This window comes from Variovorax sp. KBS0712, from assembly GCF_006323185.2.
Classification (GTDB): domain Bacteria; phylum Pseudomonadota; class Gammaproteobacteria; order Burkholderiales; family Burkholderiaceae_C; genus Variovorax; species Variovorax boronicumulans.
The window spans coordinates 3,373,471-3,426,705 of record NZ_VCCD02000001.1 but is presented as its reverse complement, the minus strand read 5'-3'; the positions used below and the strand labels follow the sequence as shown (position 1 = coordinate 3,426,705).

57 protein-coding genes and 1 pseudogene (2 of these 58 cut by a window edge) are annotated in these 53,235 nt (G+C 69.3%); 32 read left to right on the top strand and 26 right to left on the bottom strand.

Annotation, left to right across the window (positions count from 1 at the left end; translation table 11 throughout):
* From FFI97_RS15915 to FFI97_RS15885, 7 genes are all read left to right on the top strand, one after another.
* On the top strand, positions 1–337 hold the 3' portion of the coding sequence (locus tag FFI97_RS15915) for an LpxA family transferase (RefSeq protein ID WP_139700206.1). It extends 302 nt beyond the left edge of the window; the window shows 337 of its 639 coding nt (coding positions 303–639); its start codon lies beyond the left edge, outside the window; it ends in the stop codon at positions 335–337.
* A 65-nt stretch (positions 338–402) separates the two neighbouring features.
* Positions 403–1,074 (top strand): hypothetical protein, encoded by a 672-nt coding sequence (locus tag FFI97_RS15910; RefSeq protein WP_139700209.1) that lies wholly within the window; start codon positions 403–405, stop codon positions 1,072–1,074.
* Between the two features lie 152 nt (positions 1,075–1,226).
* Positions 1,227–2,258, top strand: a complete 1,032-nt coding sequence (locus FFI97_RS15905) for an isocitrate/isopropylmalate dehydrogenase family protein (protein ID WP_139700212.1) — start codon at positions 1,227–1,229, stop codon at positions 2,256–2,258.
* A 23-nt stretch (positions 2,259–2,281) separates the two neighbouring features.
* Positions 2,282–3,007, top strand: a complete 726-nt coding sequence (locus tag FFI97_RS15900) for a phosphodiester glycosidase family protein (protein ID WP_139700213.1) — start codon at positions 2,282–2,284, stop codon at positions 3,005–3,007.
* A 41-nt stretch (positions 3,008–3,048) separates the two neighbouring features.
* Positions 3,049–3,741: a YceH family protein gene (locus FFI97_RS15895; RefSeq protein ID WP_139700215.1), complete on the top strand. Its 693-nt coding sequence runs from the start codon at positions 3,049–3,051 to the stop codon at positions 3,739–3,741.
* A gap of 83 nt (positions 3,742–3,824) precedes the next feature.
* The gene (locus tag FFI97_RS15890; RefSeq protein WP_139700217.1) at positions 3,825–4,280 is read left to right on the top strand and encodes a hypothetical protein; all 456 of its coding nucleotides are present in this window, start codon (positions 3,825–3,827) and stop codon (positions 4,278–4,280) included.
* Positions 4,281–4,324: 44 nt separating this feature from the next.
* Positions 4,325–4,684 carry a hypothetical protein gene (locus FFI97_RS15885; protein WP_139700218.1) on the top strand — a complete coding sequence of 120 codons (360 nt, stop codon included), beginning with the start codon at positions 4,325–4,327 and terminating at the stop codon, positions 4,682–4,684.
* Positions 4,685–4,691: 7 nt separating this feature from the next.
* On the opposite strand, the gene FFI97_RS15880 is transcribed toward FFI97_RS15885, so the two are convergent.
* Positions 4,692–5,165: an Lrp/AsnC family transcriptional regulator gene (locus FFI97_RS15880; RefSeq protein WP_139700220.1), complete on the bottom strand. Its 474-nt coding sequence runs from the start codon at positions 5,163–5,165 to the stop codon at positions 4,692–4,694.
* A gap of 87 nt (positions 5,166–5,252) precedes the next feature.
* Between FFI97_RS15880 and FFI97_RS15875 the strand changes: the two genes are divergently transcribed.
* From FFI97_RS15875 to FFI97_RS33960, 3 genes and pseudogenes are all read left to right on the top strand, one after another.
* A complete protein-coding gene (locus FFI97_RS15875) occupies positions 5,253–6,434 on the top strand; it encodes a M20 aminoacylase family protein (RefSeq protein ID WP_139700222.1) in 1,182 nt (393 codons plus the stop codon).
* A gap of 28 nt (positions 6,435–6,462) precedes the next feature.
* A pseudogene (locus FFI97_RS33965) lies at positions 6,463–7,635 on the top strand (diaminopropionate ammonia-lyase); the annotation flags it as partial.
* Between the two features lie 66 nt (positions 7,636–7,701).
* Positions 7,702–8,907 carry a M20 family metallo-hydrolase gene (locus tag FFI97_RS33960; RefSeq protein ID WP_260685034.1) on the top strand — a complete coding sequence of 402 codons (1,206 nt, stop codon included), beginning with the start codon at positions 7,702–7,704 and terminating at the stop codon, positions 8,905–8,907.
* A gap of 31 nt (positions 8,908–8,938) precedes the next feature.
* Here the strand turns inward: FFI97_RS33960 and FFI97_RS15865 are convergent, their stop codons facing one another.
* Complete coding sequence (locus tag FFI97_RS15865; protein WP_139700227.1) at positions 8,939–10,144, bottom strand: patatin-like phospholipase family protein; 1,206 nt, start codon at positions 10,142–10,144, stop codon at positions 8,939–8,941.
* 107 nt (positions 10,145–10,251) lie between these two features.
* Here FFI97_RS15865 and apbC point away from each other — a divergent pair, with 107 nt between their 5' ends.
* From apbC to tsaA, 4 genes are all read left to right on the top strand, one after another.
* On the top strand, positions 10,252–11,343 hold the full coding sequence (apbC, locus tag FFI97_RS15860) for an iron-sulfur cluster carrier protein ApbC (protein WP_062478984.1): 1,092 nt from the start codon (positions 10,252–10,254) through the stop codon (positions 11,341–11,343).
* Positions 11,344–11,419: 76 nt separating this feature from the next.
* Positions 11,420–12,370 carry a LysR family transcriptional regulator gene (locus FFI97_RS15855; protein ID WP_139700229.1) on the top strand — a complete coding sequence of 317 codons (951 nt, stop codon included), beginning with the start codon at positions 11,420–11,422 and terminating at the stop codon, positions 12,368–12,370.
* Positions 12,371–12,421: 51 nt separating this feature from the next.
* Positions 12,422–12,769 carry a winged helix-turn-helix domain-containing protein gene (locus FFI97_RS15850; RefSeq protein ID WP_062478989.1) on the top strand — a complete coding sequence of 116 codons (348 nt, stop codon included), beginning with the start codon at positions 12,422–12,424 and terminating at the stop codon, positions 12,767–12,769.
* On the top strand, positions 12,766–13,263 hold the full coding sequence (tsaA, locus tag FFI97_RS15845; protein ID WP_139700231.1) for a tRNA (N6-threonylcarbamoyladenosine(37)-N6)-methyltransferase TrmO: 498 nt from the start codon (positions 12,766–12,768) through the stop codon (positions 13,261–13,263). Before FFI97_RS15850 ends, tsaA begins: the two co-directional genes overlap by 4 nt.
* Here tsaA and FFI97_RS15840 read toward each other — a convergent pair.
* Positions 13,224–13,904 carry a nitroreductase family protein gene (locus tag FFI97_RS15840; RefSeq protein ID WP_139700232.1) on the bottom strand — a complete coding sequence of 227 codons (681 nt, stop codon included), beginning with the start codon at positions 13,902–13,904 and terminating at the stop codon, positions 13,224–13,226. The genes tsaA and FFI97_RS15840 overlap by 40 nt on opposite strands.
* A complete protein-coding gene (locus FFI97_RS15835; RefSeq protein ID WP_062478998.1) occupies positions 13,901–14,140 on the bottom strand; it encodes a hypothetical protein in 240 nt (79 codons plus the stop codon). The genes FFI97_RS15840 and FFI97_RS15835 overlap by 4 nt, the downstream gene beginning before the upstream one ends.
* 115 nt (positions 14,141–14,255) lie before the next feature.
* Here FFI97_RS15835 and modB point away from each other — a divergent pair, with 115 nt between their 5' ends.
* The 6 genes from modB to fdhD all read left to right on the top strand — a co-directional run bounded on the left by modB (position 14,256) and on the right by fdhD (position 20,144).
* Entirely contained in the window at positions 14,256–14,945 is a 690-nt protein-coding gene (modB, locus tag FFI97_RS15830; RefSeq protein ID WP_070061481.1) for a molybdate ABC transporter permease subunit, read from the top strand.
* A gap of 28 nt (positions 14,946–14,973) precedes the next feature.
* A complete protein-coding gene (modA, locus tag FFI97_RS15825) occupies positions 14,974–15,723 on the top strand; it encodes a molybdate ABC transporter substrate-binding protein (RefSeq protein WP_139700235.1) in 750 nt (249 codons plus the stop codon).
* Entirely contained in the window at positions 15,720–16,511 is a 792-nt protein-coding gene (locus tag FFI97_RS15820; protein ID WP_095949325.1) for an ABC transporter ATP-binding protein, read from the top strand. Before modA ends, FFI97_RS15820 begins: the two co-directional genes overlap by 4 nt.
* Before the next feature lie 78 nt (positions 16,512–16,589).
* Positions 16,590–18,932 (top strand): FdhF/YdeP family oxidoreductase, encoded by a 2,343-nt coding sequence (locus FFI97_RS15815; protein ID WP_139700237.1) that lies wholly within the window; start codon positions 16,590–16,592, stop codon positions 18,930–18,932.
* A complete protein-coding gene (locus FFI97_RS15810) occupies positions 18,929–19,219 on the top strand; it encodes a hypothetical protein (protein ID WP_139700239.1) in 291 nt (96 codons plus the stop codon). The genes FFI97_RS15815 and FFI97_RS15810 overlap by 4 nt, the downstream gene beginning before the upstream one ends.
* A gap of 19 nt (positions 19,220–19,238) precedes the next feature.
* Entirely contained in the window at positions 19,239–20,144 is a 906-nt protein-coding gene (fdhD, locus tag FFI97_RS15805) for a formate dehydrogenase accessory sulfurtransferase FdhD (protein ID WP_139700241.1), read from the top strand.
* Here fdhD and mnmH read toward each other — a convergent pair.
* The 5 genes from mnmH to FFI97_RS15780 are packed head-to-tail and all read right to left on the bottom strand — an operon-like array spanning position 20,081 to position 24,506.
* Positions 20,081–21,148, bottom strand: a complete 1,068-nt coding sequence (gene mnmH, locus FFI97_RS15800) for a tRNA 2-selenouridine(34) synthase MnmH (RefSeq protein WP_139700243.1) — start codon at positions 21,146–21,148, stop codon at positions 20,081–20,083. The genes fdhD and mnmH overlap by 64 nt on opposite strands.
* 35 nt (positions 21,149–21,183) lie before the next feature.
* Complete coding sequence (gene phnE, locus FFI97_RS15795) at positions 21,184–21,981, bottom strand: phosphonate ABC transporter, permease protein PhnE (RefSeq protein ID WP_139700245.1); 798 nt, start codon at positions 21,979–21,981, stop codon at positions 21,184–21,186.
* On the bottom strand, positions 21,978–22,814 hold the full coding sequence (locus tag FFI97_RS15790) for a PhnE/PtxC family ABC transporter permease (protein WP_139700246.1): 837 nt from the start codon (positions 22,812–22,814) through the stop codon (positions 21,978–21,980). Before FFI97_RS15790 ends, phnE begins: the two co-directional genes overlap by 4 nt.
* Positions 22,811–23,629, bottom strand: a complete 819-nt coding sequence (locus FFI97_RS15785) for a phosphonate ABC transporter ATP-binding protein (protein ID WP_139700249.1) — start codon at positions 23,627–23,629, stop codon at positions 22,811–22,813. The genes FFI97_RS15790 and FFI97_RS15785 overlap by 4 nt, the downstream gene beginning before the upstream one ends.
* Before the next feature lie 13 nt (positions 23,630–23,642).
* Positions 23,643–24,506: a putative selenate ABC transporter substrate-binding protein gene (locus FFI97_RS15780; protein WP_139700250.1), complete on the bottom strand. Its 864-nt coding sequence runs from the start codon at positions 24,504–24,506 to the stop codon at positions 23,643–23,645.
* 111 nt (positions 24,507–24,617) lie between these two features.
* Here FFI97_RS15780 and selD point away from each other — a divergent pair, with 111 nt between their 5' ends.
* The 3 genes from selD to FFI97_RS15765 all read left to right on the top strand — a co-directional run bounded on the left by selD (position 24,618) and on the right by FFI97_RS15765 (position 29,947).
* Positions 24,618–25,697 (top strand): selenide, water dikinase SelD, encoded by a 1,080-nt coding sequence (gene selD, locus FFI97_RS15775; RefSeq protein WP_062469051.1) that lies wholly within the window; start codon positions 24,618–24,620, stop codon positions 25,695–25,697.
* A 160-nt stretch (positions 25,698–25,857) separates the two neighbouring features.
* Positions 25,858–28,374, top strand: coding sequence for an ABC transporter permease (locus FFI97_RS15770; protein WP_139700252.1), 2,517 nt, complete (start codon positions 25,858–25,860; stop codon positions 28,372–28,374).
* A gap of 106 nt (positions 28,375–28,480) precedes the next feature.
* Complete coding sequence (locus tag FFI97_RS15765) at positions 28,481–29,947, top strand: AAA family ATPase (RefSeq protein WP_139700254.1); 1,467 nt, start codon at positions 28,481–28,483, stop codon at positions 29,945–29,947.
* A 39-nt stretch (positions 29,948–29,986) separates the two neighbouring features.
* Here FFI97_RS15765 and FFI97_RS15760 read toward each other — a convergent pair whose 3' ends face one another.
* Genes FFI97_RS15760 through FFI97_RS15750 form a run of 3 tightly spaced genes read right to left on the bottom strand, consistent with a single transcriptional unit; the run spans position 29,987 to position 31,526 of the window.
* On the bottom strand, positions 29,987–30,310 hold the full coding sequence (locus tag FFI97_RS15760; protein WP_070061493.1) for a type II toxin-antitoxin system RelE/ParE family toxin: 324 nt from the start codon (positions 30,308–30,310) through the stop codon (positions 29,987–29,989).
* Positions 30,307–30,579, bottom strand: a complete 273-nt coding sequence (locus FFI97_RS15755; RefSeq protein ID WP_070061494.1) for a type II toxin-antitoxin system Phd/YefM family antitoxin — start codon at positions 30,577–30,579, stop codon at positions 30,307–30,309. Before FFI97_RS15755 ends, FFI97_RS15760 begins: the two co-directional genes overlap by 4 nt.
* Before the next feature lie 44 nt (positions 30,580–30,623).
* A complete protein-coding gene (locus FFI97_RS15750) occupies positions 30,624–31,526 on the bottom strand; it encodes a LysR family transcriptional regulator (RefSeq protein WP_139700256.1) in 903 nt (300 codons plus the stop codon).
* A 125-nt stretch (positions 31,527–31,651) separates the two neighbouring features.
* On the opposite strand from FFI97_RS15750, the gene FFI97_RS15745 reads away from it, so the two are divergent.
* Both FFI97_RS15745 and FFI97_RS15740 read left to right on the top strand, forming a co-directional pair.
* Positions 31,652–33,175, top strand: coding sequence for an MFS transporter (locus FFI97_RS15745; RefSeq protein WP_139700258.1), 1,524 nt, complete (start codon positions 31,652–31,654; stop codon positions 33,173–33,175).
* A gap of 99 nt (positions 33,176–33,274) precedes the next feature.
* Positions 33,275–35,230 carry a bifunctional metallophosphatase/5'-nucleotidase gene (locus FFI97_RS15740; protein WP_139700398.1) on the top strand — a complete coding sequence of 652 codons (1,956 nt, stop codon included), beginning with the start codon at positions 33,275–33,277 and terminating at the stop codon, positions 35,228–35,230.
* 7 nt (positions 35,231–35,237) lie between these two features.
* Here FFI97_RS15740 and FFI97_RS15735 read toward each other — a convergent pair whose 3' ends face one another.
* Complete coding sequence (locus FFI97_RS15735; RefSeq protein ID WP_139700260.1) at positions 35,238–36,137, bottom strand: LysR family transcriptional regulator; 900 nt, start codon at positions 36,135–36,137, stop codon at positions 35,238–35,240.
* Positions 36,138–36,263: 126 nt separating this feature from the next.
* Here FFI97_RS15735 and FFI97_RS15730 point away from each other — a divergent pair, with 126 nt between their 5' ends.
* Genes FFI97_RS15730 through FFI97_RS15715 form a run of 4 tightly spaced genes read left to right on the top strand, consistent with a single transcriptional unit; the run spans position 36,264 to position 38,775 of the window.
* A complete protein-coding gene (locus FFI97_RS15730) occupies positions 36,264–37,022 on the top strand; it encodes an SDR family oxidoreductase (RefSeq protein ID WP_139700262.1) in 759 nt (252 codons plus the stop codon).
* 36 nt (positions 37,023–37,058) lie between these two features.
* On the top strand, positions 37,059–37,559 hold the full coding sequence (locus tag FFI97_RS15725) for a DUF1097 domain-containing protein (RefSeq protein WP_139700264.1): 501 nt from the start codon (positions 37,059–37,061) through the stop codon (positions 37,557–37,559).
* 49 nt (positions 37,560–37,608) lie between these two features.
* Positions 37,609–38,502, top strand: coding sequence for an SDR family oxidoreductase (locus FFI97_RS15720; RefSeq protein ID WP_139700266.1), 894 nt, complete (start codon positions 37,609–37,611; stop codon positions 38,500–38,502).
* Positions 38,503–38,550: 48 nt separating this feature from the next.
* On the top strand, positions 38,551–38,775 hold the full coding sequence (locus tag FFI97_RS15715) for a SlyX family protein (RefSeq protein WP_062469081.1): 225 nt from the start codon (positions 38,551–38,553) through the stop codon (positions 38,773–38,775).
* Between the two features lie 10 nt (positions 38,776–38,785).
* Here the strand turns inward: FFI97_RS15715 and trhA are convergent, their stop codons facing one another.
* The 8 genes from trhA to cyoA form a co-directional block, all read right to left on the bottom strand.
* Positions 38,786–39,493 (bottom strand): PAQR family membrane homeostasis protein TrhA, encoded by a 708-nt coding sequence (gene trhA, locus FFI97_RS15710; protein WP_370870083.1) that lies wholly within the window; start codon positions 39,491–39,493, stop codon positions 38,786–38,788.
* A gap of 62 nt (positions 39,494–39,555) precedes the next feature.
* Positions 39,556–40,119, bottom strand: coding sequence for a response regulator transcription factor (locus tag FFI97_RS15705; RefSeq protein WP_062469084.1), 564 nt, complete (start codon positions 40,117–40,119; stop codon positions 39,556–39,558).
* Positions 40,116–41,510: an ATP-binding protein gene (locus FFI97_RS15700; protein WP_139700399.1), complete on the bottom strand. Its 1,395-nt coding sequence runs from the start codon at positions 41,508–41,510 to the stop codon at positions 40,116–40,118. The genes FFI97_RS15705 and FFI97_RS15700 overlap by 4 nt, the downstream gene beginning before the upstream one ends.
* Complete coding sequence (locus FFI97_RS15695) at positions 41,494–42,318, bottom strand: SURF1 family protein (RefSeq protein WP_139700267.1); 825 nt, start codon at positions 42,316–42,318, stop codon at positions 41,494–41,496. The genes FFI97_RS15700 and FFI97_RS15695 overlap by 17 nt, the downstream gene beginning before the upstream one ends.
* Positions 42,318–42,740, bottom strand: a complete 423-nt coding sequence (gene cyoD / locus FFI97_RS15690) for a cytochrome o ubiquinol oxidase subunit IV (protein ID WP_062469089.1) — start codon at positions 42,738–42,740, stop codon at positions 42,318–42,320. The genes FFI97_RS15695 and cyoD overlap by 1 nt, the downstream gene beginning before the upstream one ends.
* Positions 42,737–43,378: a cytochrome o ubiquinol oxidase subunit III gene (cyoC, locus tag FFI97_RS15685; RefSeq protein ID WP_062469091.1), complete on the bottom strand. Its 642-nt coding sequence runs from the start codon at positions 43,376–43,378 to the stop codon at positions 42,737–42,739. The genes cyoD and cyoC overlap by 4 nt, the downstream gene beginning before the upstream one ends.
* Positions 43,371–45,377, bottom strand: coding sequence for a cytochrome o ubiquinol oxidase subunit I (gene cyoB / locus FFI97_RS15680; RefSeq protein WP_139700269.1), 2,007 nt, complete (start codon positions 45,375–45,377; stop codon positions 43,371–43,373). The genes cyoC and cyoB overlap by 8 nt, the downstream gene beginning before the upstream one ends.
* Position 45,378: 1 nt before the next feature.
* Positions 45,379–46,404: a ubiquinol oxidase subunit II gene (gene cyoA / locus FFI97_RS15675; RefSeq protein ID WP_062469097.1), complete on the bottom strand. Its 1,026-nt coding sequence runs from the start codon at positions 46,402–46,404 to the stop codon at positions 45,379–45,381.
* A 190-nt stretch (positions 46,405–46,594) separates the two neighbouring features.
* Between cyoA and FFI97_RS15670 the strand changes: the two genes are divergently transcribed.
* Together FFI97_RS15670 and FFI97_RS15665 are read left to right on the top strand one after the other, a co-directional pair.
* Positions 46,595–47,935: an MFS transporter gene (locus FFI97_RS15670; RefSeq protein ID WP_095743978.1), complete on the top strand. Its 1,341-nt coding sequence runs from the start codon at positions 46,595–46,597 to the stop codon at positions 47,933–47,935.
* Positions 47,936–48,014: 79 nt separating this feature from the next.
* Positions 48,015–48,683 carry an HAD family hydrolase gene (locus FFI97_RS15665; RefSeq protein WP_139700271.1) on the top strand — a complete coding sequence of 223 codons (669 nt, stop codon included), beginning with the start codon at positions 48,015–48,017 and terminating at the stop codon, positions 48,681–48,683.
* Between the two features lie 23 nt (positions 48,684–48,706).
* Here the strand turns inward: FFI97_RS15665 and FFI97_RS15660 are convergent, their stop codons facing one another.
* The 5 genes from FFI97_RS15660 to FFI97_RS15640 form a co-directional block, all read right to left on the bottom strand.
* Complete coding sequence (locus FFI97_RS15660; RefSeq protein ID WP_139700273.1) at positions 48,707–49,708, bottom strand: isopenicillin N synthase family dioxygenase; 1,002 nt, start codon at positions 49,706–49,708, stop codon at positions 48,707–48,709.
* Positions 49,705–50,448, bottom strand: coding sequence for an amino acid ABC transporter ATP-binding protein (locus FFI97_RS15655; protein ID WP_062469108.1), 744 nt, complete (start codon positions 50,446–50,448; stop codon positions 49,705–49,707). The genes FFI97_RS15660 and FFI97_RS15655 overlap by 4 nt, the downstream gene beginning before the upstream one ends.
* Entirely contained in the window at positions 50,445–51,155 is a 711-nt protein-coding gene (locus FFI97_RS15650) for an amino acid ABC transporter permease (protein WP_139700275.1), read from the bottom strand. The genes FFI97_RS15655 and FFI97_RS15650 overlap by 4 nt, the downstream gene beginning before the upstream one ends.
* 13 nt (positions 51,156–51,168) lie before the next feature.
* A complete protein-coding gene (locus FFI97_RS15645) occupies positions 51,169–51,864 on the bottom strand; it encodes an amino acid ABC transporter permease (protein ID WP_056578440.1) in 696 nt (231 codons plus the stop codon).
* Positions 51,865–51,986: 122 nt separating this feature from the next.
* Positions 51,987–52,814: an ABC transporter substrate-binding protein gene (locus FFI97_RS15640; RefSeq protein ID WP_139700277.1), complete on the bottom strand. Its 828-nt coding sequence runs from the start codon at positions 52,812–52,814 to the stop codon at positions 51,987–51,989.
* 191 nt (positions 52,815–53,005) lie between these two features.
* Here FFI97_RS15640 and fabV point away from each other — a divergent pair, with 191 nt between their 5' ends.
* A protein-coding gene (fabV, locus tag FFI97_RS15635; protein ID WP_139700279.1) for an enoyl-ACP reductase FabV crosses the window boundary here: on the top strand, positions 53,006–53,235 show its 5' end (the start). The gene runs 967 nt beyond the window's last position; the window shows 230 of its 1,197 coding nt (coding positions 1–230); the start codon lies at positions 53,006–53,008; its stop codon lies off the right edge, out of view.

The window sequence follows — 53,235 nt, the reverse complement described above, 5'->3', positions numbered from 1 at the left end:
GCCGGGCACCGAGCTGAAATCGTCCTTCGTGTTCGCGGGCTCGGCGCTGGCGCATTTCAACTTCGTCGGCGATTCCATCGTCGGCGCCGGCGTGAACATGGAGGCGGGCAGCATCGTGTGCAATCACCGCAACGAGCGCGCCGACAAGAACATCCGCGTGCGAAGCGGGGAAGGCGGCACGCTGCAGCCCACGGGCTGCGAGAAGTTCGGCGCGCTCGTCGGCGATGGCGCGCGCATCGGCGCCAATGCGGTCGTTGCGCCTGGTGCACTGCTGCGCCCCGGCCGTGTTGTGGCGCGCGCCTCGCTGCTCGATCAGGAGTTGCTCGATGGCCTGTGATGCGCCGGAAAAACCGGCAAGAAGTGCATGGCATCATCCCCGCTCAAACAACAGGGAGAGGATTCATGCACAACACCAAGTCATCTGCTTTCAAGGCAATTCTGGGCGCTGCCATCGCAGTGGCGGCAACGACCAGCGCCACCGCTGCCGCCCCGTCTTTTGCCGATTGCTTCAAGCTCAAGCCCGGTGTGGCCTACCGGCTGAGCGACCGCTCGAGGGTCCAGATCATCAAGACCCAGTTCGCGGGCAAGGCCGCCATGGGCGTGGTCAGCATCGATGGCGGCGTCAAGACGGTCAGTTTCTTCGACGAAACCGGCCGCCAGCGGCTGGGCTCCGAGCAGTATGGCATCGCGGCGCTCGGCGGAAACGCCAACGAGGTGGCCATCAAGGAAGTCTTTGCAACCCCGTTTCCCGAGGTGCCGGCCGACGTCAAGCCGGGCGCCGCCTTCAAGCTGGCAGGCAAGGGTGTGAAGACCACGAGCGCAGGCAATGAGTCCTTCGCCTTCGGCAAGAAATACCAGGCGGACCATGTTTTCGTGGGCTTCGAGAGCCTGGAGCTGAAGCCGAACTACAAAGCCCGCACTTTCGAAAACGTCTGCCACGTGCGCTCCCGCGGCAAGGACAACTCGGTCGACTCCTGGTATGCACCGGAGTACGGTGTCATCAAGATGCAGGTGAAGACCGCCAAGGGGGACGTGTTCTTCAGCTACGAACTCGACGGCCTGGAAGAGCGTTGAGGCGGGGGCGGGAAGGTCGGCTGAAAAATCGGCCTCCACTTCTCGCTCGTCCCATACGTCCTTGGGGGCATACGGTCTTGGGTCCGTCGCGCAAGCACGCCGTGGGATGATGCCCGCCAGCCTTTTCGCCAACCGACCTGAGCGCTCAACCCATGACCACTTCCATCCCCGCAACCCTCATCCCCGGCGACGGCATCGGCCCCGAGATCGTCGACGCGACCCTGGCGGCGCTCGACGCGCTGAAGGCGCCTTTCGTGTGGGACACCCAGATCGCCGGCCTCGGCGGCGTCAAGGCTTCGGGCGACCCGCTGCCCAAGGCCACGCTGGACAGCATCCGCAGCACCCGCCTGGCGCTCAAGGGCCCGCTGGAAACCCCCTCGGGCGGCGGCTACCGCTCGTCGAACGTGCGCCTGCGCGAGGAGTTCCAGCTGTACGCCAACCTGCGCCCCGCACGCACCATCATCCCGGGCGGGCGCTACGACAACATCGACCTGACCGTGGTGCGCGAGAACCTCGAGGGCCTGTACATCGGCCACGAGCACTACGTGCCCATCGACGGCGACCCGCACGCCGTGGCCATGGCCACCGGCGTCAACACCCGCAAGGGCAGCCGCCGCATCCTCGAATACGCGTTCGACACCGCCGTGGCCACTGGCCGCAAGAAGGTCACGCTGGTGCACAAGGCCAACATCATGAAGGCGCTCACCGGCATCTTCCTGGAGACCGGCCTCGACCTGTACGAAGAGAAGTACAAGGGCCAGTTCGAGCTCGACACCGTGATCATCGACGCCTGCGCGATGAAGCTGGTGCTCAACCCCTGGCAGTTCGACATGCTGGTGACCACCAACCTGTTCGGCGACATCCTCTCGGACCTCGTGGCCGGCCTGGTCGGCGGCCTGGGCATGGCGCCCGGCGCCAACATCGGCACCAACGCCGCGATCTTCGAGGCCGTGCACGGCTCGGCGCCCGACATCGCCGGCAAGGGCATCGCCAACCCGACCGCGCTGCTGCTGGCGGCCGCGCTCATGCTCGACCACGTCAAGCGGCCCGAACTGGCCACGCGCCTGCGCATCGCCATCGACCAGACGCTCAACCTGGACAACGTGCGCACCGGCGACCTCGGCGGCAGCGCCGGCACGGCGGCCTTCACGAAGGCGCTGGTCGCGCGCATCAACGGCGGTTGAGAAAAGCAGACAGTGCAGGTCGCATGAAAAAATTGCTGCTGCCTGCGCTGGTCTTCCTGCTCGCCGGCCTGGCATGGTCCGCCGCCGGCGCCGTGGACGCGCCGCCACGCTACACCGTCGTCAAGGTCGACCTTCGCACCGAACGGCTCGCGCTGTTCCTGAACGACGACACCGGCGCTGCCTTCAAGCGCTTCGACCGGCTCGAGGCCTGGCTGAAGGCGCGCCACAAGCAGCTGCTGTTCGCGGTGAACGCCGGCATGTACCACGCCGACTTTGCGCCGGTCGGCCTGCTGGTGCGCGAAGGCCGCGAGGAAGCGCCTTTGAATCTGGCCGACGGTGTCGGCAATTTCTTTCGCAAGCCCAACGGTGTGTTCCTGGTGACGGCCGAGGGGCCGCGCATCGTCGAGGCGTCGGAATACCCGGCGATCGCCGCGAAGGGCGGTGTGCAGCTGGCGACCCAGTCGGGCCCGCTGCTGCTGCGCCACGGCGCGGTGCACCCGGCGCTCATTCCGAATTCGGATTCGCGCAAGACCCGCAACGGCGTGTGCGTGTCGGGCACCACCGCGGTCTTCGTCCTTTCCGAGACGCCGGTGAATTTCTACGACTTCGCGCTGTACTTGCGCGACGTCCTGCATTGCCGCGACGCGTTGTACCTCGACGGCACCGTGTCGGCGATCTATTCGAAGACACTGCAGCGCAACGACTTCGTGCGCGACCTCGGGCCGATGCTCGCCGTGGTGGCGCCCTGAGGCCCGGCTGCCTTTTCACTTCTGCCCTTTCTCCCAGAGCCATGTCCACACCGCTGCCCGTCCTGTCCCTCCTTGAAACCCGTGTGCTCGGCGTGCTGGCCGAAAAGCAGCGCACCGTGCCCGACAGCTACCCGCTCACGCTCAACTCGCTGGTGTCGGGCTGCAACCAGAAGACGAGCCGCAACCCGGTGCTCGAACTCAGCGAGTCGCAGGTGCAGGCCGCCATCGACAGCCTGAAGGGCTATAGCCTCGTGGCTGAGACCAGCGGCGGGCGCGCCTTCCGCTATGAGCACAACATCGACCGCGTGCTGCGCATTCCGTCGCAGTCGGTGATCCTGCTCACCGTGCTGATGCTGCGCGGCCCGCAAACGGCCGGCGAGCTGCGCATCGCCTGCGACCGCATGCACAACTTCGCCGACATCTCATCGGTCGAGGGCTTCCTCAACGAACTCGCCGAACGCCCGGCCGGCGCGCTGGTGGTGAAGCTGGCGCGCCTGCCGGGCGCGCGCGAAAGCCGCTGGGCGCACCTGCTGAGCGGGCCGCCCGCGGAAGAGGTGGCGGGGCCGGGCGCCTCGGGCGACGGCGCCTTCGCCACGCACGGCGATTCGCTCGGCGAAGTCGCGGCGCTCAAGGCCAACGTGGCGCGGCTCGAGACCGAGGTGGCGTCGCTGAAGGCGCTGCTGGGGCGCGTGTGCGCGGAACTGGGCATTGCGCCCGACTCGCCGACAGCCTGATACCGCGCTTCACACAGGCTTCATCCAGCCCGCACATTCGCTGCCTACCGTCGGACCCATTGCGAACCAATGGAGCTCCGACCATGGACCACGGACAAACGGCCACCTGGCGCGACCCCGCGCCCTTCGACGACATCACCCGCCGCCTGCTGGGCGGGCTGGCGGCCCTGGCCGGCGTGGCCAGCCTCTACGCCTTCTTCTGGTGGGCCGCCTCGGCCACCGGCTTCCTGCTGTTCGACGGCTGGTGGCACACCTGGCGCGGCCTGGGCGCGGCCCTCGCGTTCCGCGACGCCGACTCGGCGTTCTACCTGCTGAGCTGGACACTGTCGGTTCTTGGCGGCGCGCTCGGCTGGGTCGCGCTGGTTGCGCTCGCCGTGACCCATCGGCGCGGCTGGGGCGCGGTGCCGACGTGGATCAAGGTTGGCTGCCTGCTCGGCGCGGTCGCCGGGCTGGCCTTCGAACCCGGTCGACTGCTGGCGCTGGCGCCGATCGTCGGCGCGGTGCTGCTGATGCTGCGGTCGATGTTGTCGGCGCGCTGAGCCCATCGGCTATCGTCGGCTTCCACGTTGTTTGCGGGAGCCGCATGACCTACGCCTGTCCCCATTGCCGCCAGCCGGGCATCGCCGCCATGGCCAAGCGCCTGTCCAGCCGCGGTTCGCCGGCGGCGTGCGGGCGCTGCGGCAAGCTCTCGCATGTGCTGGCCAGCACATCGAACGGCATCTGGACGGCGGGCTTGCTGATCATCGTGCTGTCGGGCATCGGCACTGCCGCATGGAACATGCCGCCGCTGCTGCTGGTCGGCGTGGGCCTGGCGGTGGCCAACAACTTCCGTGCTTGGCGCCGCGCCAAGCTGTGGCCCATCTCGAAGGAAAGTGCCGACGCCGCCAAGAAGGCTGGCTGGCTCGTCGCGGGACTGCTGGCGCTGTTCGGCCTGGGTTCCTGACCCGCGCTCAGGCCTTCGCCGACACCGGCACATCCAGGCTCACCTTCACCGGGTCCATCGTCACCAGCGTGCGAAAGCGCTTGACGTTGTTGCTCTGGAAAAACAGCTGGCGGGTGAGCGCGGTGTACTGCGCCATGTCGCGCACCACGCACACGAGGATGAAGTCCCATTCGCCCGTCACGTAGTAGCACTGCTGCACCTGCGGGCAGTCGCGAAAGCTCTGCTTCATGGCGTCGAGCCGTTCGATCTGCTCGCTCTCGGCCTCGACCTCGACCACGATGGTGAGCGGGTGCCCGAGCGCGGCGGGCGACAGCACGGCGCCGTGGCGCTGGATCACGCCCTCGTCGCGCAGGCGCTTGAGCCGGCGGTTCACCGCCGCCGTCGACAGGTGGATGCGCTCGCCCAGTTCTCCCTGCGAGAGGCGGCTGTCGGCCTGGATCAGTTCGAGCAGGTGCAGGTCGAGGGCGTCGAGGGGGGTCATGAAAAGAAAAGGCTTCACGCAAAAACGTTGCGTGGCAGCGGCTCATTTTGCGCACCTGTCCCGCTGCGTTGTCAATAGCATCTCGCCATGAAGTTTCCAGACGAACCCCTGCGCGACCAGCTGGCCGGCTGGCGGCACCAGCTGCATGCGATGCCCGAGACAGGCTTCGAGGAGGCGAAGACCTCGGCCTTCATTGCCAGCGCGCTGCGGGCGCTGGGGCTCGAGGTGCACACGGGCATCGGCGGCACCGGGCTGGTCGCCAGCCTCACGGTGGGCGGCGGGCCGGGCGTGATCGGCCTGCGCGCCGAGATGGACGCGCTGGCCATCACCGAGCTGGCGACCGAGCGGCCCTACGCCTCCGGCACGCCCGGGCGCATGCACGCCTGCGGCCACGACGGCCACATGGCGATGGTGCTCGGCGCCGCGCAGCTGCTGCGCGAGCGGCGCGATTTCGACGGCACCGTGCGCTTCATCTTCCAGCCCGCCGAAGAACACGGCCGCGGCGCCCGGGCCATGATGGACGACGGCCTGTTCGAGCGCTTTCCGATCGACGAGATTTACGGCCTGCACAACATGCCCGGCCTGCCCGCCGGCACCTTCGCCACGCGCGCGGGCGGCCTGATGGCGAGCGAAGACAACTTCGTCATCCACATCCACGGCCGGGGCACGCACGCCGCGCGGCCGCACATGGGCATCGACCCGATCGTGATCGGCGCGCAGATCGTGCTGGCGCTGCAGACCATCGTGTCGCGCACGCTCGACCCCGGCGCGCAGGCCGTGGTGTCGTGCACCGAGTTCATCACCGACGGCATCCGCAACGCGATTCCGTCGAACGTGGTCATCAAGGGCGACACGCGCAGCTACGACCCGGCCGTGCAGCGCATGCTCGAGGCGCGCATGCGCGAGATCAGCGAAGGCATCTGCCGCCTGCACGGCGCGGAGTGCACGTTCAGCTACACGCACGAGTTCGCGCCCACCGTGAACTGGGCCGAATGCGTGCCGACCGCGGTGGCCGCCGCGACGGCCGTGGTGGGCGCCGGGAAGGTCGATGCGAACGTCGCGCCGATGATGATCTCGGAGGACTTCGGCGCCTTCCTGCGCGCCGTGCCGGGCGCCTTCGTCTTCCTGGGCAACGGCGCCGAGGGCGAGCCCGGCGGCACGCCGCTGCACAACGGCCGCTACGACTTCAATGATGCGGTGCTGACCACGGGCGCGCGTTACTTCGCGCAGATCGTGCGCCAGCGGCTTCCCGTGCGCACCGCCGCCTGATCCATTCTTCCTTTCCGGTTTTCTTCCCATGCTCTTCGCCAATCCTCACGCGCAACGGCGCGGCTACGACGCGGCCCTGCAGGCCGTCATGAACATCGCACGCGGTCGCGAGAGCCGCCAGTGGCTGTCCACCTGGGACCGGCTCTCGCCGCAGCCGACGCCGGCGTGGCCGCTGCCCCGGCTCGCCGCGCAGCTGGGCGTCGCGCAGGTGGTCGTGAAGGACGAATCGCGCCGCTCCGCGCTCGGCAGCTTCAAAGTGCTCGGTGCGCCCGTGGCCTTGCTGCGGCTCGTGCTGCGCCGCTGGCCCGAGCGAGGCTGGACACCGGCCGACCTGTTCGCGGGCCGGCACGCCGAGGCGCTGCGCGACTTCGTCGTCATCAGCGCGACCGACGGCAACCACGGCCGCGCATTGGCTGCAGCCGCGCAGAGCATGGGCTGCCGCTGCGTGATCGTGCTGCACGCGCAGGTCAGCGAAGAGCGCGAGGCGCCCATCGCCGCGCTCGGCGCCGAGATCGTGCGCATCGCCGGCAACTACGACGCCTCGGTCGAGGAAGCCGCGCGCCTGGCCCGGGTGAACGGCTGGCAGGTGGTCTCCGACACCTCCTACGAAGGCTACGAAGAGATTCCGCGCGACGTGATGCAGGGCTACGGCATCCTCGTCGACGAGCTGCTCGAGAACACCGCGCCCGGCGCACCGTGCCCCTTCACCCACGTCATCGTGCAGGGCGGCGTCGGCGGGCTCGCGGCCGGCGTGGCGAGCCATGTCTGGGAGCGCTACGGCGCGGCGCGGCCGACGCTGATCGTCGTCGAGCCCGAACAGGCCGACTGCCTGCAGCAGAGCGCGCGCAGCGGCCGGCCCGACCGCGCCACCGGCAGCGTCGATTCGGTGATGGCGGGGCTGGCCTGCGGCGAGACCTCGCCGCTCGCGTGGCGTTTCCTGCAACCCTCGGTCGACCTCTTCATGACCGTCACCGATGCCGACGCCGAGCACGCCATGCGCACCTTCGCCACCGGCGAAGCGGGCGACGTGCCCGTGCTGGTCGGCGAATCCGGCGCGGCCGGCCTGGCCGCGCTGCAGGTGCTCGCGGCCGACCCCGAACTGGCGCGTGCCGCCGGCCTCGACGCCAGCTCGCGCGTGCTGCTGTTCAGCACCGAAGGCGCGACCGCGCCCGGCGTGTACCGCGCGCTGACCGGTCGCACAGGCGAAGAAGTCGTGGCGGCGCAGGCGCAATGGCTGCAGCGCGAAGGCATCGCCGAAGCCGCACTGATGGCGCGCATCGACGCGCACGCCGCCATCGGCGCGACCGCGCAAGGCGGCGTCTGCCGCATCGCGCTCACCGACGCCGACCGCGCGGGCCGCGACCGGCTCGTGCGATGGATGCGCGACCTGGGCCTCACCGTGCGCATCGACCGCATCGGCAACATCTTCGGCATCCGCCCCGGCCAACTGCCCGATGCGAAGCCCGTGATGACCGGCTCCCACATCGACACCGTCGCCACGGGCGGGCGCTACGACGGCAACTACGGCGTGCTGGCCGGCCTGGAGGTGGTGCGCTGGCTCAACGAACGCCAGCGCCAGACGCTGCGCCCCTTCGTGGTCGCCGCGTTCACCAACGAGGAGGGCGTGCGCTTCATGCCCGACATGATGGGCTCGCTCGTGCACGCGGGCGGCCTGGCGCTCGAGGCGGCGCTTGACACCGTCGCCACCGACGGCGCGCGGCTGGGCGACGAACTCGCGCGCATCGGCTATGCGGGCGACATGGTCTGCGGCGCGCTGGTGCCGCATGCGTTCGTCGAACTGCACATCGAGCAGGGCCCGGTGCTGGAGGCCGAAGGCGTCACCATCGGCGCGGTGGCCGACCTGCAGGGCATCTCATGGCAGGAGATCGTCGTCACCGGCCAGTCGAACCATGCGGGCACGACGCCCATGCACCTGCGCCACGACGCCGGCTACTGCGCCGCCGCCATCGCGGTGTTCGTGCGCGAGCTGGCGCGCCGCTACGGCGGCAGCCAGGTCGCGACCGTCGGCGCGATCGACCTGCACCCGAATCTCATCAACGTGATCGCGGCGCGCGCCACGCTCACGGTCGACCTGCGCCACACCGACGAGGCGACGCTGAAGGACGCTGAAGGCGAGTTGGCGGACTATCTGCGGCAGCTCGAAACAACCGAAGGCGTGACCATCGAAGCCCGCACGCTGGCGCGCTTCGAGCCGGTGCAGTTCGATGAACGGCTGGTGCGCCTCGTCGAGGCCAGCGCGCACGCCCGCGGCCTAAGCCACCGCCGCATGACCTCGGGCGCGGGCCACGACGCACAAATGATGGCGCGCATCGCGCCCGCCGCGATGGTCTTCGTGCCGAGCGTGCGCGGCATCAGCCACAACCCGAAGGAGCACACGGCGAGCGCCGACCTGGCGCAGGGCGCGAACGTGCTGCTGGACGTGGTGCTGGGGCTGTTGGACGAGGCGAACTGAGCGGCGGGGGCTCAGCCGACCGCTTGCGCGTTCACGTCGGCACCCACCCGAAGAACCGCAGCACCTCGTCGCGCTGGCGCATCGCGTCCGCACGCCCGAGTGCCATGAGTTCGCGCGTGTAGGCCGACTCGAACAGCAGGTAGCTGGCGAGCGCGCCGCCCTTCACGTCGGCCGCGACCTTCGAGCCGCCCAGCAGGTGCCGCACGGCGCCCGGCAGCGCGTCGACGTGGCGCGCCGCGATCATGTCGATGCGCTCCGACGGCGAGATCACCAGCAGGTCGAGCGGGCGCAGCGCGCTGGCGGCGCGAGCCTCCTCGGGGATCAGGCCCAGCGTGTGATTGATGCGGCGCAGACGTTCGATGTCCACCGCCAGCGCATCCAGAAAGATGCTCGACAGCGCATGGCCGGCGATCTGCGCCATGGTCGGGTAGCCGCTGTGGGTGTTGGGTGCGTCCTCGTCGCGCGGCTCGTGCATGCGGCCCGCGCCGATCACCACGATGCGCTGCGCACCCAGGTGGATCGCCGCCGCGATGGGCGCCGACTGGCGCATCGAGCCGTCGCCGAAGTACTCGGTGTGGCCCGGCGGCATGGGCAGCGCGGTGGCCGGGAACACGAAGGGAATGGCCGACGAGGCCATCAGGTGCGCGTGCGTGATGCGGTCGCGCACCGACAGGCGCTGCGAGCGCACCCAGGGCTCCATTGGCACGGCCGCCTCGAAGAAGGTCACGTGCTCGCCCGAGCTGTAGCTCGACGCCGTGACCGCCAGCGCCTGCACGTGGCCCTGCTGCATGAGCTGCGGCAGGCGGTCCAGCGGCACCAGGCGTTGCAGCAGGCCGGCCAGCGGGGAGTTGTCGAGCAGCGACTTCGGCTTGATGCGCATCCAGTTGGCCGCGAAGCGCCCCAGGCCGAGCAGCATGCGCCAGCGCGCGCCGCTGCCAAGCACCGAGAGCGAGTCGGCGCGGTAGATCTGCTCGGCGCGGAACTCACCCCAGACCTGCGCGATGTGCGCGACCACGCGGTCGAAGTCGTCGGCGCCGCAGGCCAGTGCTGCGGCGTTGATGGCGCCGGCCGAGGTGCCGGTGATGATCTGGAACGGGTTGCCGCCGCCGATGGCCGCACCGGCCGCTACGGCGTCGCGCCGGATCTCGGCGATGGCTTCGAGCACGCCGACCTGGTAGGCGGCGCGGGCGCCGCCGCCTGTCAGCAGCAGGCCGGTGGCGGGGCTTGTCTCGGGCATTGCGTCGGTGTCTTTTCTTCTTCGGCGTTTTTCGGACGGGAAATGAGCGCGTCCCGGTACGGGCTTGGCGGGCGGAATAGACTACCCGCCATTCAGGAGTTTGATCAATGGCACTCACCCCCGACGGGCTCATGGACGCACTCAAGAGCGTCACGGACCCTAACACCGGCAAAGAATTCGCAGCGACCCGCTCGCTCAAAAACCTGCAGATCGCCGAGGGCGATGTCTCGTTCGACCTCGAACTCGGCTACCCCGCCAAGAGCCAGCACGCGGCCATCCGCAAGTCGCTGGTGGCCGCGGCCAAGGCCGTGCCGGGCGTGGAGAACGTGTCGGTCAACATCGTCACCAAGGTCATCAGCCATGCGGTGCAGCGCGGCGTGCAGCTGATGCCCAACGTGCGCAACATCGTGGCCGTGGCCTCGGGCAAGGGCGGCGTGGGCAAGAGCACCACGGCCGCCAACCTGGCGCTGGCGCTGGCCGCCGAGGGCGCCAGCGTGGGCCTGCTCGACGCCGACATCTACGGCCCGAGCCAGCCCATGATGATGGGCCTGGACGGACGCCCCGAGAGCATCGACGGCAAGAACATGGAGCCCAAGGAGCGCCATGGCGTGCAGGTGATGTCGATCGGCTTCCTGGTCGACGCCGACCAGGCCATGATCTGGCGCGGCCCCATGGCCACGCAGGCGCTCGAGCAGCTGCTGCGCCAGACCAACTGGAAAGACCTGGACTACCTGATCGTCGACATGCCGCCGGGCACCGGCGACATCCAGCTCACGCTGAGCCAGCGCGTGCCGATGACCGGTGCGGTGATCGTCACCACGCCGCAGGACATCGCGCTGCTAGACGCGCGCAAGGGCATCCAGATGTTCGAGAAGGTCGGCGTGCCGATCCTGGGCATCGTGGAGAACATGGCGGTGCACATCTGCTCCAACTGCGGCCATGCCGAGCACATCTTCGGCGCCGACGGCGGCAAGAAGATGGCGGCCGAGTACCAGATGGCCTACCTGGGCGCGCTGCCGCTGGACATCAACATCCGCCTGCAGGCGGACAGCGGGGCGCCCACGGTGGTGTCCGACCCCGACGGCGAGGTGGCCGGGCTCTACAAGGCCGTGGCGCGCAGCGTGGCGGTGGGGATCGCGGAGAAGGCGAAGGACTTTTCCGCGAAGTTCCCGACGATCTCGATCAGCAAGAACACCTGAGGCCGAGGCGGGGCAGGGTGAGGGCCAGCGCAGGCGCCCCGGACGAGAGCCCGCAAGAAGAAAAAGGACGCACGCAATGAACCTGCTCGCCTCGATGCGCTACCTCGTCGCACTCAGCGAGCACAAGCATTTCGGCCGCGCCGCGCAGGCCTGCCACATCACGCAGCCGGCCTTGTCCAACGCGCTGCGCGCGCTGGAAGGCGAGTTCGGCGTCGTCATCGTCAAGCGCTCCCGCGTGTACGTGGGCCTCACGCACGAAGGTGAGCGCGTGCTGGCCACGGCGCAGCGCATGCTGCGCGACAACGAGGTGCTGCTGCAGGAATTGCGTAGCGAGGCCGGCGACCCGCGCGGGCGCCTGCGCATGGCCGCCGTGCCCACCGCGATCCCGATGCTGTCGCGCTTTGCCGCCATGCTGCAGCAGCGCCATCCGGGCATCGTGCCGGCCGTGCTCTCCATGAGCTCGCAGGAGCTGGAAACGGGCCTGGAAAACCTCTCGGTCGACCTCGCCCTGGGCTACACCGAGCGCATGCACCTGCCGGGCGTCAAGCTCAAGGCCTGGCCGCAGAGCATCGAGCATTACTTTTTGCTGCGGCGCGCCAAGAAGCCCTCGGCCGACCGGCTGCGCATCGGCCGCCCCATCGCCTGGGCCGAGGCCGGCAAGCTGCCGCTGTGCCTGCTCACGCCCGACATGCACAACCGCGCCATCATCGACCAGGCCCTGCGCGAGGCCGGCGTGGCCGCGGTGGCACCCGCCATCGAAACCAACTCGGTGCTCACGCTCGCGCTGGCCGTGAGCGCGGGCACCGTCAGCAGCGTGCTGCCCGGCGCCATGGTGGCGGCCGTGCGCAGCCACCGCGAACTGGAGGCGCTGCCGCTGGTGGCGCCCGAGGTTCGCACGCCCATCGGCTTCATGACGCAGGAGGGCGTGCGGCCCGCGCGGGCGCTCGATGCGGCGCTGGCCTTCTTGCAGACGCCCGAATGGCAGGCGCAGGCGCGCCAGCACAGCGGCGCGCTCGACGCCGCGTAGCCCAGCGCACGGGTGCCGACGGCACCTGGATGGTTTACCCTTCGCGCCATCATGAAATCCAAAGCCCAGTTCCGCCTGCGCATCTACCGGGACGACACCATCGCCATCGGCCCCGGCAAGATCGCCGTGCTCGAAGCCGTGGCCGAGACCGGCTCGATCTCGGCGGCGGCCCGCCTGCTCGGCATGTCGTACCGCCGCGCGTGGATGCTGATCGACGAGATGAACCAGACGCTGGCCTCACCCGCAGTGAACACGGCCGCCGGCGGCTCGCGCGGCGGCGGCACGGCGCTCACGCCCGTGGGCGAGGACATCGTGAAGCGCTACCGCGCCATCGAGAACGCCGCGCGCCTCGCGACGGCGGCGGACGTTCGCGCGCTCACGCGGCTGCTGGCGCCATGAACGCCGCCGACATCGACCCTGTCGTCTGCCGCCCGGTCGGCATCGTGCGCAGCCGCTTCACCGAGACCTCGGGCATGCCCATCCAGACGGCCGGCGCGCCCGACGAAGTGGGGCGCCTGGAGGTGTTCGCCGAGTTCGCGCCGGGGCTGCGCGACATCGAAGGCTTCGACTACCTGATCCTCGTGACGCACCTGCACCGCTGCGCGCACGAACGGCTCGAGGTGGTGCCCTTTCTCGACGACGCCACGCACGGCGTGTTCGCCACGCGCGCGCCCGCGCGGCCCAACCGGCTGGGCCTGTCGATCGTGCGGCTCACGGCGGTGGAAGGCACGACGCTGCATTTCAGCGGCAACGACATGATCGACGGCACGCCCGTGCTCGACATCAAGCCCTACGTGCCGCGCTTCGACGTGCGCGAGACCGAGCGCGTGGGCTGGTTCGGCGCGCGGCTCGATCAGCTGCCGCGCACGCGCTCCGACGGCCTGATGGACTGATCGCCGTCGCCTGACGCATCGCCGGCCGCGCCTGGCAGCAGGTCGCCCTGCCAGCACGACCACACGTCCTGCGACAGCGTCTCGCGCGCCTGCGGCGGCGCCTCGCGGATCGTGCCCATGCTGATGAAACCCGCCAGGTACTCGCCCGGCTGCACGCCGACCTGGCGCACCAGCGTCTCGTCGAAGCAGCGCTCGCCGCTGAGCACGATGGCGCCGTAGCCCAGCTGGTGCGCGGCGGCCAGCAGGTTGCCCAGCGCCGCGCCGGCGCCCAGCCACTGCTCGCGCGCGGGGATCTTGCTGCGCTCGCGCGGCGACACCACGAAGCCCAGCAACAGCGGCGGGCGCGTGGCGTGCTCGCGGGCGCGTCGCAGGTCGGTCGGGCTGGCGAGCGGATCGCGGCGCAGCTTTTCCTGTTCGAAGCACCAGGCCAGCGCCTCGCGGTTCTGCGGGCGGAACTCGATCACGCGCCACGGATGCAGCCCGCCGTGGTCGGGCGCGCGCAGGCCGGCCTGAAGGATGGCGTCGAGTTCGTCGGGGTTCGGGCCGGGCGATTGCAGCCGCCGCGGTGAGACCGAGCGCCGCGTCAGCAGGACTTCGAGGATGCGTTCCGCACCCGTCATGTGGCGCCACATGGCCGTCATGGCCCGCGCCGGTCGGTCCACGCGGCGCTGCGGCGCAGCACCTCGCCGATGTCCTGCGCGTCGCCCGGCGCCACCAGGAACGACTGGCTCTCGCCGCCCGGCGCGATGATCGACAGCACGAAGCCGCCGGCGTCCAGCGTGCGCTCGATGCGCCATTCGTGCACCTGCGTCACATGGCGAAGCTCGGGCCTGCCGGAGGTCGAGCGGACAACGGTGTCATGAGGGGAAAGGCGCATGGGGCGGATGGACAAAGTCTCCAACGCTGTATCCGCCAGTATATGAAGACCGGCGCATCCGTGCATCCCCGTGGGAACCAGAAGGCCGCTCATGTAACAATTACGCCGTATCTCAATGAACACGACGACCACTTCTTCGCTCATCGCCACCACCGACTGGTCGCCGCTGGTCCTGTCGCTGCAGGTCGCGGCGGTCGCGACCTTGCTGGCGCTGGTCGCGGGCGTGGCGCTGGGCTGGGTGTTCGCACGCAAGCAGTTCACCGGCTCGGGCGTGCTCGAGGCCGTGTTCATGCTGCCGCTGGTGCTGCCGCCCACGGTGATCGGCTACGCCATCCTGGTGGCGGCGGGGCGCCGCAGCCCGCTGGGCGCCTGGCTGCGCGAGCACTTCGACTACACCATCATCTTCAGCTGGCACGGCGCCGTGGTGGCGTCGGCCGTGGTGGCGTTGCCGCTGGTGCTCAAGTCGGCCAGCGCCGCGTTCTCGAACGTCGACCGCTCACTCGAAGCCGCTGCGAGCACCTTGCGCCAGTCGCCGTTCTCGGTGTTCCTGCGCGTCACATTGCCGCTGGCCTGGCCCGGCATCCTGGCCGGCACGCTGCTCGCGTTCGCGCGCGCCATGGGCGAGTTCGGCGCCTCGCTGATGGTGGCCGGCTCCATTCCCAAGCAGACCCAGACCCTGTCGATGGCCATCTACGACGCCGTGCAGGCCGGCCACGACGACCTGGCGCTGCTGCTGGTGGTCGTCACGTCGGTGCTGTCGATTGCCGTGCTGGTCGTGTCTAACCGCTTCTTTTCGCTTCGTTGATTTCCCCTTTTTCCAGGAGACTGTGCCCATGCGTCCGTTGCGTCTTTTGTCCGTCGTGCTTGCCCTGGCCCTGCCGCTTGCGGCCGCCGCGCAGCAGATCACCGTGTCCGCCGCCGCGAGCCTGACCGACGCGTTCAAGGAAATCGGTCCCAAGTTCGAAGCCGCCAAGGCGGGCAGCACCGTGCGCTTCAACTTCGCCGCCTCGGGCGTGCTGCTGCAGCAGATCGGGCAGGGCGCGCCGGTCGACGTGTTCGCCAGCGCCGACCAGGAAACCATGAACCGCGGCAACGACCAGAAGCTCATCGACACCGCCACCCGCAGGGACTTCGTCACCAACAGCCTCGTGCTGGTCGAGCCTGCGCAGGGCGCCGTCGGCCTGAAGTCGCTGCAGGACCTGAGCGGCGCCAGCGTGAAGAAGATCGCCGTCGGCAAGACCGCCACCGTGCCGGTCGGCCGCTACACCAAGCAGGTGCTGGACAACGCCAAGCTCTGGACCGTGCTCGAACCCAAGTTCGTGCAGGCCGACAGCGTGCGTCAGGTGCTCGACTACGTGAGCCGTGGCGAGGTCGAGGCGGGCTTCGTGTACCGCACCGACGCGGCCGTGGCCGGCGACAAGGTCAAGGTCGCTTTCACGCCCACCGGCCACACGCCCGTGACCTACCCCATCGCCGTGGTGGCCGAGAGCAAGCAGAAGGCGCTGGCGGGCGATTTCATCGCCTTCCTCGCGACACCGGCCGCGCAAGAAGTGCTCACGCGCTACGGTTTCGGCAAGCCATGATCGATGTCGATCTGCAGCTCACGGTGAAGGACGGAGCCCGGCGCTTCGACCTCGCCGTGCGCTTCCAGACCGACGTTCCCTTCGCCGCGCTCTACGGCCCCTCGGGGGCCGGCAAGTCGCTGACCCTGCAGGCCATCGCCGGCCTGCTGCATCCGTCGGCGGGCCATGTGCGGCTCGACGGCCGCACGCTGTACGACGCGGCGCAGCGCATCGACGTGCCCGCGCCGGCGCGCCGCATCGGCTACCTGTTCCAGAACTACGCGCTGTTCCCGCACCTCACGGTGCGCGAGAACGTGGCGTTCGGGCTCACCGCGTGGCACCGCCGCACGCTGCCGGCGCGCGACGCCGAGCGCGTGCAGGCGCTGCTGGCCAGCTTCGGCCTCGCCGCGCTGGCCGACAGCCGGCCGCAGAAACTCTCGGGCGGCCAGCAGCAGCGCGTGGCCCTGGCGCGCGCGCTGGCCTGCGAACCGCAGGTGCTGCTGCTCGACGAACCCTTTGCCGCGCTCAACCCCATGCTGCGCGCCGAACTGCGCAACGAGCTCGCGCAGGTGCGCAAGCAATGGGGCATTCCGGTGTTGATGATCACGCACGACATCGAGGACGTGCTGGCCCTTGCCGACGTGGCCTTTGTCTACAAGGACGGGCAGGTGGTGCGCGAGATCGACCTGCACAACGCCGACAGCCGCGACTTTGCGCTGCGGGAGATTGCGGGTGTGCAGGAGGTGGAAGAGACGCCGCTGCGCAGCAAGCTGCGGGGTTTGCTGATGGGTGGGGCGCGCGAGGCCTGAGCCCTTCATTTCCATTTTGAATCGCCGCATGTCCCGATTCAATTTGACGCCACGCCCCCGCAGGCCAACACTGCCGCCATGAGCGAGCAGAAGATCGAGTTTTACAAGGGCCCCGCCGGTGGCTGGGGCGCGTTGCGCAGCGTGACCAATGCGCTGCTGCGGCAGGACATTCCGGTCAAGGGCGCGAAGACGCTGCTCTCGGCCAACCAGCCCGACGGGTTCGACTGCCCCGGCTGCGCCTGGCCCGACCGCAACCATGCCTCGACCTTCGAGTTCTGCGAGAACGGCGTGAAGGCCGTGGCCGCCGAGGCCACCGCGCGGCGCGCCGGCCCGGAGCTGTTCGCCAAGCACACGGTGGCCGAGCTGGCCCAGCAGAGCGACTTCTGGCTCGAAGACCAGGGCCGGCTCACGCACCCCATGGCCTACGACGCGGCCAGCGACAAGTACGTGCCCATCGACTGGGACGACGCCTTCGCGCGCATTGCGCAGCACCTGAACGCGCTGCCCGACCCGAACCAGGCCATCTTCTACACCTCGGGCCGCGCGAGCAACGAGGCGGCCTTCCTGTACCAGCTGTTCGTGCGCGAGTACGGCACCAACAATTTTCCCGACTGCTCGAACATGTGCCACGAGCCCAGCGGCAGCGGCATGCGACCGCAGCTGGGCGTGGGCAAGGGCACGGTCACGCTGGAAGACTTCGAGAAGGCCGACGCGATCTTCATCTTCGGCCAGAACCCGGGCACCAACCACCCGCGCATGCTCGGCGAGCTGCGCGCGGCATCGAAGCGCGGCGCACGCATCGTGAGCTTCAACCCGCTGCGCGAGCGCGGGCTGGAGCGCTTTGCCGATCCGCAGGACAAGCTGGAGATGGCCACGCTGGGCTCCACGCCCATCAGCACGCACTACTTCCAGCTGCGCGTGGGCGGCGACTTCGCGGCCGTCAAGGGGATGATGAAGCACGTCATCGAGCGCGAAGACGCGGCGGTGGCGCGCGGCGAAGCTTCGGTGCTCGACCACGCGTTCATCGCCGAGCACACCCAGGGTTTCGAGGCGCTGGCCGACGACCTGCGCGCCGAATCGTGGCCGCTGCTGGTGCAGGAGTCGGGCCTGAGCGAAGCGCAGATCCGCGCGGCGGCCGACGTGTACCTGGGCGCCAAGCGCGTCATCGCCTGCTGGGGCATGGGCATCACGCAGCACCAGCATTCGGTGGCCACGATCCAAATGATCGGCAACTGGCTCATGCTGTGCGGCCACATGGGGCGCGAAGGCGCGGGCGCCTGCCCGGTGCGCGGCCACAGCAATGTGCAGGGCGACCGCACCATGGGCATCTGGGAGAAGCCGCCGGCCGCGCTGCTCGACCGGCTGCAGCAAGTGTTCGGCTTCGAGCCGCCGCGCGAGAACGGCGTGGACACGGTCGAGGCGATCCAGCTCATGCTCGACGGCAAGGGCAAGGTGTTCTTCGCGCTGGGCGGCAACTTCGCGGCGGCCACGCCCGACACCTACCAGACCTGGAAGGGGCTGCAGCAGTGCGACCTCACGGTGCATGTGACCACCAAGCTCAACCGCAGCCACATCATCCACGGGCGCGAGGCGCTCATCCTGCCGTGCCTGGGCCGCACCGAGATCGACATGCAGGCCAACGGCCCGCAGGGCGTGACGGTCGAGGACTCGATGAGCATGGTGCACATCTCGGTGGGCATTAACCCGCCCGCGTCGGAGCACCTGCTGTCCGAGCCGGCCATCGTGGCGCGCCTTGCTGCAGCCACCATCGGCGCGCGCAGCAGGACGCCGTGGCTCTGGCTGGTGGAAGACTACGCCCGCATCCGCGACAAGATCGAAGCCGTGTTCGACGACTTCAAGGACTTCAACGCGCGCGTGGCGCACCCCGGCGGCTTCCGCCTGCGCAACACGGCGAGCGAGCGCGTGTGGTCCACCGCGTCGCGCAAGGCCGTGTTCTTCACGCACGCCGTGCCGCTGGACACGCACGCCCACCGGGCCCGCGCGCGCTTCGCGTCGCAGCGCGACACGCTGGTGTTCACGCTGCTCACCACGCGCTCGCATGACCAGTACAACACCACCATCTACGGCATGGACGACCGCTACCGCGGTGTGTTCGGCCAGCGCCGCGTGGTGTTCATCCACGCCGACGACATCCGCCAGCTCGGCATGAAGGACGGCGACTGGGTCGACATCCAGACCGTGTGGAGCGACGGGCAGGAGCGTCGCGCCGATCGCTTCAAGCTGGTCGCCTACGACATCCCGCGCGGCAACCTCGCGGCCTACTACCCCGAGACGAACCCGCTGGTGCCGCTGTCGTCGGTGGCCGAGAACGCGGGCACGCCGACCTCCAAGTCGATCCCCGTGGTGCTGTCGCTGCATGTGGCGCCGGTCGCGGCGGAGGCCGACGCCGTGGCGGCATGAGCGATTCCGGGTTCGACGCCGACGCTTTCTCCATAGCGATCCTGCGCGCACTCGCCGAAGCACCGGGCGAGGGCGGCATGTCGCTGCCGCGCCTGGGCAAGCGGCTGGGGCAGGGCGCGAGCGTGGTCATGCGCCAGCTCACGCTGATGGGCGATGCCGCGCTCGGCGGCGTGCGCGGACCGGGCTGGGTGCGCGTGGTGCAGCTGGACGATCGCTGGGTCGCGCACCTCACCGACGCCGGACGTGCGGTGGTCGACAGCCTGCCGGCTGACGAAAACCGCGGCTGAGCGGACAATGGCCGCGGCCATGACAGACACCCCCGAACCCGACGCCCTGCAGCCCCTCGCGCGGCATGCCGTGCACGTCTTCGGCGAGCGCGGCCTCGCGCCCGAAGGCGTGGTGCGCGACGACACGCTGGCCGCCGAGGTGCCGGTGGCGCTGGTGTTCAACGGTGTCTCGCACGCGGTGATGATGGCCACGCCGCAGGACCTCGAGGCCTTCGCGCTGGGCTTTGCACTCAGCGAAGGCATCCTCGACAGCGCCGACGATTGCCGCGGCATCGACGTGCGAACGGTCGAGGCCCTCGATGCGGGCCTGCCCGAAGGCATGCCGGGCATCGAGGTGCAGCTCGAAGTGTCCACGCGCAGCTTCGAACGCCTGAAGGACCGGCGCCGCAGCCTCGCGGGCCGCACCGGCTGCGGCGTGTGCGGCGTCGAAAGTTTCGCGGGGCTCGACCTGTCGCCGCAGCGCGTGCCGCCGCGCGACTGGATCGAACGCATCGACCTGGCCACCGTGCTGCGCGCCTTCGCCGCCATGCCGCTGCGCCAGGTGCTCAATGCCGAAGCCGGTGCGATCCATGCGGCGGCCTGGGCCACGGTGGACGGCGAACTCACCGACCTGATGGAAGACGTCGGCCGCCACAACGCGCTCGACAAGCTGCTCGGCGCGCTGGCGCGCGCGAATCGGCTGCAGGAGCCCGGCTTCGTGCTGATGTCCAGCCGCGGCAGCCACGAGCTGGTGCGTAAGTGCGCGCGCCTGGGCATCGCGGCGATGGCAACCATCTCGGCGCCGACCGCGATGGGCGTGCGCATGGCCGAGCTCAGCGGCCTGCGGTTCTGGGGGCTGTGCCGCGCGCCGCGCGGCGTGCTTTACGCCAACGGGCTCGGTGCGCCGAGCGCCAGCACCGCGTCGGCCACGGCCTCGATGCCCTGATCCGAGAGGTCGGTTGCTCCCACGCGCTGGCGCTTGGCCCACGCGCGAAAGTGCGTCTCCTGCGACTTCTGGTAGTGCGGGTCGTAGTGCAAGGACATCAGCTCGGCGAACAGGTGCGGCAGGTCGGCCTCGTGGGCCCACTGCTGCCAGCGCGTCACCGTTTCCTTGCCCTGCAGTTCCTTGAGCACGCCCATCTTCTCGGCGAGCGCCGCGCGGTCGTCGCCCAGGTAGGCGTAGTCGCGCAGCAGGTAGGCCAGCCGCGCCTCGGGCGTGGCTTCCACCTCGATGCACGGCGCGGCGCGCATCTGCGCCACCAGCGACAGCGGCAGCGACAGCCGCCCGATGCGCACGCTCTCGCCCTCGACATACAGCGGGCGCGAGAGGTCGATGGCTTCGAGCACGGTCGCGATGCGCGTCTCGAACTGCTTTTGCGAAGGCTGCGCCACGCCCGGCAGCGCGCCGAGCAGCGAGCCCTTGTGGTTGGCGAAGGCTTCCAGGTCGAGCACTTGCGCACCGCGCTCGGCCAGCGCGTGCAGCACGCGCGTCTTGGCGCTGCCGGTGGCACCGCAGACCACGCGCAGGTCGAGCTGCGGCGTCAGCGCGTCGAGCTGCGAGATCACGTGCCGGCGAAAGCTCTTGTAGCCGCCCGCGAGCTGCTGCGCGTCCCAGCCCACGAGCCGCAGCCAGGTGACCATCGAGCCGCTGCGCATGCCGCCGCGCCAGCAGTAGACCAGCGGCTTCCACTTCTCAGGCCGGTCGGCCAGCGTGTCGCGCAGGTGCGTCGCGATGTTGGCCGCCACCATGGCGCCGCCGATGCGGCGTGCTTCGAAGGCGCCGGTCTGCACGTAGACCGTGCCGACGATGTGGCGCTCCTCGTCGTTGAGCACGGGGCAGTTGATGGCGCCGGGGATGTGGTCGAGCGCGAACTCGGCGGGCGAGCGGGCGTCGATGATCGAATCGAAGGCGTGGCGGTCGGCCACCCGAACGGGCTGGCGATGACTCATGGCTGAAGGGACCTCATGCCGCCATTGTCGGCCACTCAGGCGTAGGCGGGACCTAGGCCTTTTCGCAAGCGAGCACTCGCCAAGTCGACAAAGGTGACCAGCACGAACATCGCGATCAGCACCGTCATCGCCTGCTGCTGCTGGAAGATCGACAGGTGGAAGTACAGCAGCTGGCCCAGCCCGCCGCCGCCCACGAAGCCCAGCACGGCCGCCATGCGGATGTTCATTTCCCAGCGGTAGAGCGTGTAGGCCACCCACTGCGGCAGAACGATCGGCAGGCTGGCGTAGCTGAAGGCGGCGACCGGGCCGGCGCCCGAGAGCGCCAGCGCCTGCTCAGGCTCGCGCGGCGCGTTCTCCAGCGCTTCGGCAAAGAGACGGCCGAGCACGCCGGTCGTGTGCAGCGACAGCGCCAGTGCCCCCGCGAACGGCCCGATGCCGGCGGCCAGCACCATCAGCGCGGCCCATACCAGCTCGGGCACGCTGCGCAGGAAGTTGAGCACGAAGCGCGCGCCGTGGCGCAGCGGCCCGCCGATGCGCCCCGACGCCGGCAGCGCGAGCACGGCGCCCGCCACGGCGGCCAGCACGGTGCCCAGCGCCGACACGGCCAGCGTCTGCAGCGCGCCGTGGCCGACCTTGGCGAGGAACTCGGGCGACACGTCGGGCGGGAAGAACTCGGCGATGAACTTGCCCATGAGCTGGAGCGATTCGGCCGAGCCCAGCGCGCCGTAGTCGATGCCCAGGTAGACGAAGCTCGCGATCACCGCCGCGGCGATCAGCGCGACGGCGAGCCAGCAGCGCAGGCACAAAGGAGGGCGAGGCGGAAGCGTCGTCATGCCAGGAGCTTTCGCAATGCGTTGCTCAGCATGTCGGCCAGCAGCACGAGCGCGAGAAACACCAGCAGGATGCTGCTGGCCTCGCCGCCGTTGAGCATCTTCATCGACTGGTCCATCAGCTGCCCGAGGCCGCCCGCGCCCACGAAGCCCATCACCACCGAGGCGCGCACCGCGCATTCCCAGCGGTACACGGTGTACGAGGCCAGCTCCTGCGCCGTGTGCGGCAGCAGGCCGTAGCACAGCGCCGTGAGCCGGCCGCTGCCGCTTTCGAGCAGCGCGCGCGCGGGGCGCGTGTCGGTCGATTCGAGGATCTCGGCGTAGACCTTGCCGAGCATGCCGCCGTAGGTGATGGCCAGCGCCAGCACGCCGGCCGCGGGGCCGAGCCCGAGCGCGCGCACGAACAGCAGCGCCCACACGATCTCGGGAATGGCGCGCAGCACCATCAGCAGCCAGCGCGCTGCTTGGCGGACGATGCCGGCCTGCACGCGGCCGGGGCCGGGCCCGATGCGAGAGATGGACAGCGCACGCGTGGTCACGAAGCCCAGCGGCGCGCCGATCAGCAGCGCCATGGCCGTGCCGGCCGTGGCCATGGCCAGGGTCTCGAGCGTGGCCTTGGCAAGCAAGGCGAGAAAGGCCGGCGAGCTGTCGGGCGGAAAGAAGCCCGCAAGAAAGCCGCCGATGACCGCGAGGTTGCCGCTGCCGAACAACGCCCAGGGCTTGAATTCGGAGAGCGCGAGCACCGGCCAGGCGACGGCCAGCGCCGCGAGCCAGCCGGCCAGGCGGCGGCCCGCGTGCGGATCGCGCAAGGCGGGGCGGGCGAGTGTTGCCGTCACGGGCAGTCCGGCCGGTGGAAGGCCGGCTCGGCGGTGCCTGCCGTGAGGGCGACCGGCCCTTGCGTCGCCACGCCGCCTTCGCTCGCGTAGAGCGCCTCGAGCAGCGCCGGCGTCACTTCGGCGGCCGGCAGGTCGAAGGCGACCTGCCCGCCGCGCATGCCCACGATGCGCGGAAACCAGCGCAGCGCCAGGTCGACCGCGTGCAGCGACGCGACCAGCGTGGCGCCGGTCGATTCGCTCTGCGCCACCAGCTGGCCCACGGCCGCGTGCGCCAGCGTGGGGTCGAGCGCGGACACCGGCTCGTCCGCCAGCAGCAGTGCGGGGCGCTGGTACAGCACGCGCGCGATGCCCACGCGCTGCAGCTGGCCGCCCGAGAGGCGGTCGCAGCGGTCGAACAGCCGGTCTTCGAGCGCGAGCCGGGCCAGCGCCGCGTGCGCGCCCGCGATGTCGGACGGATAGAACAGCGAACCCAGCGCGCGCGCCGTCGACCACTGGCCGAGCCGGCCCGCGAGCACGGCCGTGACCACGCGCAGGCGCGGCGCGATCGGCGGTGCCTGGTGCACGGTGCCGATGCGCGCGCGCAGCTGCTTGAGCGCACGCGCCGGCAGCCGCCACGGGTGCTGGCCCAGCGCCTGCACCTGGCCTTCGCCGGGCCGCAGCGCCGCGCCGAGCACGCGCAGCAGCGTGGTCTTGCCCGCGCCCGAAGGCCCGATGACGGCGATGCGCTCGCCGTCGCGCGCGGCCAGCGTCACCCCGGCCAGCGCGCGCTGGCCGTTGGGGTGCACCACGCCCGCGGCGTCGAGCGAAAAACTCATCCGCGCATTCCGCTCACTTGATCAGGCCGACCGACTTGCCCGCCGTCTCGATGCCGTCGTAGTTCGACGACTTGGTGGGAATGAACTTGCTCGCGCGCTGCAGCGCCATGATCTCCTTGTGCGCCGGGTTGGCCGGGTCCAGCTTCAGGAAGGCGTCGGTCAGCTTCTTCGTCACGGCGGCGTCCAGGCCCGGGCGCACGGTCCAGTTGTAGTCGTAGTAGGTCGGCGTGGTGGCCAGCACGCGCACCTTGGCGGCGTTGGGGTTCTTGGCCTCGACCAGCTTGTCCCACACCGAGGCGTTGAGCACGCCCGCTTCGGCGCGCGAGGCGGCCACGAAGGCCACGGTGGCGTCGTGCGCGCCCGAGAACGCGACGGTCTTGAAGTCCTTCTCGGGGTTGATGCCGGCCTGCAGCAGGAAGTAGCGCGGCATCAGGCTGCCCGAGGTGGACGAGGGCGCGCCGAAGGCGAAGGTCTTGCCCTTCAGGTCGGCCAGCGTCTTGGCGGGGCTGTCGATCGGCACGATGAACTTGCTGGTGAACACCTCGTCCTCCGCGCGCTGCACGATCGGCACCGCGCCGCCGTTGGTGCGGATGCGCGCCTGCACGAAGGTGAAGCCGCCCAGCCACGCCATGTCGATCTTGTTCGTCGCCAGGCCTTCGACCACGGCGGCGTAGTCGGTCACGGGCGTGAACTGCACGTCCATGCCGGTTTCCTTCTTCAGGTAATCGCCCAGCGGCGTGAACTTGCGCTGCAGCTCGGTGGGCGCCTCGTCGGGAATGGCCGACACGCGCAGCACGCCCTGGGCGAAGGCGCCCACGGCGGTGAGGGACAGGGCCAGCGCGAGCGCGAGCCGGGACACGGTTTGTTTCGTTTGCATGGTGTGATGACGCGTTCAGTGGAAAAAGAAAAGGGTGTGTCGGGGCACTCGGGCACAGGGCGGTGCGGGCTTCGATAATCGCGGCTTGTTCCATTCGACCGACCCGCTGCCATGATCGAAGCCGCACCTTCCAAGCTCCTGAATCCGTTGGCGCCGCTGCGGCTCACCAGCTTCTCGCATGGGGGCGGCTGCGGCTGCAAGATCGCGCCGGGCGTGCTGTCGCAGATCCTCAAGAACCATGCGGGCGGGCTGATTCCGCCCGAGCTCATGGTCGGCATCGAGACCGCCGACGACGCGGCAGTCTACCGGCTCAACGACGAGCAGGCGCTGATCGCCACCACCGATTTCTTCATGCCCATCGTGGACGACCCCTACGAGTTCGGCCGCATCGCAGCGACCAACGCGATCAGCGACGTCTACGCGATGGGCGGGCGCCCGATCATGGCGCTGGCGCTGGTCGCCATGCCGATCAACCAGCTGCCGGTGGAAGTCATCGCCGAGATCGTGCGCGGCGGGCAGGACGTGTGCCGCGCGGCCGGCATTCCCATTGCGGGCGGCCACACCATCGATTCGGTCGAGCCGATCTACGGGCTGGTCGCGATGGGGCTGGTGCACCCCAAGCGCGTGCGGCGCAACGCCGATGCGCAGGCCGGCGACGTGCTGGTGCTGGGCAAGCCGCTGGGCGTGGGCGTGCTGTCGGCGGCGCTCAAGAAGCAGCAGCTGTCCGAGGCCGGCTACCGCCAGCTGATCGAGAACACCACCAAGCTCAACACGCCCGGCATCGCGCTGTCGGCGCTCGACGGCGTGCATGCGCTGACCGACGTCACCGGCTTCGGCCTGGCCGGCCACGCGCTCGAACTCGCGCGCGGCGCGGGGCTCGCGGCGGTGGTCGAATGGTCGCGCGTGCCGCTGCTGGACAACGTGATCGCCATGGCCGGTGGCGGGCTGGTCACCGGCGCGTCGGGCCGCAACTGGGCGGGCTACGGCGCCGATGTGCAACTGCATGAAGGCCTGCCGGCCACCGCGCAGGCGCTCATGACCGATCCGCAGACCTCGGGCGGCCTGCTCGTGAGCTGCGCGCCCGAGGCGGTCGAGGCGGTGCTGGAGATCTTCCGCAACGAAGGCTTCGGGCAGGCGGCGGTCATCGGCCGCGTGGAAGCTGGCGCGCCGGGCCTCGTCGTGTTGCCCTGAGCCGGGGCGCTGCCGGGCGGGTGGGGTCGTCATCGACACGCGCTCCTTCGTTTTTTCGCATCGTGCGACAGGTCCGCGCAGCGGGCAACACCTGGCGGCCCTTTCATTCAATAACCCTTGAGTCCGCCGGTGCCGGTAGGCGTCGGCTATCGTTCGCGCCATGAACGCTTCCCTTCGCCTTGGCTGGCGCACGCTCTGGCGCGACCTGCGCGCCGGCGAGCTGCGCCTCTTGATCGTGGCCGTGGTGCTGGCCGTGGCCGCGCTCACGGCGGTCGGCTTCTTCGCCGACCGATTGCAGGGCGGGCTGCAGCGCGACGCGCGCCAGCTGCTGGGCGGCGACGCGGTGGTCGTGAGCGACAACCCGACGCCCGAGACCTTCATCGCACAGGCCAAGTCGCTGGGCCTGGCGGGCACCGGCACCTTCGGCTTCCCCACCATGGCGCGGGCCGAGGACGCCCAGGGCGGCGCCAGCAAGCTCGTGGCCCTGAAGGCCGTGACGCCGGGCTACCCGCTGCGCGGCAACCTGCAGACGGCCACCACGGCCGAGGGCGCGGGCGCGGTGACGCGCGACGTGCCGGCGTCGGGCGAGGTCTGGGTCGATGCCTCGCTGCTCGACTCGCTGGGCCTGAAGGTCGGCGACACGCTGCTGCTGGGCGACACCGGCCTGCGCGTGGGCCGCGTGATCACGCTCGAGCCGGATCGGGGCGCGGGCTTCATGAGTTTTTCGCCGCGCGTGATGCTCAACCAGGCCGACGTGGCGCGCACCGGCCTCGTGCAGCCGGCCAGCCGCGTGGGCTACCGCTACGCCGTGGCGGGCGACGACGCCGCCGTGAAGCGTTTCACCGAATGGGCCGATGCCACCATCAAGAAGGGCGAGCTGCGCGGCGTGCGGCTCGACTCCTTCGAAGGCGGCCGGCCCGAGATGCGCCAGACCCTGGACCGCGCCGAGAAATTCCTGAGCCTGGTCGCGCTGCTCGCGGCGCTGCTGTCGGCCGTGGCCGTGGCGCTGGCGGCGCGCGGCTTCGCGGCCAGCCACCTGGACGACTGCGCCATGCTGCGCGTGCTGGGCCAGAGCCAGCGCACCATCGCCGCGGCCTACGCCTTCGAGTTCGCAGTGATCGGCACCGTGGCGAGCGCGATCGGCGTGGCCATCGGCTTCGCCGTGCACTACGTGTTCGTGCTGCTGCTGGCCGGGCTGGTCGAGACCGCCTTGCCCGCCGCCACGCTGTGGCCCGTGGCCTTCGGCCTGGGCATGGGGCTCACGCTGCTGTTTGCCTTCGGCCTGCCGCCGGTGCTGCAGCTGGCGCGCGTGCCGCCGCTGCGCGTGATCCGTCGTGACGTGGGCGGGCTCAAGCCCGCGTCGCTCGCCGTGCTCGGCATCGGCGTGGCGGGCTTCGCGGCGCTGTTGATGGCGGCCAGCAGCGACCTCAAGCTGGGCCTCATTGCGGTCGGCGGCTTTGCCGGCGCCGTGGCCGTGTTCGCGCTGCTGAGCTGGCTCGCCGTGAAGGTGCTGCGCCGCAGCGTCAGCGAGACCACCGCGCCGCGCTGGCTGGTGCTGGCCACGCGGCAGATCTCGGCGCGCCCGGCCTACGCCGTGGTGCAGGTGAGCGCGCTGGCCGTGGGCCTGCTGGCGCTGGTGCTGCTGGTGCTGCTGCGCACCGACCTCGTGGCGAGCTGGCGCAAGGCCACGCCGCCGGACGCACCCAACCGCTTCGTCATCAACGTGATGCCCGAGCAGAGCGAGGCGTTCCAGAAGACGCTGCGCGACGCGGGCGTCGCCAAGTTCGACTGGTACCCGATGATCCGCGGCCGGCTGGTGGCGATCAACGACAAGCCCGTGACGCCCGACGACTACACCGAGGACCGCGCCAAGCGCCTGGTGGACCGCGAGTTCAACCTGAGCAACAGCACCGAGGCGCCCGCGCACAACAGCGTCACCGCCGGCGCCTGGACGCCCGAGGCGAAGAACGAGGTGAGCGTGGAAGAAGGCCTGGCCCAGACGCTGGGCCTGAAGCTGGGCGACACCCTGCGCTTCGACATCGGCGGCATGCAGAACGACGCGCGCATCACCTCGCTGCGCAAGGTCGACTGGGGCTCGCTGCACGCCAACTTCTTCGTGATGTACACCGTGGCCTCGCTGGCCGACGTGCCCGTGACCTACATGGGCGCCTTCCGCGCGCCCGAGACGCGCGGCTTCGACAACGCGCTGGTGCGCAGCTTTCCCAACGTGACCAACGTCGACATGAGCGCCACCATCAACCAGGTGCAGCGCGTGCTCGACCAGGTGGTGCGCGCGGTCGAGTTTTTGTTCGGCTTCACGCTGGCGGCCGGGCTGGTGGTGCTGTTCGCCGCCGTGACCGCCACGCGCGAAGAACGTGCGCGCGAGTTCGCCGTGATGCGCGCCGTGGGCGCACGCGCCAGCCTGCTGCGGCAGGTGCAGCGCGCCGAGCTGGTGGGCGTGGGCCTGCTCGCGGGCTTCCTGGCGAGCATCGTGGCCTCGGTGATCGGCTGGGGGCTGGCGCGCTACGTGTTCGAGTTCACCTGGACCGCGTCGCCGCTCGTGCCGGTGGCGGGCGCGCTGGCCGGCGCGGTGCTCGCGCTGGCGGCGGGGTGGTGGGGCCTGCGCGATGTGCTGCGCCGGCCGGTGGTCGACACGCTGCGCCGCGCGGCCGAGTAGGGCCGCGCAGGCCCGTACAGTTTTTTTCTTCCGCGATCGGCAGGACGGGGCCGGGGATGCAATACATTCCCCGGCCCCGTATTCAATTCAGAAGAGAAATTCCTGCATGCGCTTGGCGTCATTCCAGATCACCAACTATCGCTCGATCCACGACAGCGGCTCCATCGATTCCTCCCAGATCACAGCGATCCTCGGCCGAAATGACAGCGGCAAGTCGAACCTGCTGCGCGCGTTGCACAGCCTGAACCCGACTGACGGGCTCACGGCACTCAGCCCCATCAAGGACTTTCCCCGGCACCGCCGCCTGGACGAATGCACCGACGACACTCCCGTCGTGCACACGCGCTGGGACCTCGACGCCTCCGAACAGCTGGCGCTCGCCGCCATCCTGCCGCGCGCGGCCGGCGTGCGCCAGGTCACGGCCGGCCGCGGCTACGGCGCCACGCGCACGACCGGCTTCGAGGGCCTGGGCCCGCTGTCGATCGACGTGAGCGACATCAAGGCCAAGGTGCGCAAGATCGTGCCCGCCGTGAAGGCCGCGGCCGAGAAGGTCGCCGACGAGCTGAAGGCCGCGCTCGAACAGGAAGCCGACGCCTTCGACGCCGCCATGATCCCGAGCCCCGACTTCGTCAAGTGGTCGGCCGGCGCGCTGCTGGCGCTGCAGGCGCTGCGCCAGGCACTGGCCACGGCCGGCGCCGAGATCGCCGACAAGCAGGCGCAGATGCTGACCGAGCTCGAGGAACTGGCGCGCACGATCGACAACGACCAGCCCGCGCTGGCCCGCGCCCGCGCCTGGGTGCTGGAGAAAATGCCGCGCTTCATCTACGTCGAGGACTACGCCTCGCTGCCCGGCCGCCAGAACATCGCCGAGTACCTCACGCGCAAGGGCTGGGGCGAGCGCACGGCGGGCGAGCGCAATTTCGAGAAGCTGTGCCAGGTGGCGGGGCTCGACCCGCAGCAGCTGCAGGACCTGCTGGCGAAGAACGACCTGGCGACGCGCAACCAGTTGGTGAACCGGGCGGGCTCGGTCGTCACGTCGGAAATCCGCCGCGTGTGGAAGGACCGCGAACTCAAGGTCCGCTTCAACCTCGACGGGCAGCACCTGGAGACGCTGGTGTCCGACCCCAACGCCGCCTACGAGGTGGAAGTGAACCTCGACGAACGCAGCCGCGGCTTCCAGTGGTTCTTCTCGTTCTACGTCGCGTTCTTCGCGGACACGAAGGGCGCGGCCGATGCGATCCTGCTGCTGGACGAGCCCGGCCTGCACCTGCACGCGCATTCGCAGGCCGATCTGCTGGCGCACCTGGAGCACGACTTCAGCAACCAGATCCTGTACACGACGCACTCGCCGTTCATGGTGCCGACCCACCGGCTCGACGCGGTGCGCACGGCCCGCATGAGCGAGGCCGCCGGCACGACGGTGAGCAACAAGGCCGAGGGCGATGTGCGCACGCTGTATCCGTTGCAGGTGGCGTTGGCGCTGAGCCAGGCGAAGTCCGTGGCGCCTGTCGAGGCACCCGCCGTGACTGTCGGCGAACAGGCGGAGCGTCAGCTGGTGGAAGCGGCGGCGTAGTCGCACGCCGGGCGTCTCAGGCCGCGTACTGCATCGGGCTCATACGGCGCCAACGAGGCGCCGCATGAGCAGGCCCTTCAGGTCCCTGCGCGTGTCGCAGACGACGTGGATGTAGGCGGTGTCCAGTCGCACCTCGTAGATGATGCGGTTCATGCCCGAGATGACCTGCCGGTACTGGGCCGCGTTCAGGTCTTCCAGTTCCTCGGGAATCCGGCCTGCCTGGGGATGGGCCGCGATCATCGCGACGGATTGCTTGATCTTTGCGTAGCTCGCCGCCCAGGTGTCCGCGCCGAAGTTCTTGAGCAGGTAGCGCCTCAGGTCCTTCAGGTCGGCTTCGGCGGACCGCAGGAACACCACCTTCATGGGGCGTCTTCTTGGTCCAGATCGGCGAACACATCGTCCGCGGACCGGAATTGGCCCTGTTCGATTTCGCGGTTGCCGAGCGCCAGCACTTTCAGCAGCGCGAGGGTCGCTTCCTGCTCTTCGAAGGAGCGGACATCCATCACCACGAGCTTGGCTTCGCCATTCTGTGTGATGACCAGCGGCTCGCGGGTGTCCGAGAGGGTCTTCACGATGTCCGCGGCATGGCTCTTGAGATAGCTGATGGGTTTGACCTGCGTGGAGAAATTCATGGGGCTCACCTGCGGTTGTCGATCGGACCGATTATGGTCTGAATTCAGTCTTTCGATGTTTCCGAGCCATCGTCCCTGAACATGTGCTCACCCGCGAAGTCGACAAACGCCCGCACCTTCGGCGACAACTGCCGGCTCGACGGCCACAGCGCCGAGAACTGTCCCTGCCGCACGAGGTGCGCGGCCAGCACGCGCTGCAGCTCGCCGCGGCGCAGCGCGTCGCGCGCCAGGAAGTCGGGCATGTACGCAATGCCCAGGCCCGCGACGGCGGCGCCCAGCATGGCTTCCATGTTGTTGCAGACCAGGCCCGGCGGCAGCTGGGGCGGCAGGCCGGGCAGGTCCCAATCTTCGATCTTTCCGCCGGTCACGAACTTGTAGCGCAGGCAGCTGTGGCGGGCGAGGTCGGCCGGCACCTGCGGCACGCCGTGTTGCGCCAGGTAGGCCGGCGAGGCCGCGAGCACGAAGCTGAACGGGCCGAGCCGGCGTGCCACGAGCTGTGAATCGACCAGCTCGCCGCTGCGGATCGCCACGTCGACACCCTCGGCCACCACGTCGACCAGCCGGTCGTTGAAGTCGAGGTCGAGTTCGATCTCGGGAAAGCGTGCCCTGAACGCCGGCAGGATCGGCAGCAGAAAGCGGTAGCCGATGGTCGGCAGGCTCACGCGCAGGCGGCCGCGCGGCGTGGCGACGGCGTCCTGCAGCATGGCACGCGCATCGCTGAGCTCGTCGAGGATGCGGCGGCAGCGTTCGTGGAACATCGCGCCCTCGGCCGTGAGCCGCACCTGCCGCGTGGTGCGGTGGAACAGCCGCACGCCCATCTGCGCCTCGAGCCGCGCGACGTTCTTGCCCACGGCCGAGGCCGAGATGCCCAGGTCGCGGCCCGCCCGCGCAAAGCTCTGCAGGTCGGCCGCCCGCACGAAGGATTCGAGTCCGCTGAAGCTGTCCATGGGCTTGATTGGCAACCTGGGGTTGGCAGTGTGAGGAGCTGAGGGCACATTTTCGTTTCATTGAATCCTTTTTATCTTCGCTTCACGCATTCCCCTTTTCCTTCTCCCGCGTGAAAGCCCTCCCGATGTCCTCCCCCGATTCCAACAAGGCCTGGCTGCTCGCCGCCGTCTGCCTGGCCGCGCTCGGCATGCCGCTGAGCTTCACCGGCCCGGCCGTGGTGCTGCCCGCGATCCGCGACGCGCTGGGCAGCACGCCGGTGCAGCTCAACTGGGTGACCAACGCCTTCATGCTGAGCTTCGGCGCCACGCTGATGGCGGCCGGCGCGCTGGCCGATGCGTACGGGCGCAAGCGCGTCTTCCTGCTGGGGCTGGCGGTGGTGGCGCTGAGCAGCGCGCTGCTGACGCTGGCGTCGGGCATCGTCGCCTTCGACCTCGCGCGCGCCGTGCAGGGGCTGGGCTCGGCGGCGGCCTTCGCGGCCGGCACGGCAGCGCTGGCGCAGGTGTTCGACGGGCCCGCGCGGTTGCGGGCGTTCAGCCTCATCGGCACCTCGTTCGGCGTGGGGCTGTCGTGCGGATCGATCCTCTCGGGCTGGCTGGCCGACACCGTCGGCTGGCACGCCGTGATGCTGAGCCCCGGCGCCGTGAGCCTCGTCGCGCTGTGCCTGGCCGCGCCGCGCATGCGCGAGTCGCGCAACCCGCAGGCGATGGGGTTGGATGTGCCGGGCACGCTCAGCTTCACGGCCGCGCTGAGCCTGCTCACGCTGGGCGTGCTGCAGGCGCCCGACAGCGGCTGGGCCAGCCCGTGGGTGCTGGCGGCACTGGCCGGCGCGCTGGCCATGGGCGCGGCCTTCATCGCCATCGAGCGGCGCGTGGCGCATCCGATGCTCGACCTGTCGCTGTTCCGCTTTCCGCGCTTCGTCGGCGTGCAGCTGCTGGCCGCAGCGCCGGCCTACGGCTTTGTCGTGCTGCTGGTGCTGCTGCCGATCCGCTTCATCGGGCTCGAAGGACGCAGCGCGCTGGAGGCGGGCGGTTTCATGTTCGCGCTGTCGGGGCCGATCCTCGTGGTGCCGACGCTGGCCGCGTGGCTCGCGCACCGCTTCTCGGCGGGCGTGATCTCGGCCGCGGGATTGTTGGTGTGCGCAGCGGGGCTCGTGTGGCTCAGCCGCTGTGCACCGGGCACGCCCTTGCACGGCCTCGTGGGCCCGCTGCTCTTGATCGGCGCGGGCATCGGCCTGCCCTGGGGGCTGATGGACGGCCTGGCCGTGAGCGTGGTGCCGCGCGAGCGGGCGGGCATGGCGTCGGGCATCTTCAACACCGTGCGGGTCGCGGGGGAGGGCATTGCGCTGGCGCTGGTGGGGGCGGGGCTCACGGCCCTCGTGGCGCTGCAGCTGAAAGCGTCATCGTCGCCTTCGTCCGCGGCGGTGTCGCAGGCGGCGCAGCGCGTGGCGACGGGCGACCTGGCGCAAGCGCTGGCTTTGCTGCCGGGCATGGACCGCGCGGCGCTGCTGCATGCGTATGGCGTGGCGTTCGGGATGCTGTTGTGCGTGCTGGCCGGGGTGACGGTGTTGACGGCAGTGGTGGTGTTTGCATTCCTGCGCGGCGACGAGCCTGCACGAGGCCACGCTGAAGCGCTCGGCCAGAACGCCTGAGTCACCTCACCCCGCACCCGATGAGGTGCTTTCATGGACACGTCATGCGCCGTTGCCAGCATCCCCGCTCGATCAACAGGAGCGGAGTGCGAGATGGTGATGAACAACAGTCGACGTGTCGTGGGAGCAGCTGCCACGGTGATTGCAGCCTGCGTGATGGCCGCATGCGGTGGCGGTGGAGGCGGCGGTGTCGCGTTCCCGCCGATCGCCGTGGCGCCGCCGGCACCTGCGCCTGCACCGGCGCCGCAGGGCAAGGCGATCGACCTCACGATCCTGCACATCGACGACCACCACTCGAACCTCGAAGCCAAGGACAAGACACTGCAGCTCAACGCGGGCGGCGGCGCGCCGGTGGCGGTCACGGTCAATGCGGCGGGCTTTCCGCGCGTCACCGCGGCGATCCAGGCGCTCGCGGCCCAGTCGCCGAACGTGCTGAAGCTGCATGCCGGCGACGCGCTCACCGGCACCCTGTACTTCAACCGCGCGGGCGCCGACGGCGAGGCCGATGCGGCGCTGATGAACACCGTGTGCTTCGACGCCTTCACGTTGGGCAACCACGAGTTCGACAAGGGCGACACCGGCCTGAAGGGCTTTCTCGACCTGCTGCGCAAGGGCAGCTGCCAGACGCCGGTGCTCAGCGCCAACGTGAACTTCGGCGCCCAATCGGCGCTGCATCCGTCGAAGGCGCCCGGCTACGTGAAGCGCTCGACGGTGCTCGAGCGCGGCGGCGAGAAGATCGGCCTGGTCGGCCTGACCATCGCGGGCAAGACCAAGGCCTCGTCCAGCCCCGACCCCGACACCACCTTCGAGGACGAGACCGTCGCCGCCCAGCGCGAGATCGACCTGCTGCGTGCGCAGGGCGTGAACAAGATCGTCGTCATGAGCCACATCGGCTATGCGTACGACAAGCAGGTGGCGTCGCGCCTGAGCGGCGTCGACGTCGTGGTCGGCGGCGATTCGCACACGCTCATCGGCCCCGACGCGCTCGCCCGCTACGGCGTGGGCTCGCCGGCCGGCGCCTACCCCACGGCGCTGACCGACAAGGACGGCAAGAAGGTCTGCCTGGTTCACGCCTGGGAGTACAGCCAGGTGGTCGGCGAGCTCAAGGTGAGCTTCGACGAGAAGGGCGACGTCACGGCCTGCAGCGGCACGCCGCACGTGCTGATCGGCGACGACTTCCGCGTCGGCGGCAAGCCCGCCGATGCCAACCAGCGCAGCGCCATCCTGGCCGACGTTGCGGCCAGCGGCTTCCTGCGCGTGACCGCGCCCGACGCCACGGCCACCGCCGTGCTGCAGCCCTTCAAGGACAAGGTGGCGGTGTTCAACACCACGCTGGTGGCCAGCGTGACCGAAGAGCTGTGCTCGCGCCGCGTGCCCGGCGGCACGGGCACCGTCGACTACTCGCGTTCCAGCGTCTCGTGCAACGCGCTGGGCAGCGTGAGCCTGCGGGGCGGCGACATCCAGCAGATGGCGGCGCAGGCCTACCTGGAGATCGGCCACAGCAAGTACGGCGGCGCCGACATCTCGCTGCAAAGCGGCGGCGGCGCGCGCATTCCGCTGGTGCCGGGCAACGTCACGGCGGCGAGCGTGATCCAGGTGCTGCCCTTCGGCAACATGCTGTTCCGCCTCGACATCACCGGCCGCGAGGTCAAGGGCATGCTCGAAGACGGCCTGCAGGCCGTGTACGGCCCGGGCGGCTCCACCGGCCCGTATCCGTACACCGGCGGCCTGCGCTTCGACGTCGATGCCACGCAGGCCAACGGCCAGCGCGCCAGCAACATCGAGGTGCGCGCGCCCGGCACCGGCGTGTGGGGCCCGCTCGACCTGGACAAGACCTACAAGCTGTTCGTGCTGAGCTTCAACGCCAGCGGCGGCGACGGCTACAAGACGCTGGCCGCCGTGCCCGCGGCGCGGCGCCTGGACATCGGCGTGCTCGATGCCGACGTGTTCTTCAACTACATCGAGTCCAAGCCCAAGGACGTCGGCTCGGGCCTGTCGCTGCTGCAGAAGCTGCCGGTCGAGCTGTACAGCACCAAGTCGTACAAGGCGCCTTGAGTCGTGCTCAGGCTTGCGCGGTGTCTTCTGCGAAGAGACCGCGCAGCCACTGCGTGAACACCCGCACGCGCGACGACAGCTGCCGGTTCTGCGGATACAGCACCGAGACCGGCATCGGCGGCGGCGCAAAGCCCGGCAGCACCGCCTGCAGGCGGCCGTCCGCCAGCTCGGCCGCCACGCGGTAGCGCGGCACCTGCACCAACCCGAGGCCCACGACGGCGGCGCCCGTGTAAAGGTCGGCGCCGGTCACCGACACGGTGGCGGCCAGCTGCACGGGCCGGACCTGACCGTCGACCGTGAACTCGAGCGGCAGCGCCTTGCCCGTGCTGCTCGACACGTAGTGCACCGCGCGGTGCGAGGCCAGCGCCGCGAGGTCGACGGGCTCGCCGTGCGCCGCGAGGTAGCCGGGGCTCGCCACCGTCACCTGCGGCAGCAGCGCCACGCGCTGCGCGACCAGCGACGAGTCCTGCAGCGGGCCGGCGCGCAGCACGCAATCGACGCCTTCGCGCACTAGGTCGACCAGCCGGTCGTCCTCGCCGATGTGCAGCTGCAGGCCCGGATGGCGGGCGAGGAAGGCGGGCAGCGCCGGCACCACGAAGTGCCGCGCCAGCGTGCCCTGCAGGTTCACGCGCAACAGGCCCTGCGGCGCCGCATGGGTGAACGCGCCTTCGGCTTCCTCAACGTCGGCCAGCAGCCGCACGCAGCGCTGGTAGTGGGCCTCGCCGTCCTGCGTGAGGCGCACGGTGCGCGTGGTGCGCTCGAGCAGCCGGGCGCCCAGGCGCGATTCGAGCCGCTGGATCAGCGTGGTGAGGGTGGCGCGCGGAATCTGCAGGTCGTCCGAGGCCTGCGTGAAGCTCTGGCGCTCGGCGATGCGCACGAAGGCCTGCATTTCCTGGAAGCGGTCCATGGGGTCGCCCTTCGTGCCTATTGTTTAAGTAAATGGAATTTTATTGACGAATGGGTGCTGATTATCTTTTGGGTGGAATGGCCGAACATCCGATTCATCCACTCACCACCCCCAAGGAATCGCGCCATGAACACCACCGCCATTTCTGCTTCGCTGCCCACCCGCGTCGCCCTCGTCACCGGCGCCTCGCGCGGCATCGGCGCCGCCATCGCCCGCCGGCTCGCCGCCGACGGGTTCGCCGTCGCCGTCAACTACGCCGCGGGCGCTGCGCCGGCCGAAGCGCTGGTCGCCGAGCTGAAGGCCACCGGCGCCCGCGCCCTCGCGGTGCAGGCCGACGTGGCGAACGCCGACGCGGTGCGCGCGATGTTCGACACCGTCGAAGCGCAGCTCGGCCCGGTCGACGTGCTGGTCAACAACGCCGGCGTGCTCCAGACCGCGCCGCTGGCCGCGCACAGCGACGCGCTCTACGACCACGCCTTCGACATCAACGTGCGCGGCACCTTCAACACCCTGCGCGAGGCCGCGACCCGGCTCGCCGAGGGCGGCCGCATCGTCAACTTCTCGAGCACCACGCTGGCGCTGCACATGCCGGGCTACGCGATCTACAACGCCACCAAGGCGGCGGTCGAGGCCTTCACGCACGTCTTCGCCAAGGAGCTGCGCGGCCGACGCATCACGGTCAACGCCGTGGCACCGGGGCCGGTCGCGACTTCGCTGTTCCTGGACGGCAAGACCGACGAGCAGATCCAGGCCTTCGCCCAGATGCCACCGCTGCAGCGCCTGGGCCAGCCGGAAGACATCGCCTCGGTGGTGTCGTTCCTGGCGGGGCCGGATGCGGGATGGGTCAATGGGCAGGTGCTGCGGGCCAACGGCGGCGTGGCCTGAGCAGTGGCCTCTCACGACATCCACGGAGCACGCACCATGCACCCGCCTTCACCCCGCGCGGCCACCCCGCGCTTCTTCAGCCTCGCCTACACGGCGTTCACGGCCGCCGCGGCCGTGGTGGCCGCTGCCGCTTCGGCGATGGCGCTCGTGCTCGAACTGCCCGTGTGGGCGATGTTCGTCGGCTGGGTGGCGTTCTACACCCGCGGCGCGACCGCACGCGACGGCGTGTTCAACCTCGTCTGCGTGAGCCTGGGCCTGCTGATCGGCAAGGGCGCGGCCCTGGCCATCGCCGCGCTGGCCCCGGTCGCGGGCGCCGCGGCGCTGCCGGTGGTGGTGCTGTTCGTGGCGCTCCTCGTGGTGTCGATGCGCAGCGTGCCGCGGCTGAACAACCTGCCGTGCTACTTCCTCGGGCTGATCGCGTTCTTCGCGGTCCACCAGCCCCCTTCGCTGTCGCTGTTCGCCACGCTGGCCGGCGCGGCGGCACTCGGATCGATGGCGGCGTGGCTGGCCCATCTGCTGCAGCGCCGCGTGCACTGACCACCGGACTTTCCTTTCTTCCTCCCACCTTCATTCAAGGGGTTTCATCATGCAATCCGTCATCCTCGTCACTGGCGCCGGCTCCGGCATCGGCAGGCTCAGCGCGCAGGCGCTCGCCGAAGCGGGCCACATCGTCTATGCCTCCATGCGCGACATCGCAGGCCGCAACAAGGCGCGCGCGACCGAGCTGCGTGCCCTGGCCGAAGCCCAGGGGCTTCAGCTGCATCCCCTCGAACTCGACGTGCTATCGCAGGCCTCCGCCGATGCCGCCGCGGCGACCATCGTCCAGGCGCAGGGCCGCCTCGACGTGGTGATGCAGAACGCGGGCCATCTCGTGGTCGGGCCGACCGAGGCCTTCACGCCGGAAGACATCGCCCGGGCGTTCGACACCAACGTGCTCGGCGCCCAACGCGTGAACCGCGCGGTGCTGCCGTACCTGCGCCAGCAGGAATCGGGGCTGATGCTGTGGATCAGCAGCACGACCACCAAGGGCGGCTTCCCGCCGTTCATGGGGCCGTACGGCGCGGCCAAGGCGGCCATGGATTCGCTGGCCGTGACGCTGGCCTACGAGGTCGCGCGCTTCGGCATCGAGACCTCGATCGTCGTGCCGGGCGCGTTCACGCGGGGAACCGATCACTTTCCGAGTGCGGGCAAGCCCTCCGATGCGGCGACCGCCGACGCCTACGGCCGCTACGACGGCGTGATGGACCGCATCGGCGAGCGCCTGTCCGCCCTCACGCCCGAGCACGCCGATCCGCAGGCCGTGGCCGACGACATCGTGCGCATCGTGGGCCTGCCGGCCGGCACGCGGCCGATGCGTTCGCTGATCGACTTCGTGGGCGACGGTGCGGCGGAGGTCTTCGAGGTGTCGGAGCGCGTGCGCATCGACTTCGCCCGGCGCATCGGCATGGGCGACCTGCTCGAGGCGAAGGTCCGGCGCTGAGCGGGGCGCTGTCAAGAAAGGCGGTGGATCTTCCTGTCCAATAGCGGCATGGAACATTCACCGAACGACGTGACAGAGCGCCTGAACGACCTCGAGATCAAGTCGAGCTATGCCGAAGACCTGCTCGAGCAGTTGAACATGACGATCTACCGGCAACAGCAGCAGATCGACAGCCTGATCCTGCAGGTCGCGCAGCTGCGGCTGCAAAGCCAGAACGCAGGACAAGACGGGGGCGCGCGCAACCTGCGCGACGAACTCCCGCCCCACTATTGATGAAGGGCGATCAGCCGTGCGCGTGCCAGAGCACGGCGAAGAAGTGGCAGGTGCTGCCGGCCAGCACGAACAGGTGCCACACCGAATGCGCGTAGCGCACCTTGTTGTCGAACAGGAACACCACGGCCCCGGCCGTGTAGAACAGCCCGCCGGCCACGAGCCAGGCCAGCCCCGCCGATGACATGCGCTCGTACAGCGGCACCGCCGCCATCAGCGCCATCCAGCCCATCGCCACGTACAGGCCGGTGGACCACAGCGGGTGCTGCAGGCGGTTGAACAGCTTGGCGCTCACGCCCAGCACGGCGGCGGCGGTGATGGCGCCGAACAGCGTCCAGCCCCAGGGGCCGCGCAGCACGCCGAACAGAAAGGGCATGTAGCTACCCGCGATGAACAGGTAGATGGCCGCGTGGTCGAGCCGGTTGAACCAGGCCTTGGCGCGGCCGATGGGCAGCGCGTGGTACAGCGTGGAGATCAGGTACAGCACGATGGCCGTGCCCGCGAAGAGCGAGGCGCCCACCACGGCCGCGGCCTGGCCCTTCTGGGCGGCGCTGTAGACCAGGATCGGCAGCGAGGCGATCGCCAGCAGCAGGCCCAGGCCGTGGCTCAGGGCGTTGAAGAGCTCTTCCATCGCGGTCTGGTCGCGCGCGGCGGACGCCTGCTTTTTCTGCAGATCGGTGGAACGGGCGGGCTGCAGCTGCAGCGGCGGGCTATTCGTCATCAGGAACAGAGCCTCCGGGGTCGGTGTTGGTTCCGCAAAAATCGCGAAACCGGCAGATCATGTTACTTGACCTGCTGTTTGCCGAGTTTGCGTGCCAATGTGCGCCGATGCATGCCAAGCCGGCGCGCGGTTTCCGAGATGTTGAAGCCGGTCTCGGCCAGCATTTCGTGGATGCGTTCCCACTCCAGCGTCTTGATCGAGGTGGAGCGGTTGGTCAGTTCGACCTCGGTGGTGCCGGCGGCGCGGCCGAAGGCGGCCTCGATGTCGTCGGTGTTCGAGGGCTTGGCCAGGTAGTGGCAGGCGCCGAGCTTGATGGCCTCGACGGCGGTGGCGATGCTCGCGAAGCCGGTGAGCACCACGATCAGCATTTCGGCGTCGTGCCGGTGCAGCATCTGCACGCAGGCCAGGCCCGAGGCCTCGCCGTTGAGCTTCAGGTCGACCACCGCGTAGCCGGGCGAGGGGCCGTCGCCTTCTTCAAGCAGCGCTTCCACCTCCTCGAGGTTGCGCGCATGCACCACCACGTAGCCGCGCCGTTCGAAGGAGCGGGCGAGCGTGCGCGCGAAGGCCTCGTCGTCCTCGACGATGAGCAACTGGCGGACCTCGGCGGTGTCGGGTGTGTGGGTCATGGGCTGCTCGGGACTGGGGGCGCGGCGTTGTCCGCGAGGGTGGTTGCTGCTTCCTCGTCCTCTTCGAGCACGATGGCCGCCAGCGGCAGCGTGATGGTCACGATGGCGCCGCCCTCGGGGCGGTTGCGCACGGCGACGCGTCCGCCCAGGGTGCGCGCCACGTTCACCACCAGGAACAGGCCGAGCCCGCCGCCGGGTCGGCCCTTGCTCGACTGGTAGGGCTTGCCGAACTCCGCGAGGATGGCCGGCATGAAGCCGGGGCCCGCGTCGGTGACGGTGATGGTGAGTGCGTCGGCGTCGTGCGTGGCTTCCAGGCGCAGCCAGTGCGGCGAGGCCTCGAGCGCGTTGTCGAGCACGTTGCACACCATCTGCTTGATGGCCGAGTCGGAGACCATGGGCAAATCCTGCCCGAACAGGTTCTCGTAGTCGAACTCCTCGACCGGGCGCGTGGTGCGCCATTCTTCGACCAGGTCGTCCAGGAAGGTGCGCACGGTGGTTTCTTCGGACGACTCGCCGCGCGTCTCGCCGGCCGACAGCAGGATGCCGCTCACGATGCTCTTGCAGCGCTGGATCTGCACTTCCATCTCGGCCACTTCCTGCAGCAGCTCGGGGTCGGAGCTGAAGTGCGGCAGCCGGCGCCAGTCGCCCAGGATCACGGCCAGCGTGGCCAGCGGCGTGCCCAGCTCGTGCGCCGCGCCCGAGGCCAGCAGGCCCATGCGCACGATGTGTTCCTCTTCGGAGGCGCGCTGGCGCAGGTCGGCCAGCCGCGCGTCGCGCACGCGCAGGTTGCGGCTGATGCGGGTGATGAAGACCACCAGCAGCGCCGCATTGAGCGCGAAGCACACCAGCATGCCCTGCACGTAGGGGCTCCACAGGCCGCGGTCGTGGTCCAGCGGCAAGGGCAGCGGGCGCGAGAACAGCGCCAGGCCCGCGAAGCACAGGCCGGTGATGACCACGATGGTCCAGGTCGACCAGGCCTTGAGCAGCACCGCGCCCAGGATCACCTGCAGCAGGTACAGGAAGACGAAGGGGTTGGTGGCGCCGCCGCTGAGGTACAGCTGGGCCGTGAGCGTGGCCACGTCGACCAGCAGCGCGACGAACAGCTCTTCGTTGGTCACGCGGCCATGGATGCGCAGGCGCAGCAGGCTCACCATGTTGAACAGCGCCAGGCAGGTGAGCACCTGCAGCATGTGGTTCAGCGGCAGGCGGATGCCGAAGCCGTAGTGCACCACGAGGATGGTGGCCACCTGCCCGACCACGGCGAACCAGCGCAGCTGGATCAGCTGCTGCATGTTCTGGTGGCCGATGGCGTTGTCCAGGCTCGCGACGCCCGCGCGCGGGGCGTGCAGCTCGCCGGCCACCGCGACGAGCTTGTCAGTCGCGGCGGGCATCGGCGGGGTCGGGGCGTGCGGCGTCGGCATGCGGTGCATTTTCGCCGCTACCGTCTTGCGATGCCCGTCGGCGCCGGTCGTCGCGCCACACGAACCCGTAGGCGCCGAGCACCATCAGCGCCAGCCCGTACCAGGTGAGGGCGTAGACGAGGTGGCTGTTGGGAAAGGCGATGACCGTCAGGCCGCCCGCCGGCCACGTGGGCGCGGCCTGTGCGGGCGCAGCGCCGCCCTCGGCATCGACGAAGTAGGGCGCCACGTCGGCCAGGCCGCGCGCGGCGGCAATGGCCTGCACGTCGCGCGAAAACCAGCGGTCGGCCGCGGGGTCGTTCGTGCGCAGGAAGCCGCCCTTGGGTTCGGTCAGGCGCAGCAGGCCGGCCACGGTGGTGTCGCCCTGGGGCTCGGGGGCAGTGCGCGCCGCGCGTTCACGCGCTTCAGGCGGCACGAAGCCGCGGTTGACGAGCACGACGCTGCCGTCGGCGGTGCGCAGCGGGGTCAGCACCCAGAAGCCGGCACCGAGCCGGGTGCTGGCCTGCACCAGCGCTTCCTTGTCATGGAGGAACGTGCCGCGAAGGCGCACGTGCCGGTATTCGTCGTTGGCCGCGTTGACCGTGGGCCATTCGGGTCGCGCCGGCGCGTCGGCGGCCGGGGCGTGCACGCGCTGGTCGACGCGGGCGATGAGATCGAGCTTCCAGGCCCTGCGCTCGACCTGCCAGGTGCCGAGCGCAAGAAAGCCGGCAAAGGCGAGGAGGGCGCAGACCGCCAGCGCCGCACGCGTGACAACGGAGCGCGGGCGGGCGGCCGGGGCCATCAGGGCATGTTCTTCATGTCGTGGACCATGGCCGGCATCATGTTGGTGTTCATGTGATACATGACCCACAACGAGCCGGCCAGCGTGATGACCACGAGCACCAGCGTGAAGATCAGCGCCAGCATGTTCCAGCCGCCTTCGGACTTGGCGTCCATGTGCAGGAAGTACACCATGTGGACCACGATCTGCACCACGGCGAAGCCGAGGATGACGAGGGCGGTGGTGCTCGGGTTGGCGATCACCTTGCCCATCACGAGCCAGAACGGGATCGCGGTCAGGATCACGGCCAGCACGAAGCCGGTCATGTAGCCCTTGAAGGTGCTGTGGCTCACGGGGCCGTCGTCGTGATGGTCGCCGTGGCCGTGGCTGTCGTGTGCGCCGTGGCCGTGTGCGGCGGTGGCGGTGTGTGCGGGGGCGCTCATGCCATCGATCCCATGAGGTAGACAAAGGTGAAGACGCCGATCCACACGACGTCCAGGAAGTGCCAGAACATCGACAGGCACATCAGGCGGCGGCGGTTGGCGGCGGTGAAGCCGTGCTTGGGCAGCTGGACCATCAGCACGACCAGCCAGATGATGCCGAAGCTCACGTGCAGGCCGTGCGTGCCCACCAGTGCGAAGAACGACGACAGGAAGGCGCTGCGCTGCGGGCCGGCGCCTTCGTGCAGCAGGTGCGCGAACTCGTACAGCTCCAGGCCGATGAAGCCCAGGCCCAGGAGGCCCGTGATGCCCAGCCACAGCAGCACGCCGCCCATGCGCTTGCGCTGCATCTCGAGCATCGCGAAGCCGTAGGTGATCGACGACAGCAGCAGCAGCGAGGTGTTCATCGCCACCAGCGGCAGGTCGAACAGGTCGGCGCCCGAGGGGCCGGCCGCGTAGCTGCGGCCCAGCACGCCGTACACCGCGAACAGGCAGGCGAAGATGAGGCAGTCGCTCATCAGGTAGAGCCAGAAGCCCAGCAGCGTGCCGTTCTCGGGGTGGTGGTCCTCGTTGCGGACGTGGAACAGGTCGAACGCCGGTGCGTTCGCGTTCCGGGAGGGGAGGGCGGTGGTATCAGACATGGGCGGTGGCCAGCAGGCGCGTGCGTGCTTCTTCGGTGCGAACGACTTCTTCCGCGGGGATGTAGTAGTCGCGCTTGTAGTTGAAGGTGTGGGCGATGATCGCGGCCAGCATGGCCACGAAGCCGATGCCCGCGACGAGCCACATCTGCCAGATCAGGGCGAAGCCGCACACCGCGCTCAGCGCCGCGATGACGAAGCCGGCGGCCGTGTTCTTGGGCATGTGCACGGGGCTGAAGCCGTCCAGCGGACGCTGGTAGCCACGGGCCTTCATGTCGGTCCAGGCGTCGTTGTCATGCACGCGCGGCGTGAACGCGAAGTTGTAGGCCGGCGGCGGCGACGAGGTCGACCACTCCAGCGTGCGGCCGTTCCACGGGTCGCCCGTGGTGTCGCGCAGCGACTCGCGGCGGATGAAGCTCACCACCAGCTGGATCAGGAACGAGGCGATGCCCAGCGCGATCAGCACCGCGCCGAAGGCGGCGACCTGGAACCAGATCTGCAGCGACATGTCCTGGAAGTGGCTCATGCGGCGGGTGACGCCCATCAGGCCCAGGATGTACAGCGGCATGAAGGCCATCCAGAAGCCGACGATCCAGAACCAGAACGAGCACTTGCCCCAGAACGGATCGAGCTTGTAGCCGAAGGCCTTCGGGAACCAGTAGGTGATGCCCGCCAGCATGCCGAACAGCACGCCGCCGATGATCACGTTGTGGAAGTGGGCAATCAGGAACAGGCTGTTGTGCAGCACGAAGTCGGCCGGGGGCACGGCCAGCAGCACGCCGGTCATGCCGCCGATCACGAAGGTGATCATGAAGCCGATGGTCCACATCATGGGCAGCTCGAAACGGATGCGGCCGCGGTACATGGTGAAGAGCCAGTTGAAGATCTTCGCCCCCGTGGGGATCGAGATGATCATCGTCGTGATGCCGAAGAACGAGTTCACGCTGGCGCCGGAGCCCATGGTGAAGAAGTGGTGCAGCCACACGAGGTAGGACAGGATCGTGATCACGACCGTGGCGTACACCATCGAGGCGTAGCCGAACAGGCGCTTGCCCGAGAAGGTGGAGACCACTTCCGAGAAGATGCCGAAGGCCGGCAGGATCAGGATGTACACCTCGGGGTGGCCCCAGATCCAGATCAGGTTCACGTACATCATGGCGTTGCCGCCCATGTCGTTCGTGAAGAAGTTGGTGCCGACGTAACGGTCCAGCGACAGCAGGGCCAGCACGGCCGTGAGCACCGGGAAGGCGGCCACGATCAGCACGTTGGTGCACAGGGCGGTCCAGGTGAAGACGGGCATCTTCATCATGGTCATGCCGGGCGCGCGCATCTTCACGATGGTGGCCAGCAGATTCACGCCCGATAGCAGCGTTCCGACCCCTGCGATCTGCAAGGACCAGATGTAGTAATCGACCCCCACGTCAGGACTGAACAGGATGCCCGACAGCGGCGGGTAGGCCAGCCAGCCGGTCTTGGCGAACTCGCCCACGAACAGCGAGGCCATCACGAGGCCGGCGCCGAAGGTGGTCATCCAGAAGCTGAAGTTGTTCAGGAACGGGAAGGCCACGTCGCGCGCGCCGATCTGCAGCGGCACCACGAAGTTCATGAGGCCCGTGACCAGCGGCATCGCCACGAAGAAGATCATGATCACGCCGTGGGCGGTGAAGATCTGGTCGTAGTGGTGCGGCGGCAAAAAGCCCGCGTTGTCCCCGAAGGCGACGGCCTGCTGGGCCCGCATCATCAGCGCGTCGGCGAAGCCGCGCAGCAGCATCACCAGGCCCAGGATGATGTACATGATGCCGATCTTCTTGTGGTCGATGCTGGTGATCCAGTCGCGCCACAAGGTGCCCCACAGCTTGAAGTAGGTCACGGCGCCCAGCAGCGCCAGGCCGCCCAGGATCACGGCTGCGAAGGTCACGAGCAGGATCGGCTCGTGAAGGGGAATCGCCTCCCAGGAGAGGCGGCCGAAGACGAGCTTCGTCAGGTCTAGGTTCTGCAACATCTTAGTCTTCGGTGGTGCACATCGCGGTGACGTACTTGCGCTTGGGCGTGTCGAGGGAGTCGGCCTGCCAGGCCTGCTTGGTGGCGACGTTGAAGGCGCCGGGCTTGCCCAGGCCGCCGTCGGCGTCGATGGCCATCATTTCCTTCATGCACATCTTGTTGCGGTCGACGCACAGGTTCAGGATGGCGTCGTACAGGGCGGGGTCGACTGCGGCGTAGTGGCGCACGGGCTCGCGCTCGCTCGGCACTTCGAGCTTCTTGTATTGCTCGCGGGTCAGTTCGCCCTCTTTGCCGGTCTTGACCTTGGCCACCCACTGGTCGAAGCCGTCATGGCTCAGGCCGTGGAACTTGAAGCGCATGCCCGAGAAGCCCGCGCCGCTGTAGTTGGCGGAGAAGCCGTCGAATTCGCCCGGCTTGTTGATCACCGCATGCAGCTTGGTCTCCATGCCCGGCATGGCATAGATCTGGCCGGCCAGCGCGGGGATGAAGAAGGAGTTCATGACCGACGAGGCCGTGATCTTGAAGCTGATCGGGCGGTCCACCGGGGCGGCCAGCTCGTTCACCGTGGCGATGCCCTGCTCGGGGTAGATGAAGAGCCACTTCCAGTCCAGCGCCACCACCTCGACCACCAGCGGCTTGGTTTCGGCGGGAATCGGGCGCTGCGCGTCCAGGCGGCTCAGCGGGCGGTACGGGTCCAGCGTGTGGGTGCTGATCCAGGTGATCGCGCCCAGCGCGATGATGATCAGCAGCGGCGCGGCCCAGATCGCCAGCTCGAGCTGCGTGGAGTGGTCCCAGTCGGGGCTGTAGGTGGCCTCCTTGTTCGACTGGCGATAGCGCCAGGCAAAGAAGATGGTCAGGGCGATCACCGGAATGATGATGATCAGCATCAGCACCGTGGAGACGACGATCAGGCGTCCCTGCTGGTTGGCGATGTCGCCGGAGGGGTTCAACAGCACCGTGTTGCAGCCCGCCAGGAAAATGGCGGAAAGCAGCAGAAGTGCTCGGCGAAGGGTCTTGAGGATGTGCATGCCGGGAGAGGAAAGTGCGAAGGCCGCGCAAAAATGACCCTGCAATCTACGCCGCCCAAGGGATTCCGCCTATTGGACGTTTTGTCCTATGGCGGTAAACGCAATTCGGTGAGACGCTACAGGGTGTCCAGAATTTCCCCTGTGTCGTGCCTCGGCATGACACCCGAATTACAGCCAGCCAGCTAGCAAGATGACGACGTCCAGCATCAGTCCACCAGGCGCCCAGCCTGTGTCGCACCCGACCGAAGGCGGCGCCCGCGCCGCAGACGCCGACCATTCGCACATCGCCCCGGGCGAGATCGCGGTCGGCGTGGTCATCGGCCGCGCCTCCGAGTATTTCGACTTCTTCGTCTACGGCATCGCCTCGGTGCTGGTGTTCCCGGCGGTGTTCTTCCCCTTCGAGCAGCGCCTGGAAGGCGTGCTCTGGGCCTTCGTGATCTTCTCGTTCGCCTTCATCGCGCGCCCCTTCGGCACCGTGATCTCGATGGCGATCCAGCGGCGATTCGGGCGCGAGACCAAGCTGACGATCGCGTTGTTCCTGCTGGGCACCTCCACCGCGGGCATCGCCTTCCTGCCGGGCTACGCCAGCATCGGCTTCACGGCCATCGTGCTGCTGTCGATCTTCCGCTTTGCCCAGGGCCTGGCGCTGGGAGGCTCGTGGGACGGCCTGCCGTCGCTGCTGGCGCTGAACGCACCGCCCAACAAGCGCGGCTGGTACGCCATGCTGGGCCAGTTGGGTGCACCGCTGGGCTTCTTCCTGGCCAGCGCGCTGTTCGCGTACCTGTATTCCAGCCTGCCGCTGGCCGACTTCCTCGACTGGGGCTGGCGCTACACCTTCTACGTGGCCTTCGCCATCAACGTCGTGGCGCTGTTCGCGCGCCTGCGCCTGGTGGCCACCGACGAGTACGCGCGCCTGCTCGAAGAGCGCGAGCTGCAGCCCACCAGCGTGGTCGAGCTGACCCGCTCGCAGGGCGCCAACCTGCTGATCGGCGCGTTCGCCGCGCTGGCCAGCTACGCGCTGTTCCACCTGATCACGGTGTTCCCGCTGTCGTGGATTTCGCTGTACTCCGACCAGTCGATCACCGAATTCCTGATCGTGCAGATGGTCGGCGCGGTGTTCGGCGCCATCGGCATCGTGGCCTCGGGCCTGATCGCCGACCGCATCGGCCGTCGCTTCACGCTCGGTGGCCTGGCCGCCATGATCGCCGTGTTCAGCGGCTTCGCGCCCACGCTGCTCGACGGCGGACGCATCGGCCAGGACATCTTCATCGTGCTGGGCTTTGCGCTCTTGGGCCTGTCGTACGGCCAGGCGGCCGGCGCCGTGACCTCCAACTTCGCGCCCAAGTACCGCTACGTGGGCGCGGCCCTCACGGCCGACCTGGCCTGGCTCATCGGCGCGGCCTTTGCCCCGCTGGTCGCCCTGGGCCTGTCGGCGCACTTCGGCCTGGCCTTCGTGAGCATCTACCTGCTGTCGGGCGCGCTCGGCACGCTGGCGGCGCTGGGGCTGAACCGGGCGCTGGCGCGGGACTGACCGGCAGCGTTTCTCGAACGAAGGGGCCGATGGCCCCTTTTTTCATGGCCGCTGCGTCGCTCGCTTAGGATTCGCCTCGATGTTCACCGCCGCCATTTTTGACATGGATGGGCTGCTGATCGATTCGGAGCGCCCCATCATGGCCGCCTGGATCGCCGCGGCCCGCACGCTCGATGTCGAGCTTTCGCACGCCCAGTACCTGCAATGCGTGGGGCTGGCCATGAGCGAGTCCAAACAGATTCTTGCCGCGCTGCTCGGCGGCCCCGCCGCCTACCAGCACGCGGCGACGCAGGTGACCGCCGCGCTGCAGCTGGAACGCGCCGACGGCGACGCTCGGCCGCTCTTTCCCATCAAGCCCGGCGCGGCCGAGCTGCTTGCCGCCTTGCGCGGACGCGGCACGCGCTGCGCGGTCGCCTCGTCGTCCACGCGCGGCCAGATCGCGGCCTGCCTGGGCAGCCTCGACGTGCTCCATCACTTCGAGGCCTTCGCGGGCGGCGACGAGGTGGCGCGCGCCAAGCCAGACCCCGCGCTGTACCGGCTCGCGGCCGAGCGCCTGGGCGTGGACCCTGCGGCGTGCGTCGCCTTCGAGGACAGCGAGAACGGCGCCAAGGCCGCGCTCGCCGCCGGCATGCGCGTGGTGGTGGTGCCCGACCTCAAGCACCCGCCCGAGGCGATCGTCGCGCAGGCCTTTCATGTGCTCGATTCGCTGCACGACGCGATGCCGCACGTGCCGCGCTGGTTTCCCTGACGAAGTCAGGGCCCGCGTTCAGTTCAGAGCACTTCGTCCCGCAGCTGCGGGAACACCTTCGACACCTTGGCCAGCAGGTAGTCGCCGTAGCGGCCGCTGAAGGCGTGCACGTTGGCGCGGTCCCAGCGCTCGGCGCTGTCGTCCAGCGCGTCGGCGCCGGCCAGGCCCTCGATGCGCTGCACGCGGGCTTCGAAGTTCGGGTCGAAGAACAGCGGGAACGAGAGCCGGTCGCGGCCCGAGGTGTTGCGCTTCACGCGGTGCGGCGTCGATTTGTAGAGCCCGCCGGTCATGCGGTCGAGCATGTCGCCGATGTTGCAGACGAAGGCGCCGGGCACCGGCGGCGCATCGATCCAGCCGCCCGGCGTGTGCACCGCGAGGCCGCCCACGGTGTCCTGGTGCAGGATCGTGAGCAGGCCGTAGTCGGTGTGCTCGCCCACGCCCCACTGCACGTCCAGCCCTTCGGGCACGGCCTGCGTCGGGTAGTTGAAGAGGCGGAACAGGATCAGCGGGTCGGCCGTGTAGCGTTCAGCGAAATAGGAGGCGGGCAGGCCGAGGCTCAGCGCGATGCCTTCCATCAGCCGGTGGCCCAGCTGCGTGACGGCGTCCATGTACGCGAGGATGGTCTCGCGAAAGTCCGGCACGTCGGGAAAGAGATTCGGCCCGTGCACCGGCGTCTTCGCCAGCACCAGCGGGTGGTCGGCGGGCAGCTCGGTGCCCAGGTACAGGCCTTCCTTCCAGTCGGGGCGGCCCGAGGTCAGCTCGCCGCCGCGCGGGAAGAAGCCGCGCCAGGCGCGGCCGCCCAGGGCCATGCGCCATTGCATCTTGGTTTCCTCGGGCAGGTCGAAGAACCTGTGGCTCAGGTCTTCGAGCCGTTGGATCAATGCGGCATCGACGCCGTGGCCCGTGACGTAGAAAAAGCCGTGCGCACGGCAGGCGTCGCCGATCTGCGCCGCCACGCGTTCGCGTTCGGGCGCGCCGGCCACCAGCGGGGCGACGTCGATGAGGGGGAGGGAGGAGTCGGTCATGCGTCTCTCGAAAAAGGCGAACGGATGTCGGACAGGAACTGCTGCGCACGCGGGTGCTGCGGGCGGTTGAAGAAATCGTCGGGCGTGGCGCGTTCGAGCACCTGGCCCTGGTCCATGAAGAGCACGCGGTCGGCCACCTCGCGCGCGAAGCCCATCTCGTGCGTCACGCACACCATGGTCATGCCGTCGCGCGTGAGGTCGCGCATCACCAGCAGCACCTCGCCGACCATCTCGGGGTCGAGCGCGCTGGTGGGCTCGTCGAACAGCATCAGCGGCGGCTTCATGGCGAGCGCGCGCGCAATGGCCACGCGCTGCTGCTGGCCGCCCGACAGCTCGCCGGGCCACGCATTGGCTTTGTTGGCCAGGCCCACGCGCTCCAGCAGTGCCATCGCGCGCGCGTCGGCCTCCTTGCGCGACAGGCCGTGCAGCTGCATCGGCGCCATGGTGCAGTTCTGTAGCACGCTGAGGTGCGGGAACAGGTTGAACTGCTGGAACACGAAGCCGATGCGCGAGCGGAACGCGTTCACGTCCAGGCCGGGCGCGTGGATGTCCTGCCCGTCGAGCGTGATGCGGCCCGACTGGATCGGCTCCAGCCGGTTGAAGGTGCGGATCAGCGTCGACTTGCCCGAGCCCGAGGGCCCGCACACCACGACCACCTCGCCCTTGTGGATGGTCTCGGTCACGTCGACCAGCGCGTGGTAGCTGCCGTACCACTTGTTGACTTGTTGGAGTTCGATCATGCGGGCACCTTGAGAGGCGCGGCGGGAAGGCCGCGGCGCGCGAGCCGGCGCTCCAGCCAGTAGGCGAAGCGCGAGAGGCCGAAGCACAGGATGAAGTAGGTCAGGCCCAGGATCAGGTAGATCTGCGCCGGCTTGGTGAACACCTGCGTGTTGATCTGCGTGGCGATGAACGACACCTCGGCCAGCCCGATGATGTAGCCCAGCGAGGTCTCCTTGATGGTCGAGACGAACTGGTTCACCAGCGAGGGCAGCATGCTGCGCAGCGCCTGCGGCAGCACCACGAGGCGCATCGCGCCGAAGTAGCTCAGGCCGAGCGCGCGCGCGGTTTCCATCTGCCCGCGCGGCAGGCCCTGGATGCCGGCGCGCACGATCTCGGCGAGGTAGGCGGCATCGAAGATCACGAGCGCGATCAGCATGGTGGTGAACTGGTCGGTCTTCACGCCCGTGACGCTGGGCAGGAAGAAGTAGGCCCAGAAGATCACCATCAGCAGCGGCAGGCCGCGCACCACGAACACCAGCGCTGTGACGGGCCAGCGCACGCAGCGCCACGGGCTCACGCGCGCCAGGCCGAGCACGATGCCCAGCGGCAGCGCCAGCACCAGCCCGCACGAGGCCAGCAGCAGCGTGAGCACCAGGCCGCCGAGCGGGCCGTTCGGGTACTGGCCGATGAGGAAGTAGACCCAGTAGTCGTTGATGATTTCCAACATGACGACCGCGCCTTCAGATGGTCCGCACCGGGAACCGGTGGTGGTACCAGGTCGCCAGCCCGGTGATGGCCAGCGACACCGTCAGGTACGCCGCACTCGCGAACGCGAACGACTCGAAGCTGCGGAAGGTCGCGCTCTCGACCTGCCCGGCCTGGTACATCAGCTCGGCCACACCGATCACCGTGGCGATCGAGGTGTTCTTCCACAGGCTCAGCGTCTGCGAGATGAGCGGCGGCACGGTCACGCGCAATGCCTGCGGCAGCACCACGCGGCGCATCGTGGCCAGGAAGCTGAAGCCCAGCGCGCGGCCGGCCTCGAACTGCACGGCCGGGATCGAGCGGATGCCGCTGCGGATGTCCTCCGCCATGAAGGCGGCCGTGTACAGCGACAGCGCCACGATCGCGCTGTAGGCCTCGATGTGGCCTTCGTAGAGCCAGGTCTTCAGGCCTTCGGGCAGCAGCTCGGGCGCGCCGAAATACCAGAACAGCATGTGGGCCAGCAGCGGGATGTTGCGGATCGATTCCACATACGCAAAGCCGAGCCAGCGCAGCGGCGCCAGCGGCGAGAGCCGCAGCAGCGCCACCACCAGCGCCAGCGGCAGCGCGAAGACGAGCGAGACCGCGAGCAGCTGCAGCGACAGCCACAGGCCCGCGACCAGCATGTCGTGGTACTGGCCGGTCAGCAGCAGCGAATAGTCGAACAGGGGCATGGGAAACGGGAGGCACGGCGAAAGGCGCCGGGGCGCACATGGTACGCATGCGGGCCGTGCCGCTCAAAAGCGAAGGGCGGGTCGCATGGCGGCCCGCCCCTGGTGTGCCGAGCGCGCGGGGCTTAGTCGATCTTGTCGGTCTCGAGCTTGAAGTCGCGCGTCTGGAAGCCCGATGCCGTGCTCGGGCCGTACCACTTCAGGAAGATCTTCTGCGCTTCGCCCGACTTCTCGAGCTCGCGCAGCGTGTCGTCCACCACGGTCTTCAGGCCGCTCTCGCCCTTCTTGATGCCGATGGCCAGCGACTCGGTGCTCAGGTTCTGCTTGAGCACCACGTACTGCGCCTTCTGCGGGCCCAGCTTGGCGTAGCTGCGCAGCAGCGCGGCCTCGTCGTCCACGTAGCCCACGCCCTTGCCCTGCTGCAGCGCCTGGAAGGCCTGCTGGCTGGTGTCGAAGGTCACGACCTCGGCGGTGGGCACGGCCTTGCGGATGTTGGGCTCCTGCGTGCCGCCGCGGATGGTCAGCACCTTCTTGCCGCCGAGCTGCGGCACCTCGGTGATGCCGCTGGTCTTCTTCACGATGGCCTTCTGGCCGGTGACGAAGGTGGTGAGCGAGAAGTCGATCTGCGCCTCGCGCTCCTTGTTGTGCGTGAGGCCGGCGGCCACCAGGTCCACGTGGCCCTGCTGCAGTTCGGGAATGCGCGCGGCCACGGCGATCTGCTTGAGCACCGGCTTCACGCCGATCTTTTTCGCAATGGCGTTCACCAGGTCGACCTCGTAGCCGACGATCTGGCGCGTCTTCGGATCGATGAAGGTGGCGGGCTCGTCGGTGCCGAGCACGCCGACCACGAGTTCGCCCTTTTTCTTGATGTCGGCGAGCTGGTCCGCATGGGCGGCAACGCCGGTCAGCAGGGCGGAAGCGGCAAGGGCCGCGGCAAGCAGGGTGTGGCGCATGGTGGGGATCGTCCTCTCTCCAGAGTGAAATTCAGGCCGGAACCATATCAATAAAACCCAAGATTATTAAATCGTCAATCGACATATGCATATGGGGCTGATGAATCGGCCTGTTGCCGGCTGGGTTAAATTCGCGACGCCGCGACGTGCCCCGCCGCCGTCCCCCGAATGTCTTACCGAGCGAGCTTTTCATGATCATCCAACCCCGCGTGCGCGGCTTCATCTGCGTCACCACCCACCCCGTGGGCTGCGAAGCCAATGTCCGGCAACAGATCGCGTACGTCAAAGCCAAACCCCCCATCGCGGGCGGCGCCAAGCGCGTGCTGGTGATCGGCGCGTCCACCGGCTACGGCCTGGCCGCGCGCATCACCGCGGCCTTCGGCAGCGGCGCCGACACGCTGGGCGTGTGCTTCGAACGCGC

Excerpts from the sequence above, each read along its gene's own strand:
- FFI97_RS15785 (WP_139700249.1), bottom strand. The coding sequence starts at position 23,629 with ATGAGTTTTTCGCTCGACGCCGCGGGCGTGGTGCACCCCAACGGCCAG.
- FFI97_RS15855 (WP_139700229.1), top strand. The coding sequence starts at position 11,420 with ATGAACCTGCTCGCCTCGATGCGCTACCTCGTCGCACTCAGCGAGCAC.
- trhA (WP_370870083.1), bottom strand. The coding sequence starts at position 39,493 with ATGACGAATAGCCCGCCGCTGCAGCTGCAGCCCGCCCGTTCCACCGAT.
- selD (WP_062469051.1), top strand. The coding sequence starts at position 24,618 with ATGATCGAAGCCGCACCTTCCAAGCTCCTGAATCCGTTGGCGCCGCTG.
- FFI97_RS15700 (WP_139700399.1), bottom strand. The coding sequence starts at position 41,510 with ATGCCCGCCGCGACTGACAAGCTCGTCGCGGTGGCCGGCGAGCTGCAC.
- FFI97_RS15705 (WP_062469084.1), bottom strand. The coding sequence starts at position 40,119 with ATGACCCACACACCCGACACCGCCGAGGTCCGCCAGTTGCTCATCGTC.
- FFI97_RS15890 (WP_139700217.1), top strand. The coding sequence starts at position 3,825 with ATGGACCACGGACAAACGGCCACCTGGCGCGACCCCGCGCCCTTCGAC.
- FFI97_RS15780 (WP_139700250.1), bottom strand. The coding sequence starts at position 24,506 with ATGCAAACGAAACAAACCGTGTCCCGGCTCGCGCTCGCGCTGGCCCTG.
- cyoA (WP_062469097.1), bottom strand. The coding sequence starts at position 46,404 with ATGCACATCCTCAAGACCCTTCGCCGAGCACTTCTGCTGCTTTCCGCC.
- modA (WP_139700235.1), top strand. The coding sequence starts at position 14,974 with ATGCGTCCGTTGCGTCTTTTGTCCGTCGTGCTTGCCCTGGCCCTGCCG.
- modB (WP_070061481.1), top strand. The coding sequence starts at position 14,256 with ATGAACACGACGACCACTTCTTCGCTCATCGCCACCACCGACTGGTCG.
- FFI97_RS15850 (WP_062478989.1), top strand. The coding sequence starts at position 12,422 with ATGAAATCCAAAGCCCAGTTCCGCCTGCGCATCTACCGGGACGACACC.
- FFI97_RS15740 (WP_139700398.1), top strand. The coding sequence starts at position 33,275 with ATGAACAACAGTCGACGTGTCGTGGGAGCAGCTGCCACGGTGATTGCA.
- FFI97_RS15670 (WP_095743978.1), top strand. The coding sequence starts at position 46,595 with ATGACGACGTCCAGCATCAGTCCACCAGGCGCCCAGCCTGTGTCGCAC.
- FFI97_RS15910 (WP_139700209.1), top strand. The coding sequence starts at position 403 with ATGCACAACACCAAGTCATCTGCTTTCAAGGCAATTCTGGGCGCTGCC.
- FFI97_RS15650 (WP_139700275.1), bottom strand. The coding sequence starts at position 51,155 with ATGTTGGAAATCATCAACGACTACTGGGTCTACTTCCTCATCGGCCAG.
- FFI97_RS15750 (WP_139700256.1), bottom strand. The coding sequence starts at position 31,526 with ATGGACAGCTTCAGCGGACTCGAATCCTTCGTGCGGGCGGCCGACCTG.
- FFI97_RS15720 (WP_139700266.1), top strand. The coding sequence starts at position 37,609 with ATGCAATCCGTCATCCTCGTCACTGGCGCCGGCTCCGGCATCGGCAGG.
- apbC (WP_062478984.1), top strand. The coding sequence starts at position 10,252 with ATGGCACTCACCCCCGACGGGCTCATGGACGCACTCAAGAGCGTCACG.
- phnE (WP_139700245.1), bottom strand. The coding sequence starts at position 21,981 with ATGACGACGCTTCCGCCTCGCCCTCCTTTGTGCCTGCGCTGCTGGCTC.
- FFI97_RS15645 (WP_056578440.1), bottom strand. The coding sequence starts at position 51,864 with ATGCCCCTGTTCGACTATTCGCTGCTGCTGACCGGCCAGTACCACGAC.
- FFI97_RS15815 (WP_139700237.1), top strand. The coding sequence starts at position 16,590 with ATGAGCGAGCAGAAGATCGAGTTTTACAAGGGCCCCGCCGGTGGCTGG.
- FFI97_RS15875 (WP_139700222.1), top strand. The coding sequence starts at position 5,253 with ATGAAGTTTCCAGACGAACCCCTGCGCGACCAGCTGGCCGGCTGGCGG.
- FFI97_RS15745 (WP_139700258.1), top strand. The coding sequence starts at position 31,652 with ATGTCCTCCCCCGATTCCAACAAGGCCTGGCTGCTCGCCGCCGTCTGC.
- FFI97_RS15865 (WP_139700227.1), bottom strand. The coding sequence starts at position 10,144 with ATGCCCGAGACAAGCCCCGCCACCGGCCTGCTGCTGACAGGCGGCGGC.
- FFI97_RS15640 (WP_139700277.1), bottom strand. The coding sequence starts at position 52,814 with ATGCGCCACACCCTGCTTGCCGCGGCCCTTGCCGCTTCCGCCCTGCTG.
- FFI97_RS15715 (WP_062469081.1), top strand. The coding sequence starts at position 38,551 with ATGGAACATTCACCGAACGACGTGACAGAGCGCCTGAACGACCTCGAG.
- FFI97_RS15880 (WP_139700220.1), bottom strand. The coding sequence starts at position 5,165 with ATGACCCCCCTCGACGCCCTCGACCTGCACCTGCTCGAACTGATCCAG.
- mnmH (WP_139700243.1), bottom strand. The coding sequence starts at position 21,148 with ATGAGTCATCGCCAGCCCGTTCGGGTGGCCGACCGCCACGCCTTCGAT.
- FFI97_RS33960 (WP_260685034.1), top strand. The coding sequence starts at position 7,702 with ATGGCGCGCATCGACGCGCACGCCGCCATCGGCGCGACCGCGCAAGGC.
- FFI97_RS15820 (WP_095949325.1), top strand. The coding sequence starts at position 15,720 with ATGATCGATGTCGATCTGCAGCTCACGGTGAAGGACGGAGCCCGGCGC.
- FFI97_RS15885 (WP_139700218.1), top strand. The coding sequence starts at position 4,325 with ATGACCTACGCCTGTCCCCATTGCCGCCAGCCGGGCATCGCCGCCATG.
- FFI97_RS15655 (WP_062469108.1), bottom strand. The coding sequence starts at position 50,448 with ATGATCGAACTCCAACAAGTCAACAAGTGGTACGGCAGCTACCACGCG.
- FFI97_RS15835 (WP_062478998.1), bottom strand. The coding sequence starts at position 14,140 with ATGCGCCTTTCCCCTCATGACACCGTTGTCCGCTCGACCTCCGGCAGG.
- cyoD (WP_062469089.1), bottom strand. The coding sequence starts at position 42,740 with ATGAGCGCCCCCGCACACACCGCCACCGCCGCACACGGCCACGGCGCA.
- FFI97_RS15905 (WP_139700212.1), top strand. The coding sequence starts at position 1,227 with ATGACCACTTCCATCCCCGCAACCCTCATCCCCGGCGACGGCATCGGC.
- FFI97_RS15735 (WP_139700260.1), bottom strand. The coding sequence starts at position 36,137 with ATGGACCGCTTCCAGGAAATGCAGGCCTTCGTGCGCATCGCCGAGCGC.
- FFI97_RS15660 (WP_139700273.1), bottom strand. The coding sequence starts at position 49,708 with ATGACCGACTCCTCCCTCCCCCTCATCGACGTCGCCCCGCTGGTGGCC.
- FFI97_RS15665 (WP_139700271.1), top strand. The coding sequence starts at position 48,015 with ATGTTCACCGCCGCCATTTTTGACATGGATGGGCTGCTGATCGATTCG.
- FFI97_RS15900 (WP_139700213.1), top strand. The coding sequence starts at position 2,282 with ATGAAAAAATTGCTGCTGCCTGCGCTGGTCTTCCTGCTCGCCGGCCTG.
- FFI97_RS15840 (WP_139700232.1), bottom strand. The coding sequence starts at position 13,904 with ATGACGGCCATGTGGCGCCACATGACGGGTGCGGAACGCATCCTCGAA.
- FFI97_RS15725 (WP_139700264.1), top strand. The coding sequence starts at position 37,059 with ATGCACCCGCCTTCACCCCGCGCGGCCACCCCGCGCTTCTTCAGCCTC.
- FFI97_RS15695 (WP_139700267.1), bottom strand. The coding sequence starts at position 42,318 with ATGGCCCCGGCCGCCCGCCCGCGCTCCGTTGTCACGCGTGCGGCGCTG.
- fdhD (WP_139700241.1), top strand. The coding sequence starts at position 19,239 with ATGACAGACACCCCCGAACCCGACGCCCTGCAGCCCCTCGCGCGGCAT.
- FFI97_RS15760 (WP_070061493.1), bottom strand. The coding sequence starts at position 30,310 with ATGAAGGTGGTGTTCCTGCGGTCCGCCGAAGCCGACCTGAAGGACCTG.
- FFI97_RS15810 (WP_139700239.1), top strand. The coding sequence starts at position 18,929 with ATGAGCGATTCCGGGTTCGACGCCGACGCTTTCTCCATAGCGATCCTG.
- FFI97_RS15770 (WP_139700252.1), top strand. The coding sequence starts at position 25,858 with ATGAACGCTTCCCTTCGCCTTGGCTGGCGCACGCTCTGGCGCGACCTG.
- FFI97_RS15895 (WP_139700215.1), top strand. The coding sequence starts at position 3,049 with ATGTCCACACCGCTGCCCGTCCTGTCCCTCCTTGAAACCCGTGTGCTC.
- FFI97_RS15765 (WP_139700254.1), top strand. The coding sequence starts at position 28,481 with ATGCGCTTGGCGTCATTCCAGATCACCAACTATCGCTCGATCCACGAC.
- cyoC (WP_062469091.1), bottom strand. The coding sequence starts at position 43,378 with ATGTCTGATACCACCGCCCTCCCCTCCCGGAACGCGAACGCACCGGCG.
- FFI97_RS15755 (WP_070061494.1), bottom strand. The coding sequence starts at position 30,579 with ATGAATTTCTCCACGCAGGTCAAACCCATCAGCTATCTCAAGAGCCAT.
- cyoB (WP_139700269.1), bottom strand. The coding sequence starts at position 45,377 with ATGTTGCAGAACCTAGACCTGACGAAGCTCGTCTTCGGCCGCCTCTCC.
- FFI97_RS15730 (WP_139700262.1), top strand. The coding sequence starts at position 36,264 with ATGAACACCACCGCCATTTCTGCTTCGCTGCCCACCCGCGTCGCCCTC.
- tsaA (WP_139700231.1), top strand. The coding sequence starts at position 12,766 with ATGAACGCCGCCGACATCGACCCTGTCGTCTGCCGCCCGGTCGGCATC.